This is a genomic window from Streptomyces sp. NPDC002476, assembly GCF_042889785.1.
GTDB lineage: Bacteria > Actinomycetota > Actinomycetes > Streptomycetales > Streptomycetaceae > Streptomyces.
The window spans coordinates 1-50,111 of sequence record NZ_JBIARH010000046.1 but is presented as its reverse complement, the minus strand read 5'-3'; the positions used below and the strand labels follow the sequence as shown (position 1 = coordinate 50,111).

Genomic DNA, 50,111 nt, shown 5'->3' with positions numbered 1-50,111 from the left:
TACGCCTTGTTCTTGGCCTCGTCGAAGATGACCGGATAGGTCCACATGGTGACGGTGTTGTCGTCACCGCCGCTGGAACAGCCGGCCAGCACACCAACGGCAAGCGCGGTGGCCACGACCGGGGCAGCGACGGCACGGACTCTGGAACGACGAGTGAGGAGACGGGACATGAGGGGGTCCTCCGAGGACAGGGGGGCGGGACAGGAAAGAGGAGACGGCATCCGGTAGGACGTCACCGGGCCGGCACCGTCTGAACGGTGCCGGTATGCCGGGCACGCTCGGCGGCGAACGCCGCAAGATGACTGCCGAGCGAGGCCTTGGTGCCGGAGCGGACCGCGGCCGGGTCGCCGGTGGCGACGGCGTGGACGAAGGCATCAACCAACGCCGTGTCTCCGCCGCCGTGTCCCTCGGCGGCGTTGGAACCGCTCGTGTCGACCTCGTGGACGGTGACCTCGTCGGTGCGGAAGTCGTGGACGGTGACGCGCTTGCCGTCGCCGCGCAGCCAGCCGTGCGAGCCGAAGATCCGTGTCTGGCGGTCGGTCTGTTCGGTGAAGGCGACCACGGTGAACGTCGCGGTCATGCCGCCGGACAGCTGCATGGCGAGGACCTGGTGGTCGACCACGTCGTTGTCTCCGCGGTAGGCGCACAGGCCGTAAGGGCCTTCGCGCAGCGCGGTCAGCAGCTCGGTCTCGTCCGTGGAGTCCGTGACGTGGGTGACCGGCCAGACCGCGCCCTTCTCGCGCAGCGTCGGCACGTACAGCTTCGGCGCGCTGTACGGACAGCCGGGCTCGACCGCGCAGTCGAGACACCGCTCGGCGGCACCGGCCGGGGCGTTCTCGGGCCGGAAGTGCTTGAGCCCACCGAAGCTGGCGACCTGCTCGATGCCCTCCCCGGTGACGTAGGAGATCCAGTCCAGGTCGTGGCAGGACTTGGCGAGCAGCATCGGCGAGGAGTCCTTCTCACTGCGCCACGGACCGCGCACGTAGCTGTGGGCGTAGTGCCACCAGCCCACCGGCTCCAGGTGGTCGATGGAGACCAGCTGCCCGAGCACGCCGGAGTCCACGACCTCCTTCACCAGGTCGGTGTAGGGGGTGTACCGCAGGACATGGCAGACGGCGAAGAGCACGCCCGCCTTCTCCACGCCCTCGATGAGGGTGCGGGTCTCGGCCTCGGTGGGCGCCAGTGGCTTCTCGGCGAGGATCGCGTACCCGGCCCGCGCCAGCGCCAGGACGGGCTCGACGTGATTGCGGTCCTGGGTGGCGACGATGACGGCGTCGGCGATGGCGTCCCCCTCGACGAGCGGCCGCCAGTCGTCGAACTCGAGCTCCGCCCCGGCCGCGGCGCGGGCCGCCGGCCGGGGGTCGGCCACGGCCACGAGGCGGGCGCGTTCGGGGTGGGCTTTGATCCACGCGGCATAGGCGAGGCCGCGGTTGCCGGCGCCGACGAGAGCCACGCGGACGGGCCGATCGGATATCGGAAGGTGCATGGACATTCCCAAGAGCTCCCTAGAGGTGAAGGAGAGGCACGCGACGGACAGGGCGTACGGTGGGGCCGGGAGGCGTCTCCCGCGGCGGTGCCTGGACGCGGAGCCGTCAACGGTTACCGGGTGCGGAGGGCTGACAGGGGCCGGCTGCCGATGCATACGGCGCCTACCGGGGCCGCCTGAAAGCCGGAAGGCGGACCGCGCAGTGGTCTCTGCGATCCGGAACACGGGCTGCCCGGGGCGATGACGGGAGGTCCGGAACGGCCGTTCACGGGCGGGCCGCCGTGGGCCGCCGGTTGTGCGCGAGATACGTCGTCTCGACGTGCTCGACGGCTCGCCAGATCGCACCGAGCGCGACCCGGTCGTCGCCGAGCGAGGACGGCTGGAGATCGGGGACCCGGATGCACAGCGGCTCCAGACGGTTACGGAGGCGGGGGAGCAGGACATCGGCGGACTGGGCCAGTCCCCCACCCAGCACGACCCGTTGCGGGTCGACGGTCAGCACCATGGCCGCGAGGCCGAGGGCCACGTCGCTGGCGTAGCGGTCGACGGCGCGCACGGCGACGGTGTCGCCCCGGCGGGCGGCGGCCAGCACATGGGCGGCGGCGTTCCGCGGGGGTACGTCGGACGGGACGGCGGGACAACACGCCAGGCGGGTGGCGGCGGTCGCCCAGGGGGTGACGGGGAAGCTGCCGATCTCGCCCGCCGCGCCGCCGTATCCCCGGTGCACCCGGCCGCCGATGATCAGCGCCGCGCTGAGGCCGAGGCCGGCGTGGATGTAGACGGCGTCCTCGATGTCCCGTGCCGCACCGAGGCGTTGCTCGGCGAGTGCGGCCAGCCGGGTGTCGTTGTCCACCAGGACCGCCCCGGCGCAGCGTTCGTCCAGGTGCTCGGCGAGCCGTACACCGGTCCAGTCGGCGGCCGCTCCCGCGAGTACGACGTCTCCCTCCGGGCCGACGACGCCGGTGGTGCCGGCGCTGATCGTCCAGATCCGGTGGGCGTCGATTCCCGCGTCGTCCAGGCACTCGGTCATCACGTCGCCGATGACGGCGAGCCGGTCGGCGCGCCGGATGTCCGGCGGCACCGTTCGGCGGGCCGTGGTGACGACCGTGCCGCAGAGGTCGGCGAGCACGGCGAGGACGCTGTGGGCGCCGATGTCCAGCCCGAAGACGTAACCGGAATCGGCCCGGAACCGGTAACGGCGGGCCGGCCGCCCCACCGCGCCGGGCGCGGGCGGGACTTCGGCCGCCCACCCCTGGTCGGTCAGCTCGGTGGCGAGGTCCTCCGCCGAGGCGCGGGAGAGACCGGTGAGCGTGGCCAGCTCGGTCAGCGTCACCGGCGCGCCGGCACTTCTCAGCGCCCGCAGCGCGCCGAACGCGTTGAGCCGACGCAGCTGCGCCAAGTCACCGCCGGCGGGTCGGGATGCGTCCATGTACCCCTCTTGACGTCGTTTCACCCGTAGGGATTAATCAGAGAGTCCACGAAAACATTGCGGTGGTCAAGCGTCAGGAGGACGCTGAGGTCACTCAAGCCCGTGAACAAAACGCCCACTTATGGGGAAGACTTTAATAATCTGGAGGGACCACGGTGCCCCGAAAACGCCCTAGACCGCTCCTCATCCTGCTGCTCGCCCTGACCGTGCTGGTCGCGGGTCCTGCACCCTTGGCCGCGGCCTGGGGAAGTGGCAGCACCAGTAAATCGGCACTGGACCGGACGTGGTTCGGCCCCGAGGCCGACCTCGGCGTCCAGCAGGAAACGGTCTCCATCAGCGACGCCGTGGTGGGCACGGAGGACGGCCGGCCCACGATGTACGCGACGGTCTCCGCCGAGAACGCGATCTTCAACGTCATCGACATCCGGGACAACCGGCTGCTGCGCTCGTTCACGCTGTCCGGCGTGCAGCAGTCCTGGCGGCATGCGATCGGCCCCGACGGCACCGTCTACATCGCCGCCATCACCGGCGGCCAGACGGGAGAGCTGTGGAGCTACAGCCCGGCCGACAAGGACGTGCGCAAGCTCGGCACCGTTCCGGGCGAGAAGTCGCTGTGGTCGATGACCACGGACCCGGAGGGCAACGTCTGGATCGGCACCTTCCCCAACGGCAAGGTGTTCAGATACGACCCGCAGAGCAAGGACTTCCACGACTACGGGCAGATGGTGCCCGGCCAGCAGTACGTGCGCTCCATCGCCTACCACGACGGATCCGTCTACGCGGGCGTGGGCTCCGTCGGTGACGTCATCCGGCTCGACACCGCCACCGGTACGAAGACGAAGATCTCCGACCAGGTCCCGGCGCTCCTCGGAGTGGAGCCCCAGAAGGTGCCCTTCGCCTACGACATGGCGGTCGTCGACGGCTGGCTGTTCGTCAAGTTCGCCGACCCTCAGATGAAGCTGCTCTTCTACGACCTCGACGCCGGCAAGTGGAGCGACAAGTCCGTCGGCAAGAACACGCCTTCGGACGTGGGGGTCTTCTCCTTCAACCAGCTTCAGTCGCGAAACGGGAAGGTGTACGTCACCAACAACCGCGAGCTGTACGAGATCGACACGGCGACGCTGGAGTCCCGCTCGACCGGAATCGCCTTCGGTACCTCGCTGCGCGGTGCCGCCTGGGTACCGCTCAATGATCCGGACCTCCCCGGGACCTCGCTCGTCACCCTGCAGTCGGGCGGCAAAATCACCGCTTTCGACATCGCGTCACGGCGGAGCAAGGTGCTGCCCTCGGTGGTGAAGGGCGCGCCGAACCCGCTGCACAACCTGGAGGCGGCGCCGGACGGCACGCTGTTCATGAGCGGCTACCCCGGCGGCACCGGGTCCCGCTTCGACCCGCGCACCGGCCGCACCACCAGCTTCCCGATGGGCCAGGCCGAGGGCATGGCGGGCCTGGGCGACACGATGTACTTCGGCATCTACCCCGGAGGCATCATCTCCTCGGCGAAGCTGGACGCGGCGACCCCGGCCGTCTCCGAGAAGTTCCGTCTCGGCTCCGAACAGGACCGGCCGTACGTGATGAAGGCCCACGCCGGCAAGCTGCTCATCGGCTCCATCCCCGACTACGGCAAGCTCGGCGGCGCGCTGACCATCTACGACCCCGACAACGGGGAGAAGAAGACCTACCCCGACATCGTCCACAACCAGAGCGTCGCCGGGCTGGCCCAGCGCGGCGGACGGATCTACGGCTCCACCACCGTCTACGGCGGTCTGGGGACCGACGTCACCGAGTCCGAGGCCAAGATGTTCGTCTGGGATGTCGCCGGCGAACGCAAGGTCAAGGAGTTCACCCTCGACCTCCCCGGCCTCGACAGCCCGAAGATGATCAGCGGTCTCGGCTTCGGCCGCGACGGCCTGCTGTGGGGCGCGGCCGACGGATTCCTGTTCGCGATGGACCCGGGCACCCTCCGGGTCGTCAAGTACAAGAACATCTACCCCGAGGTGAAGAACTACGGCATGTGGCGGCCGGTCTACCTCCGCCGGGGCGCCGACGGCCTGCTGTACACCACCCTGGCCGGCAAGCTCACCGTTGTGGACCCCAGGACCATGGACCACGTGACACTCGGCGACTACGGCGAGGAGGTCGCCTTCATGACCCTGGCCCGGGACGCCGACGGCCACGAGAACATCTACTTCCTCGGCAAGGCGGCGGAGTCCCGGCTGCGGATGATCCCGGTGCGCCACGGCCATGCCCGCGCCGTGGCCGTCGGCAACGCCGGCTTCGAGGTGGCGCCGCTGAACGACGGCGCCGTCCCAGGGTGGCAGGGCGGTGGCACCCTGTTCACCCTCTCCCAAGATCGGGCGTACACCGGCAGACGCAGCATGAAGATCGTCGATGCGGCCCGGAGCGGCCCCGAGGCGTCGGCGGAGCTGACCAGTGAGCCGGTGCCGGCTGCCGCGGGGGCGTACTACCGGGCCCGTGCCAAGGTGTACATCGAGGACGGAAGCACCGACGATTCGGTGCTGCTGCTGAGCTTCCTCGACGGGGCCGGCCAGACGGTCGGCCGGATGGCGAGCGCACCGCTCCGCGGCGCGGACCAGCGGCGCTGGATCGACGCGCAGGCAAGTGGTACGGCTCCGGCTGGTACGGCGTCGGTCCGCGTCTCGCTGTACTCGTCCGCGTGGAACCTCATGACCGGATACGTCGACGCGGTGAGCCTTCGACAGACCAGGCGCGGGTGACACCCACGCGCGGACACCGGGCCACGGCGACCGTACGCCGTGGCCCGGTGTCGTCGATGCGGCGCTCAGCCCGCGCCGTCGAACTCGCACCGCACGGCATCACCGCCAACCCCCTCGCACTCGGCACGGTCCGGCCCCCGATCGACGGCGCGTTCCCCTTCGACCGCGATGCGTTCGAGACGGTCCACCGGGAGCGTATTCCGCTTGGCTGCTACTCGGTGCCCGACGAGAACGTGGGCACGCTGCTGCTCGCCTCGGACGCCGGGGCGTACATCAACGGGGCCCGGATCGTCATGGACGGCGGCGTGCTCGCCGAACAGATGCACCGGATGCGCTTCATCCGCCCCGCCGCGTACGCGGCGTACGACGCTCAGCTCTGCCACCCGTGACCGGGTCAGCACAGAAGGAAACTTGACACCATGACACACACCTTGCGCACCCTCGCCCCGGCCGACGAGGCAGCCGTGCACGCGCTATGGGCGATCTGCTTCGACGCCCCGCACCTCCCGGCGCTGCACGCCCTGGACCCCGACCGCCACCGGCGGACCTTCGTGGCCGCGCGCGGTGACACGGTCGACGCCGTCGTCTGCTACGTGCCGCGGCAGCTCCGCGACGCCCACGGCCGGGTCGAACGGGTGGGCGGTATCGGCAATGTCGCCACCCGCCCCGAGGCACGGGGCCAGGGCCTGGTTCGCCGACTGCTCACCATTGCCGCCGAGGCCATGACCGCCGAGTCCTGCGCATGGTCCCTGCTGTTCACGGCCACTCCCGGGGTCTACGAGCGCTCGGGCTGGACCGGCTTCCGCACATCCTGGGCTGAGGGCCCGCTCACCACTGTTGGCCCACCCGAGCCCCGCTTCCGCATCCGTGCGGCCACCCCGACCGACGCCCCGCGGCTGGCAGAACTGCACGCCGGATTCAACGCCGCACGCCCACTCACCGCGGTGCGGACGGCCAACGACTGGATCCACCGCGTGCCCGCCTGGTACGGCCCCGGCGCCGAATGGCTGATCGCCGAGGACAACGGGGGGACGGCGGTCGGCTACACCGTGGCCCAGCACATCGGCGAGGCCGTCGAGGTCCGCGAGTGCGCGGTGACGGAAGCCGCACCGGCGGCCCTCGGTGAGTTGCTCGCTGCGGTGGCCCGCCGGGCCCGTGCCGCGGGCGCCGCAGTCGGCCGGGCACACCTCCCCGAGGACCCAGCCGTCCGCGCCGCCCTGCCCCGGCTCCTCGCCCAGGATCAGGCCCGGGAGCGGACGCAGACGGTGGGGATGGCCCGCCCGCTCCTTGCCCCGCCGGAGGCGATGCGCGCCACGCTGCAGGCCACGGGAGCAACCCACTGGCATGGCGACTCGTTCTGAGCCAACAGTCCCAGGGCCCGATGCGTTTGCCTGCCGTCCACTCAGCAGGGCACGTCACCGGGACCTCGGCCAGAACCGGGCGCACTTCGACCTGAGCCCCGTGGGTTCAGGGAAACTGACCGACGCGCTCGTCGATCTGCCCCACTCCGGCCTGCTGGTCCGCCTACAGGCCCTCGACGACGACCGCTTCCACGACGCGATCGAACTGCTCACCACTGCCGGCTCGGACACCGACGTACCCGCCGACGGCGATCTACTCGAGGGCGTCGACGGCCTGCCCGCCGAGTACGCTGCCCTGGAGCAAGAAGGCCTCGATGACGCAGGCTCTCGCCCGGAACGCGTGTTCCCTCGGTACCGACGCCGACGGCAACCAGCACCTGCCCCGCGTCCAGAACACCCCGGACAAGCGCTACCGCCTCGGCCAGCACGTCACCTGCGACTGGGTGACCTTCCAGAAACACGCTCGCCAAGGCCTCACCGACGCCACCGAAGACGGCGAACTCGCCCTGCGCCGCGCACTCGCACTGGTCCGCGGCCGCCCCTTCGCGGGCATGGCCCCCCAACGCTACGCCTGGGCCGAGCCGACCATCCAGGAAAATGGTCTCCGCCATCACGGACGTCGCCGGCGAACTGTCCACCCGCGTCCCAGGCGGTGCAGTTCGGCATGGATCCGCGGGACACCGTAGGTGTGGCGGGAGGCAATGTGCAGCACGGTGATCTCGTGTGCGAGCGCGTCGTCGTTGGCCTGCCGCTTGCGCCCGCCGTGCCCGCGGCATCACCGTCCCCGGCGTGGGGCAGATCGAACCACCAACGCCTGGTGGGCAGCACCCACATGGAGTGCTGCCCACCAAGCGACGCGACACATCAGGACGAAACGCAACCTACGGGATGAATACCCGAAGAAAACGACCTCTCAATCAGGCTCCCGTGTGCCGGGCCACGCCCTGAACAAGGCTGGGCCGTCGGTGTCAGCCGGCCTTGACGGCCTGAGATACAGCACCGTCCGAGTGAACCCGTGACGGTGTCGTCCGACTCGGCCCGCCCATCGGCTGGATGATGGGCGGTCATGGCCCCGGGCGGGCCACGTGTCGCGCCTCACAGTGGCGGCGCATATCCAGGGTGACACCCGCACCCGGCGAGGAAGGCGGGCTGTGATGAGTGATTCGGATACGGGCGCCGTGGGACGGAGCCAGGGCGAGACGGCCCAACTCTCGGCGATCGGGTTGAACGTCAACGATCAGGTGCGACGGCTTGAGGTGGATCCACGGACCTCGCTGCTCGACGCGCTGCGCGAGCACCTGCGCCTGAGCGGGACCAAGAAGGGGTGTGATCACGGGCAGTGCGGCGCCTGCACGGTGCTGATCAACGGCCGGCGCGTCAACTCTTGTTTGACGCTTGCCGTGATGCATGAGGACGACGAGATCGTGACGATCGAAGGCCTGGGCGATCTTGATGGTCTGCACCCCATGCAACGTGCCTTCGTCGAGCGTGACGGCTTCCAATGCGGCTACTGCACTCCCGGCCAGATCTGTTCGGCTGTCGGCATGCTCGCCGAGGTGGAGGCAGGCTGGCCCAGCCACGCCACCGCTGACGTGGCCTCGCCGCGGATCGCGTTGACCGATGAGGAGATCCGCGAGCGGATGAGCGGCAACATCTGTCGGTGCGCCGCCTATCCGAACATCGTCGCGGCCATCCGTGGCATCGCGGTGGGAGGCCCGGAATGAGATCCTTCACGTACGAGCGAGCGACCGACGCACAGGCCGCCGTCGCTGCGGTGTCCAGAACCGGCGCGAAGTTCATCAGCGGCGGCACCAACCTGCTCGACCTGATGAAGCTCGACATCGAGAAGCCCAGCCATCTGGTCGACATCAGTCGGCTTCCGTTGCGGGACATCGAGGAGCTCCCGGACGGCGGACTGCGTATCGGGGCCCAGGCGGCGAATTCCGATGTGGCCGCCGATGCCCGAGTGCGTACCCGCTACCCGGTGCTGTCGGAGGCACTGGTGGCCGGAGCCTCGGGCCAACTGCGCAACAAGGCGTCCACCGGGGGAAATCTGTTGCAGCGCACTCGCTGCCCCTACTTCTACGACACAGCTGCGGGCTGCAACAAACGGGATCCCGGTTCCGGATGCTCGGCGATCGGCGGGTTCAACCGGATCCACGCCCTCCTCGGCGTCAGCGACTCCTGCATCGCCACCCACCCCTCGGACATGGCCGTCGCGATGACCGTACTGGAGGCGGAGATCGAGCTGCTCGACTCCGACGGGTCGGTACGCCGCGTCGCCATCGCAGACTTCTACCGACTGCCGGGCGATACGCCGCACATCGAGACCGTGCTGCGTCCCCGCGAGATGATCACGAGCGTGCTCCTTCCCCCGCCCCCGTCGGGCCGGCAGACCTACCGCAAGGTGCGAGACCGGGCGTCGTACGAGTTCGCGCTGGTCTCCGTGGCGGCTGTCGTCTCGACCGATCAGGGAGCGATCAGTGAGGCGCGGGTGGCCTTCGGCGGTGTGGCGCACAAGCCCTGGCGGTCCGTCGAGGCGGAGGCCGCGTTGACCGGCCGTCCCGCCACGATGGTCACCTATCGCGCCGCAGCCGAGGCCGCGATGCGCGACGCCGTGGGGCAGGGGCACAACGACTTCAAGATCGAGCTGGCCAGGCGCACGCTGTGCCGCACGCTGGCGCAAGCGGCTCAGGCAAGCTGAGGAGACGAGATGATCGGGCAGGCACTGAACCGCGTCGACGGTCCGTCGAAGGTCTCCGGCCGGGCCACATACGCCTACGAGCAGTGGGGGGCCGGCCAACCCCTCTACGGGTTCATCGTCGGCGCGACGATCGGCAAAGGCCGCATCACCCGGATCGACACCGAGAGCGCCGAGCGCGCACCTGGCGTGAAGATGGTGATGACCTATCACAATGCGCCCGCGCAGGGTGTCCGTGATGAGTCCGTTCCGTCCGAATACTGGCGCGCCCAGCCGGTGCTGACCGGCCCCGCCATCCACTATTACGGCGAGCCGGTGGCACTCGTCGTCGCCACGGCCCTCGAACAGGCCCGAGCGGCGGCCGGTCTGGTCGACGTCAGATACACCGGCGGGCGCGGACGTTTCGACTTTGCCGAGCAGGAAGGCGAGGTGTACATCCCGAAAGTGGTCAACGCCGGTATCCCCACCGACACCGCGGTCGGCGATTTCGATGCCGGGTTCGACAGCGCGGCGGTGAAGGTCGACCAGCAGTACACGACGCCGTACGAGTTCTCGATGCCGATGGAACCGCACGCGTGTCTGGTGGAACCGCGCGACGAGGACCTGATCGTCTACGTCAGCTGCCAGATCGTCGACGCGGCGCGGGCCTCGGTCGCCGGCACGCTTCGGATCGCCCCGGAGCGGGTCCACATCGTCACCCCCTTCGTCGGCGGGGGATTCGGCTCCAAGCTGGGCGTCCATTCCGAGACGATCCTGGCGGCGCTCGCCGCTCGCGAGTTGCGCCAACCGGTCAAGGTCGCGATGACCAGGCAGCAGATCTTCCAGCTCGTCGGCAACCGTCCCACATCCAGCCAGCGGGTTCGACTGGGCGCGGAGCAGGACGGACGGCTGACCGCGATCGCCCATGACGTCACCATGCACACCAACCCCGACGTGGAGTACGCCGAGCAGACCGCCGCCACGACCCGCAGTCTTTACGCCGCGCCCCACCGGTTGACCAGCCACCGGCTTGCGCCGCTCGATCTGCCGCCTGGGACGGACGTACGCGCGCCGGGCGAAGCGCCGGGCATGCTGGCGGTCGAGTCGGCGATGGACGAGCTGGCCCATGCGCTGGGCACGGACCCGGTCGAGCTGCGGATCCTCAACGAGCCCACCGTCGATCCCGAGCGAGACGTGCCGTACAGCGACCGGCACCTGGTCGAGTGCCTGCGCGAAGGCGCGCGCCGGTTCGGCTGGGAACACCGCCCCACCACCCCGGCGAGTCTGCGCGACGGGCGGTGGTTGGTCGGCTACGGCATGTCGGCCGCCATCCGCGGGCACTTCCAAGGGCCGGCCGCGGCGCGGGTGCGGTTGGAGGCTGACGGCACCGCCGTCGTCCAGACGGACATGACCGATCTCGGCACGGGCACGTACACCGTCCTGACTCAGGTCGCGTCCGACGGGCTCGGACTGCCGCCCGATCGGGTGCGGATCGAGCTCGGGCGTTCCGAGTTTCCCACCAGCTGGGGGTCCGGCGGCTCGTGGGGCGCCGCCAACTCGAGCAATGCGGTGCATGGTGCGTGTATGGCCCTGCGCGAGCAGCTCCTGGCCGCGGCGCGCGGCGACACGCGCTCTCCGCTGCACGGCCTGGACCCGGCAGACGCCGTGTTCTCGGATGGCAACGTGGTTGTCGGCAGAGCGTCCGAGGCGCTGAGCGAGATCGTCGCACGCAACCGTCCGGAAGGGTTCGAGGCGGAGGGCGGTACCCGCTTCATGGGCGATGATCCGAACTACACGGACTACTCGATCAACACCTACGGGGCCCATTTCGCTGAAGTGGGGGTCGACGCGGACACCGCCGAGATCCGTCTGCGGCGGATGCTCGGCGTGTTCTCGGTGGGCCGCGTACTCAACGCGAAGACGGCCCGCTCGCAGCTGATCGGCGGCATGATCTGGGGAGTCGGCGCGGCCCTCGAAGAAGAGGCCGTGGTCGACCTGCGATCCGGCGCCTTCGTCAACCGGGACTTCGCGCAATACCTGGTGCCGGTCCACGCCGACGTCCCCGATGTCGACGCGGTCGTCCTTGACGGGTACGACGACAAGGCCAACGTCCTGGGCGCGAAGGGCGTCGGCGAGCTGGGCATTTGCGGGGCCGGTGCGTCGGTCGCGAACGCGGTGTTCAACGCCACCGGCGTGCGCGTGCGCGACTTCCCCATCACCATCGAGAAGGTGCTGCCCGGTCTACCACTGCTGGATGACTGAATCCGAGGCTTCCCCTGATCGTGGACACCTGGAGACTGGGACGTGTGAGCCCCCAGAAAGCAGTGCCAGGTGGGAAGCACGTGCACGAAGCGGTACTCGGAGGAGTTCAAGCGGGACGCCATCGCGCTCGTGGCGTCTTCGGGCCGGACGGTGACCGAGGTCGCCCGGGAACCGGGCATCAGCTCGGAGAGCCCGCGGAACCGGGTGAAGAAGGTCCCCGTCCGCGCCGACACCCGGATGACTTCGTCCTCGTCCGTCACGCCCTCGAAGACAAGGGCCGACAGCCCCGAAAACACCACACCCACAAGCTCATTGACATCGCGCACACCATGCCGACGACGGCCGTCACCCTTCATCATCACCGCGGGACAGAGCCGTTGACCGTACAGACCCATCCGTCACAGCTACGGTCTGCTCGGGCCTTCCTCGGAGCTGCGCGGCTTCGGAAGCTCGACCCGTAGAGTGAGCCCGCCGGTGGGATTCGCGGTCGCGGTGACCGTACCGCGGTGGGAGGTGGCGATCGAGCGGACGATTGCCAGGCCCAGACCGTGGCCCGAGCGGTCGCTGCCGACCCGGGAACGCACCCGGTAGAAGGGCTCGAAGAGACGGTCCACCACGGCGTCGTCGACGTACGGGCCGGTGTTGTCCACTTCCACCACTGCCGACGCCTCGTCCTGGATGACGGCGAGGTGGACCAAGCCCGCTTCGGTGACGTTGTGGGTGAGGGCGTTGTCGAGGAGGTTGAGAATCAGCTGCCGCAGGAGGACGGCGTTGCCCATGACCTCGCAGTCGGGTTCGGTGTCCACGGTGAGACGGACTCCGTTCGCCGCCGCTCGCTCAGAGCGAGCGACGGCGGCCCGCTCTGCGAGGTCGGCGAGGTCCACCGGGTGGGGGTCGAAGAGGGCGTGGTCCGCGGCAGCGAGGTCGAGCAGGGCCCGTACGACGCTGATGTTGCGCTCGTTGGTCTCCTGGAGCAGCGGGGTGAGTTCGGCGAGTTCCTCGCTGGTCGGGGCGTCGGCGGCGACCTGGAGGGCGGCCCGGGTGGTGGCCAGGGGGGTGAGCAGTTCGTGGGCGGCGTTGGCGGCGAACCGCTGGTGTGCGGTGAAGGACTGCTCCAGGCGGCCCAGCATGGTGTCGAAGGTGTCGGCCAGCTGCTTGAGCTCGTCTTCGGGGCCTTGGGCGTGGATGCGTTCCGTCAGGTTGCCGTCCGCCGCCTCGGCCGCGGCCTCGCTGATGGTGTGCAGGGGGGCGAGCAGCCGTTTGGACAGCAGCCAGCCGGTGCCGAGGCCGAGTGTCATCACCAGGAGCACCCCGCCGGCGGACACCAGCAGGACCGTGTTCCAGACGTCTTCCTTGCTGGAGATGGCGCCCAGGTGATCGATCTTCTGGCCCTGGACCGGGGTGAGGCCGGCCGGGGGGCGGGGCTCTGCGGTCGGGGCGGGGGAAGCGGGCCGGAAGGGGGCGTCCGGGGCGACGACGGTCGTGCTGAAGTCGTACGTGGGCAGGAAGCGCATTCCGACGTAGATGATCGCGACCATCAGCGCAGCGCACACCCCGAGGGCGGTGGCGAAGCCGAGAAAGAGCCGACCATGGATGCTCAGTGTCCGCTGCCTCGGCGCGCGCCTGCGCGGTCTGTTTCCGGGCCGTCTCATGCGGTGCCCATGTAGTAGCCCGCGCCGATCGTGGTGTGGACCAGCCGGGGTTCGCCGAGTTTCTTGCGCAGGGTGTGCACCACGAGGCGGACCGCGTTGGTGAAGGGGTCGGTGTGCACGTCCCAGGCTTTGTCGAGGAGGTACTCGGCGCTCAGGACTCCGCCGTCGGCGCGCATCAGCAGCTCCAGGACGGCGAGTTCCTTCGGCGTGAGGCGGATCTCTGTGCCCGCGCGGGTGACCCGGCGGCGGTGGGTGTCCAGCTGCACATCGGCGAAGGTGAGGACTGGGGAGTGGGCCATGGGGCTGCGGCGGTACAGCGCCCGCAGCCGGGCGATCAGTTCGGGGAAATCGAAGGGTTTTGCCAGGTAGTCGTCGGCGCCGAGGCCGAGGCCCTCGACCTTGTCGCCGAGACGTGAGGCGGCAGTCAGCATGAGGATGCGGCACTCCAGGCGCATGGCGACGATCCGGCGGCACACTTCGTCGCCGTGGACCTCGGGCAGGTCCCGGTCGAGGACCACCGCGTCGTAGTCGTAGACGGTGAGCCGCTCCAGGGCGGCCGCTCCGTCGTGCACCACATCGACCGCGATTGCTTCCCTGCGCAGCCCGATCTCAAGGACCCGCGCCATGTACTGCTCGTCCTCGACCACCAGCACCCGCACGCGCGACAACCTTTGCTTCTCATTGATTCGACGATCCATTCCCGGTAGGCAGCCGCCCATATCGGATGCCTACCGAGTCCGTCATACCAAACGGCTCCTTTGATCCGTGTATGAGACGCCTGATGCTGCAGCCCGCGCGCAAACATCCTTCAAAACTCGGTCCTCCTAGCGTGGGGGCCATGAATCTGTTCAAGCGAGCCTGGTGGCGCCTTAGAGGCCATCTGGGCAAGACGCTGATGCTCATCGGTCTGTTCTTCGTCATCTGCACCCTGGTCCTGTCCGGGTTTCTGATCCAGTCCGCCGCGGCCCGCGCCGCGGAGTCGGCCAAGAGCAGCGTGGGCGTGGTGGCCACCATGCAGCTGGATCTGAACGCCTACCTGGCCGCGGGCAAGGGCTCGGGGGGCGACGGCGGCCAACCCGGGATGATCGGGGCCGATGCCGAACTGCGCCGCGGTCTCGTGGACAAGATCTGCGAGTCGTCGGTCCTGGCCGGGTGCAACTACACGAAGGACGGCGTGGCGGCCCCCACGGACCAGGTCAAGCTCCATCAGCCGGCTCCGCCACCGCCCGGCCAGGACACCACTGCCGTGGACTTCTTCAAGGCGGACGGTGTCCGCTATCTGAACTCGGTCAAGGACTTCCGCAACGGCGACTCGAAGATCGTCTCGGGTTCCGGGATCACACCGGACAGCAAGAGCGACATGGTCGTCATCGAGGAGCGGGTGGCCAAGGACAACCGCCTCGAGGTCGGCGACGAGATCAAGCTCAACGCCAACATCCAGCACCCCGACGGCAGGCTGGGCACCAAGGAAACCGACTTCGTCGTCGGCGGCATCTACAGGAACAGCACTGCCGACCCCGGCACCTACGTACCGCCGATGCAGGCGCCCTCGAACCAGATCTACGTCACTCCGGACGGCGCGACCCGCCTCGACGGCAAGGAACTGAGCGCTGACGGCGGGACCGTCCGGTCGGCCACCTTCACCTTGCGCAACCCCGATGATCTGGACCGGCTCAAGGAGGACGCCGAGTCGGCCGGTGCCGACCTCGAGATCTTCCCGCTGAGCGTCAACGACAAGCAGTACAAGACCCTGGTCGGCCCGATCAACAAGACGGCGGACTTCGCCTCCCTCACGGTGTGGCTGGTCGCGGTCGCGGGCACCGTCATCCTCGCCCTGATCATCGCCTCGAACATGCGCGAACGCCGCAAGGAGATGGGCATTCTGCTCTCCCTCGGCGAAAAGAAGCACAAGCTGCTCGGCCAGCACCTGGTGGAGGTGGTCGCCTGTGCGGTCCTGGCGATCGGCTTCGCCGCTGCCGGCAGTCGGTTCATCGCCCAGGGCGTCGGCGACCAGCTGCTCTCCGGCGAAGTCTCCTCCGCCAGGGACTCCGCCGCCGACCAGGGCCCTGGGCAGGACCTCACCGACCCCACTGGCGGTGCCAACGAGGAGGAAACCCCGGAGGTCGAGCCCATCGACACCATCGACATCAGGCTCGGCGCGGGCGACATCGGCTCCGTCGGCGCCACCGGCCTCGGTATCGCAGCCCTGGCCACGATCGTCCCCGGCGTCCGGGTCCTGCGCCTCAACCCGCGCGACATCCTCACGAAGGGCGACTGACTTGACCACCCCGATCCTGCAGCTCACCGGCCTGACCCACACCTACCAGTCCGGCAACAGCCGCCGCATCGTCCTCAAGGACGTCAACTACTCCTTCGAGCAGGGCCGGATGTACTCCGTCATCGGCCCCTCCGGTAGCGGCAAGACCACGCTCCTCTCACTCGCCAGTGGACTCGACTCGCCCACCAGGGGCAACGTCCGGTTCAAGGGCCAGGACATCGCCGAGATCGGGCTGGGCCGGTACCGTAACCGCCATGTGGCCACGGTCTTCCAGTCACTGAACCTGCTCACCTACATGACGGCCGTCCAGAACATCACCTCCGCCATGGAGATCACCGGCGTGAAGGGGGTCAACAAGAAGAAACGCGCCGCCGAACTCCTGGGTCTGCTCGGCGTGGAGGAGTCCGACCAGCACCGCCGCACGCTGGAGCTCTCCGGCGGCCAGCAGCAGCGCGTCGCCATCGCCCGCGCCCTCGCCTGCGAAGTGGACATTCTCTTCGCCGACGAACCCACCGGCAGCCTCGACCAGGTCACCGCCGACGGAATCATCGAGGTGTTCCGGAAGCTGGCGCACGACGACGGCAAGAGCGTGATCCTGGTGACCCATTCGCGGGAGGTGGCCGACGCCTCCGACGAGGTGATCCGCCTCAAACGCGGCAAGCTCATGACCGTATGACCGGCCAGGACGATTCCGCCGCCGCGACCTCACACATGCTCGCTGTTGGGTTCGCCCGCTTCCTGGCGTCGGGGTACACCCGAACGTGGCCCTGGCTAGATTTTTGTTTGCGCCGTGAGGCGCTGTTGGTTCGAGTGGAGGTGGACGACCTGCACCAACCCGCTGTCGCAGCAGTCGGGTTGAAATTGGGGGCAGCCTGATCCGGGTGATGTCGGGGAGGGCGAGAGCGGCCCTGACAAAGCCGGGACGTGACCAGAACCGCAGGAACCAGTCCGCCGGTCGGTCCCGGCGCAGCCGGACAGCAAAGTCGTCGAGCGCCTGTGGAAACGATGGCGGACAGCGGCTGACTGCGCCTCATGGGACTGCCGTGGGCGAGCTTTCTGCCCTTCCGGACCGACCGGCACCTCGTCACCGACATCCCCGCCGTCACGGCTGCCGGAATCCTCGCGGGGGCGCAGCATGGCCGGCCCCCGCTCCGTGGCCGCGTGCTACGTTCGCGTCATCGGACGACCGGGGGCACGTGGTGACGGAAACAGGCAAGCCGCAGCCGATGTCGCGGGCGCGGCTACGGAGGCAGCCTCAGCAGGCACGCAGCCGGGCCCGGGTCGAGGCCATCCTCGCCGCGGCCGACCGGATCCTGTCTCAGGAGGGGTACGAGGCGCTGACGATGCGGCGGATCGCCGAGGAGGCAGGCGCGCCGGTCGGCAGCATCTACCAGTTCTACCCGGACAAGAGCGCCGTCGTGGACGCGCTGGGCCAGCGGTACCTCGATGCCTTCAAGGCCGCCATCGACGAACTCGTCGAGCACACCGTCGAGGGCGAATTGACCGACCCCGTCGGCATGATGGTCGGCGTCTACGCCGAGCTCTTCCGGTCCCAGGCGGGCGGCACGGCTCTGTGGGCCGGGCGGCACCTCAGTCCCGAGCTCGCGCGGGCCGACGAGGCGAGCAACACGCACATCGCCGAGGGGCTGCAGCGCATCGTGGAGCACCTGACCGGCGGGCCCGGCGGCCACCAGGCGCAACGGGCGACGCGGATGGTGGTGTGGGCCGCCAACGCCGTGCTGCACGAAGTGTTCAAGAGCGACGGCGAGCCGGACCTGGAAGCCGTGGACGAGCTCAAGCGGATGCTGAACGCCTACTGGGAGGACCTGCGCGGCCGGCTGACGGCCGCGGAAGGGTGAACCGAGGCGTTCAGCAAATCGCCGGGCCTCGGGCCCGGACTGCCGGGCCGACCCCCGTCGGCCGGGTCGTGGCCAGGCCCGACCCATAGAACGTGAACGATAGTTCATGTTACGGTGCGGCCCACCTCGGACGGCGTGCCCCGGTCACGAACAGCCGCCCTCCAGGCTGCCGTTGGGGCGCGAGGAGCGACCGTCGGCAGAATTCCGGAGCCGCGCGCGGGCGGCCGAACCTGGCGACTCGCGCATCACCGATGAAGGCAGGCGCCAGTGACGACGAGCACCACCGATGCCACCCGACTCCCCCGGCTCCCGGCCGGCTTCGCCTGGGGCGCCTCGACCGCCGCGTACCAGATCGAGGGCGCCGCCGACGAGGACGGCAAGGGAGCGTCCATCTGGGACACCTTCGTACGGCGCCCCGGGGCCGTACGCGACGGCCACACCGGCGACATCGCCTGCGACCACCACCACAGGTTCGACGAGGACGTCGCGCTGATGCGCCGGCTCGGGCTCGACGCGTACCGCTTCTCGGTCTCCTGGCCTCGCATCCTGCCGACCGGCGCGGGCAAGGTCGAGCCGCGCGGACTGGACTTCTACGACCGCCTGGTCGACGCGCTGCTCGATGCCGGGATCGAGCCCACACCCACCCTGTTCCATTGGGACCTGCCGCAGGCCCTGGAGGACGCGGGCGGATGGCTGAACCGCGAGACCGCCTATCGGTTCGCCGAGTACGCGGCCGTGGTCGCAAAACGGCTGGGCGACCGGGTCAAACGGTGGATCACCCTGAACGAGCCGTTCATTCACATGTCTTTCGGCTACGGCTTCGGCATCCACGCCCCAGGCCGCGCACTGATGCTGGACGCGCTGCCCGTCGCACATCACCAGCTGCTCGGCCATGGCCTCGCGACCGCGGCACTGCGGGCCACCGTTCCAGGTGGGCAGATACTGATCGCCAACAACTGCACGCCCGTCCGTCTGCGCTCCGACGCCCAGCAGGACAAGGACGTGGCGGCGGCCTCTGCCTATGACGCCCTGCACAACCGGCTCTTCAACGACCCTTTGCTGCTGGGGAATTACCCCGACCTGTCGGCCTACGGCATGACCGATCCGAGCTGGGGAGGAGTGGTGCGCGATGGCGATCTCGCCACGATGGCCGCACCGCTGGACGGGCTGGGCGTCAACTACTACAACCCCACCTGGGTCACCGCCCCGGCCGATCCTGCCGCCGCGCTGCCCTTCGACCTGACCGAGCCCACGGAACCGTACGAGCGAACCGCGTTCGACTGGCCGGTGGTCCCCGATGGGCTCACGGAGCTGCTCACCGGCCTCAAGGCCCGCTACGGCAACGACCTTCCACCGGTGTGGATCACCGAGAACGGCTGCTCGCAGCCGGCCGGACTGCACGACCAGGCGCGCATCGAGTACCTCGCAGGACACATCACCGCGATCGCCCGCGCCGTGTCCCGCGGGGTGGACGTGCGCGGCTACTTCACCTGGTCGTTGCTCGACAACTTCGAGTGGGCCGAGGGCTATCACCAGCGCTTCGGCCTGGTCGAGGTCGACTTCACCACCCGGCGTCGCACGCCCCGGGCGAGCTTCGAGTGGTACCGCGACCTGATCGCCTCCCAGCGGTCCTGAGCGACGGAGTCGTCATGTCCCACGCCTCCGCGGCGGACGACGCCGCCGTCTTCGCCGAGCCCACCGTCCCGGTCAGGGCCGGCTGGACGGTGAACCTCTCGCTGGCCACGCTCGCCGTCTTCATGGCGTTCATGACACCCATTCAGATCCTGCTGCCACTCCAGTTGGAGCGCATCGACCCGCACGGCAAGAACGATGCGCTCTCGCTCGTCACCGGCCTCGGCGCGCTCGTCGCGGTGCTGGCCAATCCGCTCGCGGGCGCATGGTCGGACCGCACCACGAGCCGGTTCGGCCGCCGCCGGCCCTGGATTCTCGGCGGCGCCCTTGCCGGGGCAGCGGGGTTGTCGGTCACCGCCACCCAGCACACCGTGGCCGGGGTCGCCGTCGGCTGGTGCCTCGCGCAGGCGGGCCTGAACGCGATGCTGGCCGGGGTCACCACCCCGATCGCCGACCGTGTACCGCTCACCCAACGCGCTCAGGTCTCCGGATGGACCGGCCTCATGCAGTCCTTCGGCCTCGTCCTCGGCGCGCTGATCACCACACTGCTGATCACCGGTGTCCGCTCCGGCTACGGCACCCTCGCCGTGCTCACCGTCGCACTCTCCCTCCCCTTCGTGCTGCGCCACTCCGAGCCGCCCCTGCCCCGGGCACTGCGCCCCGCCTTCGACGCCCGCGCCTTCGCCCGCTCGCTCTGGGTGAGTCCCCGGCAGCACCCCGACTTCGGCTGGGCCTGGCTCACCCGATTCCTGATCAACCTCGGCAACGCCCTCGGCACCCTCTACCTCTTCTACTTCCTCGCCGACGCCGTCCACTACGGCGACCCCGGCACCGGCGTACTCATCCTCACGGTGATCTACACCCTCTGCGCCGCACTCACGGCCATCCCCGCCGGTGTCCTGTCCGACCGCGTCGGACGCCGCAAGGTCTTCGTCGTCCTCTGTTCGCTGGTCATGGCCGCAGCGGCAGTGCTGCTCGCCCTGCTCCACACCTGGCCGTCCGCCCTCGCCGCCGCGGCCGTCCTCGGCGCGGGTTACGGCATCTACCTCGCCGTCGACCAGGCCCTGGTCACCCAGGTGCTGCCCGAGGCGGCCGACCGCGCCAAAGACCTCGGTGTCATCAACATCGCCAACTCCGGCCCGCAGGTCCTCGCCCCCGCCCTCGCCTCGCCGGTCATCAGCCACCTCGGCGGCTACACCGGCCTCTACACCACCGCCGCCCTGGTCATCCTCATCGGCGGTCTCCTCGTCAACCGCATCCGCAGCGTGGCCTGACGATGGCCGGACGGGCGGGCCGTCCGGCCGATCCGCTCGACTCCCGACACTCGATCAACCTCAACCGGCCGCAGCCGAAAACGAGTTCGCCAAAGCTGAGGATTCCTCATGTTTTTCGGCCCGGACCGTTGACTCCTCCGACCGTGGTCGCGATTCTGAAAAACCCGTCAGTAACTTGAGTGCACATGTCAATCAAAGTGAGTGATGACCATGGCTCAACCTCCGCGCCGCAGAATCAGATCCCTCACGGTGGTGTCACTGCTCCTCGCCGTGATGTCCCTGGTACTCGGCCCGATGCCCAGCTCCGCGGCGGAGCCCGACCCCGGCTGGTGGACCCCGACCGCGCGGCCCACACCCGACGCGCAGATCGATGTCACGGGCGAGCCCTTCAAGGGCACCGACGCCCAGGGCCGCGTAAGGGGCTTCGTCGACGCCCACGACCACATCATGTCCAACGAGGGCTTCGGCGGCCGGCTGATCTGCGGCAAGCCGTTCTCGGAGCAGGGCGTCACCGATGCCCTCAAGGACTGCCCCGAGCACTACCCCGACGGCTCGCTCGCCATCTTCGACTTCGTCACCAAGGGCGGTGACGGCAAACACGACCCCGATGGGTGGCCCACCTTCAAGGACTGGCCCGCCCACGACTCACTGACCCACCAGCAGAACTACTACGCGGCAATCGAGCGGGCATGGCGCGGCGGCCAGCGGGTGCTGGTCAACGACCTGGTCACCAACGGCGTGATCTGCTCGGTCTACTTCTTCAAGGACCGCAGCTGCGACGAGATGACCGCCATCCGTCTTGAGGCGCAGAAGTCGTACGAGATGCAGGCCTTCATCGACAAGATGTACGGCGGCCCGGGCAAGGGCTGGTTCCGGATCGTCACCAGCAGCGCGCAGGCCCGCGAGGTCGTCGAACAGGGCAAGCTGGCAGTCGTCCTGGGGGTCGAGACGTCCGAGCCGTTCGGCTGCAAGCAGATCCTGGACATCGCGCAGTGCAGCAAGGAGGACATCGACCGTGGCCTGGATGAGCTGCGCGAACTGGGCGTGAGCAGCATGTTCCTGTGCCACAAGTTCGACAACGCCCTGTGCGGGGTGCGCTACGACTCCGGCGCCCTCGGTACGGCGATCAACGTGGGCCAGTTCCTGTCGACCGGCACCTTCTGGAAGACGGAGACCTGCCGCGGCCCGCAGCACGACAACCCCATCGGCAACGCGGTGGCGGCGCAGGCGGAGAAGCAACTGCCGAGCGGGGTGACCGTCCCCTCGTACTCCTCGGATGCTCAGTGCAACACCCGCGGGCTGACCAGCCTGGGTGAGTACGCGGTGCGCGGGATGATGAAGCGCCACATGATGCTGGAAGTGGACCACATGAGCGTCAAGGCCGCGGATCAGGCCTTCGACGTCCTCGAGTCCGAGTCGTACCCGGGCATCATCTCCTCGCACAGCTGGATGGACCTGGGGTGGACCGAGCGGCTCTACAAGCTCGGTGGGTTCGCCACCCAGTACATGAGCCAATCTGCGGCGTTCAGCGCGGAGGCCAGGCGCACGGACGCGCTCCGCGAGAAGTACCAGGTCGGCTACGGCTACGGCACCGACATGAACGGCGTCGGCGGCTGGCCGGCCCCGCGGGGCGGGGACACCCCCAACCCGGTGAAGTACCCCTTCCGCAGCACGGACGGCGGCTCGGTGATCGACAAGCAGACCACCGGCGAACGCACGTGGGACTTCAACACCGACGGCGCGGCGCACTACGGCATGGTCCCGGACTGGATCGAGGACATCCGGATCGTCGGCGGCCAGGAGGTCGTGGACGACCTCTTCACGGGTGCCGAGTCCTACCTGCGCACCTGGGGGAACACCGAGAAGCACAAGTCCGGGGTGAATCTGGCCTCGGGTGCGGCCGCCTCGGCGTCCACGTCGGAGTGGTGGAACCCGTTCGTCAGCTTCGCTCCCGGCAAGGCGGTGGACGGAGACAAGGACACCCGCTGGGCCAGTGAGTGGAAGAACGACCAGTGGCTGCAGATCGACCTCGGATCCGCGAAGCCGGTCAAGCGCGTCACCCTCGACTGGGAGGCGGCATACGCGAAGTCGTACCGCATCGAGCTGTCGCAGGACGGCGAGACCTGGCAGACGGCGTGGTCCACGGCCGCTGGTGACGGCGGCCTGGACACAGCGTGGTTCGCCCGAACTCCGGCGCGCTACGTACGAATCCAGGGCCTGGAGCGCGGCACCGAGTGGGGCTACTCGCTCCACGAGGTCGGCGTCTACAGCGACTGACGGCACCGGCGGCGGTGTCCCGGGCCGAGGCCGGCCGGATCAGCTCTCCCGATCCGGCCGGCCTGACGTCCCGGCACGCCACGAAGAGCGCAGGCGCCCTGCCGGTGCCGGCGCCGCCGCCTCCGCTCGGCTCGCCGTTCACGCGATCAACGCGCCGGCCCTGTCGCCGTTCACCAACCGCCAAGGCCATGGGGAACTCGTCGCCACCGCGCTCGCCCATCACCTGCACCGCATCACCGCCCTCCCCTGCTTCGGCCCCGCAGACCTCGAGGCGGCCCCGCACCCGTCCGATCGTCTTCCGCGGCGTGGGCGGTGTCGGCAAGCCCGCACTCATGCGCAAACTCGAAGCCGCCCTTGGCGACCGATGGGCCACGAACACCGCCCTCTCCCCCAGCCGCCCCCTCGTCGTCGCCTGCCTGCGCCAGGGCCTGCGCATGGCCCGCGACCACCGCTTGAACGACCTGGGCCGGCTCATCGAGGCCGCCTTCGTCCATACCGACGACTCCGTCCGGGAATGCCCCGCACTGCCCGCCTCCATCGAAGGTGAGGGCCTCGCGCAACCGTGTCACAGGAATGGCATACGATGTGCGCGACTCCAATAAAGATCATTTAAGAGGATGTACACGTCATGGCACTCCGTGCTCCGTATCGTTCCCTTCACGGCATAACTGCCGTTGCCGCCCTGCTCGCGATCGGCGCGGTGGGATGCTCGGACGTCTCCGACGCCGTCGACAGCGCCAAGGACAGCGCGAAGAAGGTGACTCGTCAGCGCTCGGTGTTCTCGCTGGACATCGGCGACTGCTACAACCCGAACGGCAAGGTCGAGGGGACGGCGTACGCCGTCGAGATCGTGCCCTGCGACGAGGCGCACGAGGGCCAGGTCGTCGGCGAGTTCGCGATCGACAAGGGCAAGGAGTACCCCGGCGACGACGGGGTCTCGGCGATCGCGGACAACCGCTGCCCGGTCGAGGCGCAGAAGTACGCCCCGGACACCTGGGCGCTCCCCAAGGGCGTCGACCTCTTCTACTACACCCCGAGCAAGGAGAGCTGGGCGACGGGCGACCGCGCGGTGAGCTGCACCTACACCGCGCAGAAGGGCACGTTCAGCGGCTCGCTGGGCACCGCGAAGTCCCTCAAGCCCGAGCAGACCACGTACCTCAAGGGTTCGAACGCGGTCTACGAGGCCCTGTGGGCGAACCAGCCCGAGAAGGACACCGTCGAGGACGACCTGGCCGGCTACAAGGCGCAGGCCAAGGCCGTCGCCGCCGCCCTCGACGCACACGTCAAGGGCCTGGACGGCATCGAGGGCACCGAGGTCGGCAAGCTCCGCGCGACGCTGACGAAGGCGGCCGGGAACTGGAAGAAGGCCGCGAACGCCGCCGACGCCGACGCGTTCTACATCGACTACGACCCGGCATTCACCGACATCGACCCGAACAAGTCGGTCGCCGCCCGCAAGGAACTGGGCCTGGCCACCACCGTCCCGGCCGACGAGGCCGAGGTCTGGGCGGGCTGACGCTCCGTCGGGGTAGCGGGGCCGTGTCCGTCAAGGACCTGGCCCCGCTTCCCAAGGCCTGTCCGGCCTCGACGCCGCCGCCGAGGAAGGGATTCGCCCCTCGTCGGCCGCATCCGGCTCGCGGACCGAGATGCGTGGCTGCGGCGACAACCGCACGGGCACGCCGGTCTGCCAGATCTGTAGCCGCCGGGCTCGTTGGGCGGCGGCTGGAGTCTGACGTGGCTACTCGGACCAACGCGGGGAGGTGAGCATGTGGCAGCTGAGCATCAGCACCCAGAAGGGGAATGCCAGTTCGGACCAGCGCACGTTGACGACGACGAAGAGGAGGACGGTGCCGACGAGGTAGCCGAGCCACACCAGCCAGCGGGGGAACAGCCCCAGGAGACGGCCGATGGTTGTGGTCGAGAGGGTGAACACGGCGGCCATGCGCATGCTGTAGCTGGAGAGCAGGGTGTAGGTGAAGTGGTGGCCGTACTGCCACAGTGTCAGCCGTGATGGGCCGCCTCGCGCTGCGGTCACGTCGAGCATGCTGCCCGCCGATGTGGCCAGTGCGAACAGTGTCGCGACGAACAGCAGGCCGCTGCCGAGAAAGACGGTGGCGACGAACTTGTCCTCTGCCTTGCCGACGTAGGCGCGTAGCGCGCCCATGAACCACAAGAAGGCGATGCCAGCGAACGGCAGCAGGGCCAGCGCCCACCGAAGAGCCTCCCGGTGGGAAGAGCTGGTGTGCCACTCGTCTGCGGTGAGTGGGAGTGCGGGAAACACGATGCGCACGAGGACGATGACGGCGGCCAGCAGGACGGCGAACGCGATGCCGACCACGCCCGCTGCTCTGGGCGTCCGCAGCCGTTGTTCCGGGCGCGCGGTCGTCGCTGCCATGGGTTGCCTCCGTCAGACCGGATGGGCGCGGTGGAAGGCGATGCTGCATCCGGTGACCGGGTCAGCTCGCCTCGTCGAGCAGGCGCTGGAAGGCTTCCTGGACGCGTAGTGCCTTCTGGAGGTCCTTGACGGTGGCATCGGGGATGGTGCGTTGGTACGAGCAGGCGGTGGCCTGGTGGGCGACGATGTGGTCTTTGATGTTCGGGTCGTTGATGCCTGGATAGTCCACGGTGTGCTGCAGGATGGCGTCGAAGACGTCGGGAACCTGGGCGGCGAAGTCATCGATGTAGGCGTCCCAGTCGCCGTCGAAGTTCGTGGCGAACATCAGGCGGGTGTCGTCGTCGAAGAGAACCCACCGGGCGTCGTGCAGCGTCCCGATACGCGCGCCTATCTCCTTGCGGTGTGCCTCGAAGCCGGGCTGCTGAAAGACCTCGCGGATCAGATTCCCCTCCCCGGGCTTGACATCGAAGAAGAGAGTGAACTCGTAGGTCCGGCCGGACTTCAGACCAGGGCGGCTCGGTTTGTCGACGTTCGTGGTCATCTCGGGTTGCCTTTCTGGAAGACGGGCCGGCCGTCCGTTTCAGGTGTCGAGCTGGATGATCCACGTCAGGGCGTGGATGCCGGGCATGAACAGGTACTCGCCTCCCTTGGTGACGGCGAAGCGGGGCAGCTGTTTCAGGCGGCGGCGAACCGGGCGCCGGGGGATCGTGAACGTGCCGGTTCCATCGTTGTCCCCGATAAGGGGGTCTTTCTCGGTGCCCAGGCCGGCGAAGTCGCCGTCGTTGGCCCACTGGGTTTTGAGGAACTCGAACTGCCGGACGAGATCGGCGCCCATGAAGATGAACACGATGCCGCGTTCAATGCCGTCGTCCTCAAGCTGTCCTTCGGGGAGCATCGGGCCGTAGGTGGTGCCCCGACGCAGGGCGCGGTGGATGCGCACATCCACGATCGTGTCCGCGAGGGAGTCGCGGGGGTTCATGCGCCGGATGTGGGCGCCGACGGGGCAGCACAGGCCGACCGGGTCTTGCTCGCGGTAGGTGAAGTCGTTGGCACGTGCGGGGTCTGCGGCCAGATCGGGGTCGTCATGGTCGGGGGCGAGGACCAAGGGTGCTCCACTTCGCCAGCGCCCGACCATCTTGGCCGCCAGCAGTTCCTCCTCCTCGGGCGAGGAGGCGTTGTCCTTGAGGTAACTGCGGAAGTCGGCCACCTTCAGGTGCAGCTTGCGGAACGCCACATAGGTGCCGTTGCGCCCCAGGGCGTCGGGCTGAGGCATGGGAGTGAGGCGCCCGAGCTGGTTTTCGTAGCCGAGAACGAACTCTCCGGCCTTGATAGGGGTGCCGAAGCCGGGCAGGTAGCCGTAGTGGTGGCGGCCGGTCTGGAGGATGCTGGCCACCCCGGCGCCCTCGATGTCCGGCTCGCCGATTCCGTCGACGAATCCCAAATGGGTTCGTCCGGTCGGCAGCTGGGATGCCTCCAGTCGGTAGATCACCCGCACCCCCGGCAGGTCGCGCAGGGCCGCGCGCCCCACCTCCAGCAGGGACTCCAGTGCCGCGGCGCCGGGAGCGAAGACGGACACGGCGATGTGCACGTCGCTGCTGCCCAGCGGGGCGTCCCAGTGCTCGGGGCTGCTCTCGCCCGTGTCGCCGAGCCGTTCGGCGCGGGCGGCCATGCCCTCGCGGAAGGCTTCGGGGAAGCTATCCAGCGATGCCTGCGGCACGCCCAGCGCCCGCAGCCCGGAATGACTCAGCGCCACACTCAGCCAGGCCCGGCTCGGCGGGTCCCACCAACGGGCTGCCGAGGCGACATGCGGCAACAGGCGCCCGAGCATCCGGCGTCCGTCCCCCGGGTCGTCGACGCGCAGCAGGAAGTACACCCCGGTGTACGGGGAGGGACGCTGTCGCAGCAGGGTGCCCTGGATGTCCTCCAGCTCCAGCACCTGCGTCTGATCCGTACTGTCTGCCATCGCGATCCTGTCTCCATACGGTCGGCGGAACTCGAACCCGGCCGGCGGTCCTTTCGGGTCCTCTCAGTGAGGGGGAACGGTGGTCTTCAGCGGCAGTACCTCATCCGCGGTGCGCGGCTCGCGCCGTTGCTGGTCGTTGAGCCGGTGGCGCAGGAGCGAGGAGCGGCGGTACACCTCTTTACGGGCCCGCATGATGCTGCCCAGCGGCCGATGGGCGGCGGTTACCCGCCAGGGCGTGAAGGACAGGGCGTCCATACGTCTGAGGTTCTCCTCCCCGGAAATGTCCTGCCGGGGGAAGCGGAGCTCGGCCACGGTGACGTAGGGGGACAACTGCTCGGGCCACTCGACGGTGAGGTCCTCGACCGGCATCCGCTCCAGGTCGGCGCAGAGCTGGACCTGGACGTCGAAGGCGTAGGGCCGCTCACGCAGCTCGGCCACCAGCGCGGGCCGGAAGACCTCGGCCGCGGAGGCAACGTCCATCTGGCGCTCCACCACGGCGGCAGCGCAAGCGGGCTCCGGAGCGATGCGTACTTTGGCGATGTAGTCGCCGTGCCGGACCGCTCCCATCGTCGTGTACGTCGACAGCAGCACGTTGACCAAGGGCCGCTGCGAGACGAGCAGGAAGGTCAAGAACTCCTCCCACGCCCACTTCTCAGGCTCCAGGGTTCCCTTTCCGGTCACGTAGTCGCGGTAGAAGCGGTGCCGGCCGCGGCGGCCTTCGGCGAAGTAGGCCCCGGCCTCCAAGAAGAGCTCCTGGATGAACAGGTAGTGCCGCACCGTGTTGCAGAAGAAGACCGGTGCGTTGATCGTGTTGTAGTCGAATGTCCGGCTGTCGGGTTCGTCCTCCAGCAGCGTCGGGCCGTCAATGCCGAACATCTTCAGCGCCAGTCCGGTCGCGCGGCCCAGGCGCGCGTCGGCACCGGCGTGAGGGGAACCGTTGGAAAAGCGCACCAGAGCGTCGTGTCTGCCAGGGGTGGCATAGATGCCTTGGGCGTACTCTTCCGGCAGACCATCAAGGATCTCCACCTCGCCCCGGACCAGCCCGTAGCCCTTCGCATGCGCGTCGCGGACCGCCTGGCCGGTGCCTTCGGCCGTCACCGAATCGGTGATGTACCGCTCCATCCGCGCGATCACGGTCTGCACGTCCTCATCGAAGTCGGGCTCGACAATCTCCACATCCGGGCTGTACGGGATGAACTGCGGCGACATCACTCCACCGCCTCTTCGTTTCGGCCAGGCCCCACAAGGGCATGTGGGGCTTCGAGTTGGATCGGCCCGCATCCCGCTACCGCAAGAGGGCCTTCCGCACACGTGCATACCTGTACATGGTCCGGCCGCCCCGCGCGGTCACGCCGACCCTCCCGGCCAACGGGTGCGCTCCCAGAGGGGGAGACCGACGCCCAGCGAGCCGGACCCAACCCCACCGTAGACACGTCCGGCGCCGGGGCGCGCGCCGAAAACGGGGCCGCTCGTCCTCCGAGCCGGTCACTCACCCCTGCAACGCGAGGCGACGCCGAAATCGCCCGTGACGCCGTGACGTGGGAGAGCGGACCGAACGGCCTACTCCGTTGCACGGTGAACCAGGTGGGAGAAGGAGCGGACTCACGTCGTCGAGCATCCGGTTCAGCAAGTAGGCGCTGACCGGTGCGATTTCCTGAGCGGCGCCGTCTACGACAATCCACGGCAGCGACGGGCTGTCTGTGACGTTCACGGCTCCGATCCGAGGCATCCGTACGCGGCCATCCATGCAGCCTCGGCACCCCGGTCACCTCGCCGCCCACCGCGCCAGCGGCGGCACCCCCGAGGCCGGCCTCGCATCCCTCATTCGCGAGGCCGTCAACACCGGCTGACGTTGTTGCGAACCGGGGAGTTCACCGGTGTGGTCGTCCATGCCGAGCGGGTGGCCAGTCGGGGGTGGGTGCGGTTCCACGCCATCACGCGGGCGCCGCCGTACCGGATCCACGCGACCGGGACGGGCTTGCGCATGCCGCCTGCCCGCGCGGGGCCGACCGGCCGGCTCGCTGGCAAGTAGTTGTGCTGAACCTCTTGCCGGGCCGCCCCGTTCTCCCTAATGTGAACCTTCAAATTTCTGAAAGTGCGCGCACCGAGCTCTATTGGGGCAGATTTTTGAACGATCAAATTCATCGGGTACCCGAAGCCGCCACCCCCGCGGCCTCCGGTCCGGCTCCCGCCCGCAGTCCAAGAGCGGGGTACCTCGACTACGCCAGGGTCGGCCCGCTCTCCCGCCCGGCCGCCGACGCGCTCGCCGCCACGACCGCGCTCGCCGCCCGCGTCGACCCCGCCGACCTAGAGCGGCTGTTCGCCCTCAGCGACGCTGCCCGGACCTCGGCGGCCCGGCTGCTCGACGCCCGTCGGCACGAGATCGCCCTCGCCCCGTCCACCAGCAACGGTCTGTTCACCGTGGCCGCCGCACTCCACGGCCCCGGTACCGTCCTGGTGCCCCGCGGCGAGTTCCCCGCCAACCTCTACCCCTGGCTCCGCTTCGCCGAACGCGGCGGCCCCGCGGTCCGCCTCGTCGACCCGGCCGGGCAGCGGCACATCACCCCCGACCTCCTGCGCCGCCACCTCACTCCCGACGTCACCGCCCTCACCGTCAGCGCCGTCGACTCGCTCACCGGCCACCTGGCGCCGCTCGCCGCCCTCAAGGAGGTCCTCGGGCCCGAGCGGCTGCTGATCGTCGACGCCATCCAGGGCCTGGGTGCCGTCGCACTCGAAGCGGACGCCGCCGACATCCTCGTCAGCGGCGGCCAGAAGTGGCTACGTGCCGGCTGGGGAGCCGCGTTGCTGCTGATCCGCGACCGGTGCGCCGAGCGTCTGGCTCCCGGGCTCGGCGGATGGGCCGGCGTCGCGGAGCCCTTCGCGCCTCGGCATCCGGCGCCGCCGCTGCCCGGGGCCGCCGCCCACCTCGCCACCAACCCGGACTTCCCGGCCGCCGCGGCCATCGGCGCAGCCATTGACGACCTGTTCGACCAGGGCGGCCCGGCCGCCGTCGGCGCCCGTATCCGCGCCACCCTCGCCGACCTGCTCGACCGCGCACGGCGGGCCGGCGCCGACATCCTGCTGGACGGACTCGGCCCTCACGAACGCGCCGGCATCGGCACCTTCCGCCTGCCCGGCCACGACCCGGCCACCGTCCACCACACCCTCGAAGCGGCCGGCCTGATCACCACCCGCCGCGACGAGTGGATCCGGCTGTCTCCCCACGCCTGCACCCCGGGCGCCGCGGCGGACCTGCTCGCCGAGGCACTGCACACCCTCACTCACCGCACAACCCACTATCCCCAGGAGCCGACATGTCCCATGAACTGAGCCGCCGCCAAATGCTCCAGTTAGCCACCGCCTCCGCCGCCGGACTCGGCCTGGCCGCCTGCGGCAGCAGCGGATCGGGCGGCAACGCCGGCGCCGACGGCGACAGCGGCCGGATCACCGTCTGGAGCTGGACCACCGCGGCCAAGGCCCTGCGCGCCGTCGTCCCCTCCTTCGAGCGGGACAACCCCGGCATCAAGGTCGACATCCAGGACATCGGCGAACCAGCCATCTGGGACAAGATCACTGTCGGCCTCGCATCAGGCGGCAAGGGCCTCGCCGATGTCCTGCACATCGGTGTCGACTACCTGCCCGGCTACCTGGAGAAGTTCCCCGAGGGCCTCGCCGACCTGTCCAGACTCGGGGCCGACCGGTACAAGAGCGACTTCGTCCAGGGGCTGTGGCCGACCGTCATAGGCAAGGACAAGGCCGCCCACGCCCTCCCGTGGGAGGTCAACCCCCTCGGTCTGTTCTACCGGCAGGACTACTTCGACAAGGCCGGTGTCGACCCCGCCGGCATCAGCAGCTGGGACGACCTGATCACCGCCGGTCCGAAGATCCGCACCGCCACCGGGGCCCAGCTGCTCGGGCTCGACAAGCCCGGCACCACCCCGGACATGGACTTCTTCCAGAACCTGATGCAGCTCCAGGGCGCCTTCTACTTCGACCAGGAAGGCAAGATCACGCTCGCCTCCCCGGCAGCCGTCCAGGCCCTCACCGTCATCAAGCGGCTCAACGACGACGGCCTGCTCGCCGACACCGCGGGCCAGGGCACCGGGAAGCGCCTGCTCAGCCAGGGGAAGCTCGCCACCTCTCCGGACCCCGCCTGGGCCGTCGAGTATCTGGCCACCAAGTTCCCCGGCCAGAAGGGGAAATGGCGCGTCATGCAGCCTCCCGCCGCCGTTCCCGGGGGCAGTCGCAGCGCCATCGTCAACTCCACCTACCTGGCCGTCTCCGCATCGAGCAAGCGCCGCCGGGCCGCCTGGCGCTTCATCGAGTACGCGCTCACCAAGCCTGCCGAGATCAACCGGATGTTCACCTCCGGTGGCGTCTTTCCCGCCCTCAGCGCGGCGTACGACGATCCGAGGTTCAGCGCGCCCCACCCCTTCTACGGCGGCCAGAAGGTGCTGAATTCCTTCGTCGACTCGCTCAGTTCCGGGTCCGAGGCCACCAACTTCACCGGCGACTACACCCGTGCTCTCAAGCTCGCCAGCGACGCCCAGAGCCAGGTGCTGGTCAAGGGCGCCGATCCGGCCAGTGCCCTCAGGGACGCCGCCGAACGGCTCGCCCAGCAGACCGGTCGGCAGCAGGCGGCCTGACCGCCATGTCCCTCGCCCCGTCCGAACGCGCTCCCGCCACCGCCACCCCGGCCGACCGCGGCACCCCCACGCACACCCGCCGCACCCGCCGCACCCGCCCGGGCCGACGCCGGCTGCTGACCCGCGATTCCATCCCCTACCTGCTGATCATGCCCGCCGTCCTGGGCTTCGCGATCTTCAAGGCGTACCCCATCGCCGACTCGCTCTGGATCAGCCTCACCACCGGCAACGGCGAGGACCGGCGCTTCACCGGACTCGCCAACTACCGGCGCCTGCTGGACGATCCGCTGTTCTGGACCGCGCTGAAGAACACCGCGCTGATCCTGGTCGTCCAGGTACCACTGATGCTCGGCCTCGCCCTGCTCGTCGCCCTCGGCCTCAACTCCACGAAGGTCTGGCTGCGCCCGCTCTGGCGACTCGGCGTCTTCGTCCCCTCGCTGACCGGCCTGGTCGCCGCGGGCGTGATGTTCTCCGTGATCCTCAACCGCGACGCCGGGCTGCTGAACTGGGTCCTCTCCGTGTTCGGCGTCGACCGGGTGAACTGGCTCGGCAGCCCCTCCTGGGCCCGAGTGGGCGTCGTCCTCGTCATCACCTGGCACTACACCGGCTACAACGCGGTGATGTACCTCGCCGGCCTGCAGGGCATTCCCGACGAGTTGTACGAGGCCGCGATGGTCGACGGCGCGGGACCGATCCGCCGCTTCGTCTCCATCACCCTTCCCCAGCTGCGGCCGATCCTGCTCCTCACCGTCGTGCTCTCCACCATCGGCACCCTGCAGCTCTTCGACGAGCCGTACGTCCTCACCGGCGGCGGCCCCGACAACGCCACCTTGACGGTCACCATGTACCTCTACAACAACGGCTTCAAGTACTTCGACTTCGGCTACGCCTCGGCCATCGCCTACGCGCTCGCGCTGATCGTGTCCGTGCTCGGCATCCTGCAGGTGCGTCTGATGGGAGAGCGCCGGTGAAGCCCCGCGGCCCCCTGCTCACCCTGCTGCTCGCGGGCGCCTTCGCGCTCTGCGTCGGCCCGTTCTACTGGCTCGCCATCGCCGCGACCCAGGACGACAAGGACGTATTCTCCTGGCCGCCGAAACTGCTGCCCGGCGGCCACCTCATGGAGAACCTCCACGGGCTCCAGGAATCCATCGGTCTCACCCGGGTCCTGATCAACACGCTGCTGGTGGCGGGCGTCCAGACGATCGGTGCCGTCGCCGTCTCGGTCCTGGCCGGATACGCCTTCGCCAAGTTCGAGTTCCGCGGGCGCAATCTCTTCTTCGTCCTGCTGCTCAGCACCCTGGTCATCCCCGACACGGTGATGCTGATCCCGATCTTCCAGATGATGATGGACCTGGGCCTGATCGACTCCTACCAGTCCGTCATCCTGCCCGGTCTGGTCACTCCGTTCGGCATCTTCCTGATGCGGCAGGCACTGCGTTCCATGCCCGACGAACTCCTGGACGCGGCCCGCGTCGACGGCGCCGGCGAACTGCGGGTGCTGTGGCGGATCGTGATCCCGGTCAACCGGCCGGTCATCGCGGCACTCGCGCTGTTCGTCTTCCTCGGCAGCTGGAACCAGTTCGTCTGGCCGCTGATCGCGCTGCGCAGCCCCGAGATGTACACGCTGCCCGTGGCCACCGCCACCCTGCAGGGGCTGTCGACCACCAACTACGCGCAGGTCCTGCTCGCCGCCGCCATCGCCGCCATCCCCGTGATGGCCCTCTTCCTCGTCCTGCAACGCCAGTTCATCTCCGGCCTGCTGGCCGGGGCCACCAAGGAGTGACCACCGTGACCACCGAACCGCGCCCGACCGACGAACTCGCCGAGAGCCCGCAGGCGCTCACCGAGCCGGGTACCGCCTCGCAGGACGCCGCCCCGCAGCAGCCCGTCCCGGCCTGGCGCCCGAACACGCCGGCCGTGGCCACCTCCGACACCGTCGTCCACCGGCAGCTCGCCACCGGCCTGCGCCACTCCGCCGGCGCCCCGCTCACCGTCCACCTCACCGGGCTCGGCTGCGACCGGCTGGAGACCGCCGTCACCCCGGTCGGCGACGGCGTGGTCCTGATCGAGGTCACGGCGTCGGCCGCGGCCACCGTCCGCGCCGAATGGCGGGTCCCCTGCATCGCGGCCACCGCCTACTGGACCCCGGACACCAACGCCTCACGCTGGCTGCCGCCGTCCTGGATCGCCCCCCGGACCGTCTCGCTCGCCCTGGGCGCCCCCGTCGCCAGTCTGATCGGCGCCGACGACCGCGCTCTGTGCACCGCAGCCGCCGGCGAGACCTCCGCACCCGTACGCGTCGGCGCCGGCGTGGTGGAGGAGAGCGGCGAGTTCGCCTTTGCCGTCGAAGAGGACCTCACTCCGGACGGGCCGCCGCTGCGGCTGCGGATCGACATCGGTGGTCGGCACTTCGCCGCCACTTTGCGGGACGTCACCGACTGGTGGGCCGAGGGCCTGGACCACCCCGGCACCGCCCCCGCCGCCCGGATGCCCGCCTACTCCACCTGGTACAGCCTCCACCAGAACGTCGACACCGCCGCCGTCGAACGCCAGGCCGCCCTCGCCGTGACCGTGGGCTGCGAGAGCATCATCGTCGACGACGGCTGGCAGACCACCGACCGCGCCCGCGGCTACGGCCACTGCGGCGACTGGGAGCCCAACCCGGCGGCCTTCCCCGACCCCGCGGCCCACGTCGCCGAGGTCCACCGGCTCGGCCTCGCCTACCTCCTGTGGTACGCACTGCCGTTCATCGGCCGGCACAACGACGCCTGGGGCCGCTTCCAGGACATGATCCTGCGCGAGGAGCCCCACCTGGAAGCGGCCGTGCTCGACCCCCGCCACCCCGAGGTCCGCGCCTACCTGGTCGAGAAGGTCTCCCGCGCCGTCGAGCAGTGGGACATGGACGGTCTGAAGCTCGATTTCATCGACCGCTTCGCCGTCACCGCCCCCCCGCCCGCCCCGGCCGGCGCCGACCACACCGCCGTCCACGAGGGCGTGCTCCAACTGCTCGCCGATCTCGACGCCCGCCTGCGCCGCACCCGGCCGGACGTGATCGTCGAGCACCGCCAGCCGTACGTCAGCCCCGGGCTGTGGCCGTACGCCACCATGATCCGCGCCACCGACTGCCCGCTCAGCCCCGCCGAGAACCGCCAGCGCACCATCGACTGCCGACTCACCGCGGGCCCGCTCGCCGTCCACGCCGACATGATCATGTGGAACTCCGCCGAGATGCCCGAGGCCATCGCCGTCCATCTCGTCAACGCCCTGTTCTCGGTGCCGCAGATCTCCGTCGACCTCACCGCCCAGAGCCCCGACCAGCTCGCCACCCTGCGCTTCTGGCTCGGCGTCTTCCGCCAGTACGCGGATGTCCTCCAACTCGGCGTCCTGGAACCCACGCGACCGGACCTCGGCTACCCCCTGGTCCGCGCCCACGGCCACCACACCACCGTGGTCGCGCGCTACGCGCCGCTGCCCGTCGCCCTCCCCGACCGGCACGCCGAGGACGGCCCGCAGACCCTGCTCGTCGCCAACGCGGACGGCGACCCTGCGGTGCTCCTGACCGCCACGCGACCGGAACAGGCCCTCGCGCGCGTCCAGGACTGCCGTGGTGAGATCCTGTCCGAGACCGTGCTCGACCTCGTCGCCGGGGTGAACTCGGTGACCGTGCCGACCGGTGGCCTGCTCACCCTGACCCGCGAGCACTGACAACCGCGGGCTGGGGGAGCCACCCGCCGCCCCCAGCCCGCCGACCACAGAGGAACGATGACCGCTCGACAGGTGACCATCGAGGACGTCGCACACGCGGCCGGGGTCTCCCGCCAGACCGTCTCGAACGCCCTCAACGCACCCCACCGGCTGCGCGCCACCACCCTCGCCCGGGTCACCGCCGCGATCGACGAACTCGGTTACCAGCCCGACCAGTCCGCCCGCAGCCTGCGCACCGGCACCCGCAAGGTCATCGGCTATCCCGCCCCCGCCGACAACCCCGCCGACCCCAACCCCCTGATGGGCGGCTTCCTCCAGGCGCTGGTGACCGCCGCCGACGCGGTCGGCCACCGCATCCTGGTGTTCCGCTCCGACCCCCAGCAGGGCGCCGGAGCGGTCGCCAGGTCCTTCAACGGACTGATCGCGGCCCGCCAGGTCGACGGGTTCGTCCTCTCCGACGTCGTCCACGACGACCCCCGCGTCGACGTGCTCACCGAGGCCGGTTTCCCGTTCGCCGCCTTCGGCCGCACCGCCCCCGGCCGCCCGCAGAACTGGGTGGACATCGACTCCACCGCCGCCACCGCCGCCCTGGTCGGACTCCTGCTCGACCAGGGCCACCGCCGGATCTGCTACCTCAACTCCGCCGCGTCCCTGCCCTGGCTCGCCGACCGCAGGGCCGGCTTCCTGCAGGCCGCGGCCGCCGCCCCCGACGGCGCCTTCGAGGTCGGCGTCCCCGACGACGACCCGGCCGCGCTGTCCCACGCCGTCCAGCGCCTGCTCACCGGCCCCGACCGCCCGACCGCCCTGGTATGCGCAAGCGACTGGCTCGCCCTCACCGCCTACCAGGCCGTCCGCGCCGCTGGCCTCACCGTCGGCGGCGACGTCGCCGTCACCGGTTTCAACGACATCCCGCTCTGCACACTGCTCCAGCCCGCCCTCACCAGCGCGCGCCTGCCCCTGGCCGCCATCGCCCACGCCCTCGTCGACCGGCTGATCACCGCCGTCGAGGACCCCGCCGCCGCCCCGGTGAGCGGGCTGCTGCTTCCTGCGGAGCCGGTCGTGCGCGACAGCACGCCGGGGCGGTAGCGGCGGCCGTCGGCCGTCACACCGGCGCGGCGGCCTTGCGCAGCAGGACCGACGGACGGTCTGCGCCTGCTACGCCGCGTGGCGCGGCATGCGGGCCGCCACCACGACGAACTCGACCAGGCCTTCCGCTCCCGAAGCGGTCGGCAACGCTGCGGACGACGATGCGGCCCTGGGCAACCGTCGAGGCTCGGCAGGCCCCGGACGTGCTTCACCGGCGGGCCCGCCGTCTCCGGCCTACTTGTACCAGGAGCGGACGCCGCATTCCTCCGAAGGTGGGCCTGGTTGAGCTCCGCATCCATCAGCACCGTTCCTGTGGCGGACCTCGGCTCTACCCCCCTGGCGTGGATCCGGTCTGCAGGGCGTGTCGATGGGGGGGCCGCCACTTCAGGGCCGGGTCCGGTCTTGTGAGTGCGGACCGCTCCCGGTCGGTACGACGCTGCCCTCATCCCGGCCGGCTGGACCTCGCGCGGAACTGTGAAGCGCCGGTTGCGGATCCGGGACGGTTGCCCTCAGTGATCGCTTCGACACGCCGGCGGACCGCGGCCCGCCGGCCTGCTCGGTGCGCGACGCCATGGTTGGCACCGGGCAGGCCGGGACGGCACGGCCACCCCATCCGGAAAGATCACCGCGGAGCTGAGTTTCGGGTTCTGCGCTTCCTGTCGGCCCACCGGTACCGGGCCGGTCTCCGGCCCGACCTCGCGGCAGGGAGTTCCCCTGCCCGCTCGGTGACCAGCGCACCGCGCCACCGCCAGGTTCAGCGCTCGCGCCCGTCCCGACGCACCGCATGGTCCGCAGCTTTCGCTGTGCGCACTCGGCGTAACGCGGATCCGCTTCGAGCCCAGGGTTCAAGAAACATCGAAGGTTCTTCCAAGGTGGCCGTGTGACGTTGGTGGCGAGGAAAGCCCAGGCACTTGATCAGGAGTTGGGCTGCTCAGGAAACCGTTCCGCGCCGAGACCACTCGTCGCGTTCCCGTACCTCGATCGACAAGGAGTTTGTCGTGGCATCCAGACTTTCCCGTACGATCGCCGTCGCTGCCGCGGGCGCTGGCCTCGTCCTGTCCCTCGCCGGCTCCGCACAGGCGTCCGGCGGCAGTTACAGCGCCCGTCTCGCTGACGGCTGCGGCTCTGCCAGCGGCACATACCACTGGTACGCCACCAGCGTGTACAACGGCAAGCAGGCCTACAAGACCGACTGGGATTTCGCCCTCAGGGACCTGTGCTCCACCAACAGTTACGCCGTGAGCCTCTACGCGAAGTACACCAAGTGGAACGGCAGCTCCTGGACCAACGACGGGCGCTACCACAAGATTGGTTCTTCGGGGACCGACGCCAATGTCGCCGACGTCCGAATCTACCTGTGCGAGGTCGGCCGCCCCAGCACCTGCGCAGGCATTCACTAGTGCCGCTCCCGGCACTAGGCTCTGTGTGATGTCGTGATCAATCGACTGCTCGTAAGAGGTCTTCGAGCCGGCTCATCGAAGCGCGGAGTTCGAGGCCGGCGAGGTAGCTCTCGGGCATCTTGTCGAAGCGTGTGGCGATGCCTCGCCAGTCCTTCAGTCGGTTGATCAAGCGCTCGACGAAGCGTTCGCCGGTGTCCAGGGGCAGTTGGGCACCACAGCGGCCTGCCGGCTGACCGGACGCTCACGCGCCACCCACTACCGCCACCTCGGCCCGAAACCGAAGCCCCCGCGTCCCCGAGACCCACGCCCGCTCGGCCCTGACACCGGCCGAGCGGGCGTGGGTTCTGGCGCTGCTGAACCGGCCGGAGTACGCCGACCTGCCACCCGCCCAGGTCTGGGCACGTGAGCTGGATACGGGAAACTGCTGGTGTTCGCAGCGGACGATGTACCGGATCCTGTCCGCCGCCGGGCGGAACGGCGAACACCGCCGACAGGCCACCCACCCGCCCGGAACGATCCTCGAACTGGTCGCGCACGGGCCCTCTCAGGTGTTCACCTGGGACATCACCCGGCTGCCCGGTCCGGCCAAGAGCATCTGGTTCCACGCCTACGTGGTCATCGACATCTTCAGCCGCTACATCGTCGGTCACACGGTCGAACGCGCCGAAACCGCAGAGCAGGCCGAGGAGTTGATCCGCGAGACCGTCGAACGCGACGGCATCGTGCCCCACACCGTCCATGCGGACCGCGGCACCCTCATGACCAGCAAGAAGGTCTCCAGCTGCTGACCGGCCTCGGTGCCACCAGGAGCCGTTCCCGCCCCAGGGTGAGCAACGACAACCCGTTCGGCGAGAGCCAGTTCCGCACCACGAAGTACGCCGCCGACCACCCGGAACGCTTCGACTCCCCGGCCCGCGCCGGGCAGTGGATGGCCGCGCTCATCAGCTACTGCAACCACGAGCAGCGGCACTCCGGGATTGGCCTGCACACCCCCGCCTCGGTCCACATCGGCACCGCCCACGAGGTGACGGACCAGCAGGCCGTCGCCCTCGCCGAGGCTTACGAGCGCCACCCGGAACGCTGTGTCCGACGGCCGAAACCACCCGAGACAGTCGGCCAGGTCTGGATCAACGACCCCACCCGAAAGGTACAACCAGTACTACATGACCCATAGCAGAATAAACATCTTATTTGACTTGACAACTATCATTCAGGTCAGAAGGATCACCAAGGGCATGCCAAATCCCTTCGCGGAGCCGACGTCCCGTACCGGCCCCGTCTTCGATCGATGACCGGGTCGAGCCACAACCACCGTCAGGCCGAGAGGACGGTGGCTGCCCGGAACCTGACCACCCGTTGCCAAGGTTCGACTGAAGGAGCGGAGATGACATCCCGGCAGAACAAAACCCTGCGTGACCGCCTGACCGGCGCGGCCTGCCTCGTCACCGGGGGTGCCCAAGGCATCGGCTGGGCCGTGGCACGCCTCCTGGCCGAGCATGGCGCGACTGTCCACGTCTGTGACATATCGAGGAGTGACATCGAGGCCGTGCGCTCCACGGCATCGCCCGGATCCCTCCACTTCGAGCAGGTGGACGTAACCGACCGGCACGCCCTGGAGGCGTGGATATCCGCCTCGCACAGCCACCATGGGCGTGTTGACGTACTCGTGAACAATGCGGCGTACAGCCGCTGGGTGGACGACGCCGACATGAGTGATGACGACATCGAACGCACCATGCGGACCAGCTTTGACGCCATGGTCCACGCGACCCGCGCGGTGATCCCTTTGATGCTTGCCGGCGGAGGCGGGCAGATCATCACGATGGGATCGCTGGCAGGGAGCGTCTACGTCCGCGGTCCGGCTGCAGCGTACGCCGCGGCCAAGGCAGCAGCGGAGGCGTACAGCCAGATACTGCGCCTGGAACTCGCCTGTACCCCCGTCGACGTGACGCTGGTGCGCCCCGGAGCGGTGGCTGGTACGAATTTTTTCCGTCACGTGTCCTCCCGCAGAATGTCGCGGCTCAGCGACCTCTTCCCGGCAGCGACACCGGAGCAGGTCGCACGGAGTATCGCCGAGTCCCTGGTTCGACCACGTCCTGTGGTGAACGTCCCCGCCTACGTGCCGTACGTCGCGGCATTTCACGCGCTCGCGCCGGAAAAGCTGAGGCGGCTCGTCGAGCTCAGCGGTGAATCGAGGCGTGACTATTCGATGGCGAGGGACCGCCGCATCGGGAGACGGGAACTCCGATGAAGATCGCGCTACTGGATATGGACGGCACACTCACGCCCACCGCGCTGGGGATGGCCATGCTCGGATCCCAACGCGCCACGAAGCTCGTAAACCCCGCGGCTATGAAGGACCTCGGACGACTTTACCGGGATGCCCAGGAGTCCGTCAGGAGTATGTACGCGCTCTACGAAAAATACGCTCAGACGCTGGCCGGCCTGCCCGAGTCGGCGATACAGGAGCTGGCGGAGGAGGTGTGGCAGCGCGAGAAGGCATCCATCTACCCCCATACGAAGCCACTGATCGACACACTCCATCTGGCCGGCTACCGCACGCTTCTCGTCTCCGGGAGTCCGGACGAGATCGTGCGTCTGGTCGCCCGGGACCTCGGCGTCCATGCCGGGCACGGAACTCGACTCGTCCGCGCCGAGGGCCAGTACACCGGCCGTATCGAACTGGCTCCTGCGCTGCCGGGAGGAAAAAGGGCGGTACTGGAGGAGGCGGTGCAGCCCAGGACAGTGGACTGGACTGTCGTGTACGCGCTGGGAAACTCCTGGCCGGACATCGAGGTACTGAACCGGGCCGGATTGTCGCTGCTGTTCGAGCCGCACCCCCATATTCGTGAGGCCGCTCGGTGGTTCGGAATCCGGCAGGCGACTCGTCGAACCGTGCTGGAGCAGACTCGGGAGCTGCTGTCGGCATCACTGACCGCGTCAGCGCGCGACGGCGGAGGGCGAAAGTGATGAGAAGTCGGCGAAAGGCCCGGATTGCGATCATCGGCGCCGGGGTCTCCGGGATCTGCCTCGCGGCCAAGCTCAAGCAGTCCGGAAACGACGACTTTGCCGTATACGACAGAGGAAAGGCCGTGGGGGGAGTATGGCGAGAAAACGTCTATCCAGGTGTTTCATGCGACGTCCCGAGCAGGATCTACTCCTTCTCGTTCGCACCGAACCCTGACTGGGATTCCTATTTCGCCCGAGGAGATGAGATCCTCTCATACCTCAATAGAGTGGTGGAAATGTACGGAATCGGCCCTCATCTGAGGCTAGGGGAAGAGGTGGTGGAGGCCCGGTTTACCGCAGGGGAGTGGAGGGTGCTGACGTCCCGGGGGGTGGAGTCGCGTTGGGACTTCCTGATATGTGCCACAGGGCTGCTTGTCCAGCCGGCCCTGCCCGAGTTGGAGGGGAGGAGCGCCTACCGGGGGGTCATGATGCACTCCGCTCAATGGGAAAGCGACGTGGACACACGAGGGAAGCGCGTCGCGATCATCGGCACGGGGGCGACAGGAACGCAGATGACCTGCGCACTTGCCGCGGAGACCGAGCACCTCTATCTGTTCCAGCGCACCGCGCAGTGGGTCTTCCCAAAGCCCACGCAACGATACTCCGCGATCACGAAGAGGATTCATCGCGTGGTGCCGGGCTTTAGCCGGCTCGCAGATCGCTTCTGGCGGGTGGTCTTCCAGGGAACAATAAGTGCTGCAGTGGTCAGAGCGGGGTGGCAGCGGAGACTGATCGCGGGGGTCTGCCGGCTGTCCCTCAGACGGGTCCGCTCCAAGGAGCTGCGGCGACTGCTCACACCTCCGGACAATCCAATGTGCAAGCGGTTGGTGGCGGCTTCCGGGTTCTACCAGGTCGTGCAGAAGGATAACGTCACAGTAATCGGTGAGGAGATCGATAGAATCACGGAACGGGGGATCTTGACCCGTGACGGTGCAGAAAGAGAAACAGATGTTATCGTTTTCGCCACGGGGTTCCGCGCAGATACCTTCATGCGTCCGATGAAAATAGTCGGAAAATTCGGAAGAACACTTGAAGATTTCTGGTCCGACGGCCCCAAGGCCTATCGGACGGTCGCGCTGCCGGGCTTCCCGAATTTCTTCATGCTCGTCGGCCCGAACAGTCCGTTCTCAAGCGAGTCGGTCATGCGCATCGCCGAGACGCAGTCAGATTACGTCCTTCGCTGGATCGAACTCTTCAAATCCGGTGTCGTTGCGGAGATGTCTCCCACCCAGGAGGCCTCGGATAAATTCAACAAACTTCTGCGGAGTGGCATGCCCGGCACAGCCTTCTCGTCCGGTTGCGCATCCTGGTACCACGATTCCCAGGGGGATCTGATGGTCTGGCCCTGGACGGTGAGAGCGCATCATAAAATGCTGTCACGGATTCAGCTTTCACACTTCGACATCCGACAATACGGCGAATCCAGCAAATCCGGGTCAGGAAGCGAGAGTGGCTCATGACTGCGAAACCTTCCCTGCTTTTCGTTCATGGACTCGGCGCTGACGGAACATACTGGGGTGAAGTGCGCAGCGTCCTTGCCTGGTACGAGTCGTACGCCTATGACCAACGTGGACACGGGCAAACCCCATTGGGAAACGAGGAGCTCACGCTCGATCGGCTCGCGGGAGATCTCGGTGCCGTCGTCCGGAATTCCCCCCTGCCGGGTTCTGTAGTTCTCGTCGGACACTCGGCCGGAGGTGCCGCCATCCTCAGGCTTGCCGCTCTCGAGCCGACGCTGTTCGGTTCGGAGTCAGAGATCGTCGGCGTGGTCTTGGTCAGTGCATCCCGCCTGGATCTCCGCTGCTCGGTGAGCGGGTATCCAGGACGCCTCCTGGAACGGGCTCTTCTCTCTCTGCCCAGCGTCGCTCTGAGGAATGAGCGCGGCGGATATTTCGGCCGATTAGTGGCACGCGGTGCTATGAAGGCGATAAGGGTGATCAGTGCTTGGCAGTGGCCCCTCTACGGGGCTGACGCTTCCCGGGGTGCTCGACACAAGTTCTCGACCATGCTTTCGAGCACTCCGCCGTACACGCTGAGCGTCATGCTTGGACTGCTCTCCAGATTCTCGCTGCCGGATCTCGCCGCCCTGAGGAGGGTTCCGGTCCTGATAGCAGCCGGGGGGCGTGACAGAATAGCTTCGCGTAAATACATGAGGCTACTCTCCGAAGAGCTCCCGGCCGCTCGGCTGGCCGTGATCCCTCGCGCTGGCCATCTCCTGCCTCTCGAATGCCCGGAAGAACTGAGCGGAGAGATCCAGAAATTCCTGGACACGTTGAGCAGGGAGAGGAAATGATGCTGCTCCCCGTGCGAACTCCGGCCGAGAATGGATATGTGGGAAAACGGGTGTACGCTCGGGAGGCGGCCTGCCGTGGATAGGATTGTTCCGGGCACGGTCGTCATGGACGAGGCCGTGCACGCACTGCGGCGACACGCCCGTTCATGGGCTGCCACTCCGCTCGAGGAGCGTATCGCCCTGCTCGAACGGCTCGTACCGAGGATCCTCGGTGTGGCCTCGGACATGGTCGCAGTGGCAGCCCGCGCGAAGGGCTACGCCCCAGACTCCCCGTGGGCGGCCGAGGACTGGGCCGGCGGCCCCTGGGCCCTGCTCCAGGGCGTCAATTCCCGCCTTGAGGTGCTGCGTCGTATAGCAAAGGGAAGGGACCCCGTGGAGTCCCACGCAGTGCGCATCCGTGACGGACGCATTGCGGTCGACGTCTTCCCCGCCACGGGGTGGGACCGAGTCCTGCTCAACGGGCACCGTGCCGAGGTGCGGATGCAGGAGGGCGCCACGCCCGAGAGTGTTCGGGCTGGTGCGGCAAAGGAATACCGTGGCGGTGCGAGCCCACCCGGCGTCGCGCTGGTACTCGGAGGCGGCAACGTCGCCTCCGTCACCGCGCTCGACGTTCTCCACAAGCTCTACACCGATGGTCAGGTCGCTGTGGCGAAGACACACCCGGTCAACGCCTACCTTCGGCCCCACCTCGAGCAGATCTTCAGCGAGTTCGTCAAACGCGACTGGCTGCGGTTCGTCGACGGAGGCGAGGCGGAGGGCGCGTACCTCACCACACATCCGGGCGCGGACTCCATTCATGTGACAGGAAGCGACCGCACACACGACGCCATTGTGTGGGGCACCGACGGTTTGGCCGAGCAGCGGCGCCGCGAAAACACTCCCCTGGTCACCAAGCCTTTCACCAGCGAACTGGGTGGAGTCAGCCCCGTCATCGTCGTACCCGGAGACTGGAGTGACACGGACTTCCGTTTCCAGGCCGAGCACATTGTCACCAGCAAGATGAACAACTCGGGCCACAACTGCGTCGCCAGTCAGGTTCTCATCGTGCCGTCCGGCTGGACCGGATCCCAGCGGCTGCTGGACGAGATCCGCCTTCTCGCACGTGCGCTTCCCACGCGCGCCGGCTACTACCCCGGCACCGAGAACCGGCTGGCCGAAGTCCTGGCCCGCCACCCGGAGGCCGAGATCCTCGGTACCACAGGCCTCGTCCTGGTACCGGAACTGCACGACCACGACGATCCGCTCATCACGGCCGAGGTCTTCGCCGGCGCCTTGGGTGTGGTCAAGCTTCCCGGCGACAGTCCGCGCGAGTTTCTCCGCCGCGCGATCGACTTCGCCAACTACGTCCTGCCCGGGACGCTGGGCGCCACAGTCCTCGTCCACCCACGGACGGAAAAGGCGGCATCCCCCGCCGTCCGGGACGCCGTCGCCGCGCTGCGCTACGGGACTCTGGGCGTCAACTGCTGGCCAGGGGTGGGGTTCCTGCTCGGTTACACCCCCTGGGGCGCCTACCCCGGTCACACCCGCCAGGCAGTCGGCAGCGGGACCGGATTCGTGCACAACGCCTTCATGTTGGGAGAGATTGAGAAGACCGTGCTCCGCGCACCCTTCGCACCGGCCCCACGTGGCCTCTTCGCCGGTTCTCCGTCGCTCTCACCACGCCCGCCGTATTTCGCCACGAGTCGCACCGGGCGCGTGACTCTTGAACGACTCACCCACTTCGTCGCCGCACCGCGGGCCAGGAGCTTGCCGGCTCTCGTCTTCTCCGCGCTCAGGAGCTGATGCCCCGGTCCGGCCCGCCGACTCACAACCCAAGCGGGGACTGTCACTGGAAGTGTCTGATCAACGGCGGATCCGATGATCAATGAGACGTCTGATGAGCGAGGCCATCGTCGAGAACGAGACCGTCGAGCAACCAGTCGTCGAGGGGGCCGCGGAAGTGGTGTCGGACGACCCGTTGATCGACATGCTGGTAGACCCGGCCTGCGCCGAGGGTCTTCTTCCTCGCCTTCATCAGCATCGCCTGCACCCTCATCTGCTACCGCAGACTCACCACATCAGGACTTCCAAATTGCCATACCCGACTGCCGCGACACGCAAGGAGCACAGTGAACGATGACCAGCAATCAGCCGCAAAACCCCGCGTACGGGTACAATGAGAGTTCGATCGGTCATCAGGTGCACAGCGAACTCGAGAGGCTTCGCCGCCTGGAGGACTCGCTGGATCCCGAGACCATCAGCCTGCTCTCCGACTGCACGGTACAGCCGAACTGGCGCTGTCTGGAGCTGGGGGCAGGCGCCGGGTCGATCGCGTACTGGCTCGCTGGGATGTGCCCTGAGGGGCGCACCACCGCCGTCGACCTGGACACCCGCTTCCTCGACCAGGGGGCCTTCCGCAACCTCACGATCAGTGAGCGGGACGTCTTCGAGTGCGACTTCGCTCCGCATTCCTTCGACCTGATCCACACACGTGCGCTGCTGGTTCACCTCCGCCGGCGGGAGGAGATCTATCGGCGCGCCGCTCAGTGGCTCGCTCCTGGTGGATGGCTCGTGACCGAGGAACCCGTGATCATCGATGATCGCGAATCGCCCTACCCGGAGTTCAGCAACATGACCCGAGCCGTCAGAGCTCTCTGGGGAAGGCACGGCGCGGACTTGCGGTGGTCGAGGTCCCTGCCCGCTCTGGCCCTGCGGAACGGCCTGGCCGACCTGTCCGTCTCCGCCCGGACAATGCAGTGCGGGCAGGGGGGCGCGGGTGACCGCCACTGGACGTTCATGATCAACCAAATGCGCGCTCCTCTGATATCCGCAGGGCTCCTCTCGCAGGAGGAGTGGCAGGCGGGCATCGACTCCTTCGGTGATCCGGCCTTCATGGACATCAGTCTGGTCATGATCTCTGTCCGGGCGCGTCGCCCTGTCTGACGGCATGCCACCTGAGGCAGGCCGGATCGGCCTCACCACCGCAGACGGCCCCAGACCCGGAGCCCTCGGCCGTTCTGCTCACGTGGTAGGCGAAGCTCGCGCAGCAGCGAATCGTTCAGGCCGATCAGCCCGAGGCCACGCACGGCCAGGACATCGAGTTCGGTGACGGCTGCCGTGTGTCGGCGGATCTCGTACGAGCGGAAGCCTGGGAGAAGTAGACCTGGCCGAGGACGACGCCCTGTGGCAGTTGCCCGGCGGCATCGTCGAGCGGAACGAGTCCCCCTCGACGCCGTTCGCCGGAAAGGGCGCTGCAGCGTGGGCAGGTCGACGACCTTCACGGGCATAACGGGCCGGCAGCACACCGGTTGGTCACGCATGGGTTCCTGATGCCCCGGCGGGTCAGCCGGTCCGGGAATAGTGCTGGAGGTAGAGGAAGATCGAATTCCAGCCCGAACCCACGTGCACGATGTGCAGCTGACCTGCCGAACCGAAGTCCCAGGCGGCGATCCCTTCGACCTCGTCCCCGGATTCGACGTCCTGATCGAACGCGTGGGATACCTGCCCGGAGGCCACGTCGATCGAGTAGACCGACTTGGCCGAGTCGTCCACGGACGCGTAGAGCTCGCCCTGCCACATCGCGGCACCCTGGATCCTGCTCAGGGGCTGCGACAACGTCACGGTATTCACCACCGGGAGCGTGGAGCCGGCCGGAAGGGTCAGCAGATCGTTCAAGCTGTATGCGACCAGTTTGTTCGTCCCCTGTGCGGCGTCCTGGGTCCAGGGTGCGGTGTAGACCAGTCCGGCGGCGGCGTCCACCGCGACCCATGGCACGCCGCCCGGCATCTGTGCGAGCGGCAGTTGTACGTAGCGCCCCGTGTAGCTCAGGTCACTCGCGTTGTACAGCGCCAACAGCGGATGTCGGTAGTCACTGCCGCCGTCCTCGATCGGCGCGATCACGTAGCCGTCGTGGTACTCCACGTCACCGATGTGGTCGCTGCCGTACGTCCGGCTCATCGCCGACGGAATGGGGAACATCGACGACGCGACCTCCGAGTCGTTCGCGACGGTGGCCTTCACCATTCCGCCAGGTCCGGCGTAGTAGAAGTACGTCCCGTCCGTCGCCACGCCCTGCCCGCGTTCCAACGCGTTGAACCCGGTCCAACGGTAGTAGTCCCCCGTCCGTGTCCAGGCCGAGGCCATCGCGGGAGACGCCGCAGCCCCGATGGCCAGCGTGATCGTGGCCGCCACGGCCGTCGCGGTCGCTGAAATCCTGCCCGGCTTCATCTGAGCCCGACCTCCTTCGTCCGATGTCGCACACCTACGCCTTCCGTGAGCGAGAGTGGTGGCGTCCCGACGAGCCACGGTGCTTCTTGCTCATGCGCCGAGGACGTGGTTGCGCATGGTGGCGACAGCCCGGACCGTGTGCTGCCGTCCGTCCTGCCGGTGCTCACGGCATGGGAAGCCGCCCCGAGCCGCAGATCGCCGCTGCCTCGCCCACACACCACCCGCAACAACCGCTCGCCCGCCGCGTCCGCGGACCGCGAGAAGTCTCACATCACAACGCTCGGACCTCAACACCTCATGCATACGGGCGAACTGACGCCGATCGCAGCCTCCTGGTCCGGTCGGCGGACTCGGCTGCCCTTCCTGTCCACGGGCCGGGGACGGGTCGCACGACCGCCGCCTCGGCCGACGGCACTTGAGCTGTCGATGCCCGTCACGGATCCGAGTTCCACCTGCCTGCTGCGCGGCTGTCCGGCGGAGTTGGCCGAGACCCTCCGGCACTCGCTTTCCTGACCGTCCGGCGCCGGCCCCGGACGGTCAGAATCTGCGGTGCACGGAGACGGCGTACTCCCCGTCGGTGTAAGGGGCTCGGGACCAGGTCGCGTATCTGGCTTCAAGGGTGAGTCCCGCCGCACGGCAGTGAGCGTCGTAGTCGTCCAGCGTGTAACCGCGGTCCAGGGAGAACCCCGCAACAAGGCGGCCGGACGGACGGACGTGGCCTGCCACCCCGGCCACCAGGGCCGGTTCCGTTCCCGGCGGGGTGAACAGGGGGACGTTGCCCGCCATCACCACGACATCGAACAACAGCCCCAGGTCGAGGCCGACCAGGTCGTGCTGGTGCCAGCGGATCTCCGGCGCCAGGCGCCGGGCAGTCGCGATCATCGACGCGTCGACATCCACGCCGACCACGGCGATCCCGTAGCGGGCCAACTCGATGGCCACCCGGCCAGTGCCGCAGCCCGCGTCGAGGACCGTGGTCGGCTCGAAGGAGCGGACCAGCGCGGCTTCACCATGAACATCCCCGCCCTCCGCGGCGATGCGATCGAACCGGGCCTGATACTCGTCACCGTTCCACGTCATGCGTTCACCGTGGCACACTCCCCGCTCCGACCGCAGCCCGGCCTCCGAATCCTCCGTCACCGGCCACGGCCGGCCTGGCGGGGGTGCGAGCCTGCGGCGACGAGGGCTTCGACGGCCCCGTGGTCCGCGTGTCCACCTCCAGCGGGTTGCGGGTGCTCAGGCAGCGGCGCGGTGCGGCTGAGCACCCTGGGACGTGCGGGTCAGCCGCCCTGACCGGCGCTCCCCATCGGACCGACCTTCACCTCGGAGCCGGAGCCGTCCGTGACGGGCAGCGTGCCGGCGCCCGGCCAGTCGAGAGTGACCGACTTCGTCTCGTCCGGCGGGGTCACCACCAGGCCCGTGATGCGGACGCCGGAGCCGCCCGACTTGTTGATCGGGTAGTTGATGCCGAAGTACACCGACTTCCCGTCCTTGAGGGTCATCGGGGTGGCCTTCTCACCGGTGCGCTTCGCGGACAGCGTCCCCGAGCCGGTCTTCAGATCGACGCCCGCGTACCCGGAGAGCACGCAGTCCCGGCCGCCGCCGTTCTTCAGCTCCACCGCGACGGTGCCGTCGGGGTCGCCGTCGATGGTGCTGTCCGCCGCCGTGATCTCCAGCTCGTCGGTGCGGCACTTGCCGACCTTGCCGTTCTCGTTGGAACCGGTCCCGGCGGCCGTGCCCTGCCCGCCGGACCCCTTCCCTGCGGGGCCCTTCCCGTCGCTCTGATCCGAACCGCCCGAGCCCGAACCGCCGCTCGCGGAAGACGCGCCGGACGCGGACGACGGGGCGGTCTGCCCCATGTCGTCGCCGTTCTGGCAGGCCGTCAGCGAGAGACCCGCGGCAACGGCCAGGGCTGCGAAGGTGAGCTTGTGTACGCGCATCGTTTCTTCCTCGGTGTCGGTGGGGGTGTCGGCCGCTCGGTACGGGTCGGTACGAGCGAGCTTTTCTGCCCACCCAGAGCCGCCCGGCCCGACGAGGCGTTCCGCCCAACCACCCGCTAATACACCCCTGTTACACGCGCAGCCAGGCACAACGCGCACCACCACCGGGCGCACCCCGCCCGCGCCCGCCACCGCCGCACCCAGCACCTGCAGCCGTCCGGCGTGGAAAACAGGGCCCGGACACAGCGCGCCAGACCGCTCACAGACACGCCACCGACGGGCCGAGACGGCGGTTCCCGCCACCACTGCGCACCTGCTCGCGGCCGACTCCCGTTGGGACAGACCCGTAACTCGGCAGATCTTGACCACAATTCTTGTCGCTGCGGGACATCGCGAAGACAGGAACGGCTCCGGGGTGGACACAGCCACCCCCTTTGGTCGTGATGCCCTAATACTGCAACCGCATCTGAAGGGTGTGGCCTCGGCGTTTGTAGTGGGAGCGTCGGGCTCGGGCCTGGCTGCGTCTGCGGAAGCGTGACC

The 50,111-nt window shown here is 68.7% G+C and carries 44 protein-coding genes; 32 read left to right on the top strand and 12 right to left on the bottom strand.

The features are described from left to right. Window positions 1–232: 232 nt before the first annotated feature. Together ACFYXM_RS32480 and ACFYXM_RS32475 are read right to left on the bottom strand one after the other, a co-directional pair. Window positions 233–1,492 carry a Gfo/Idh/MocA family protein gene (locus tag ACFYXM_RS32480; RefSeq protein WP_389294824.1) on the bottom strand — a complete coding sequence of 420 codons (1,260 nt, stop codon included), beginning with the start codon at window positions 1,490–1,492 and terminating at the stop codon, window positions 233–235. Between the two features lie 259 nt (window positions 1,493–1,751). Next, entirely contained in the window at window positions 1,752–2,915 is a 1,164-nt protein-coding gene (locus ACFYXM_RS32475) for an ROK family protein (protein ID WP_389294823.1), read from the bottom strand. 155 nt (window positions 2,916–3,070) lie between these two features. Between ACFYXM_RS32475 and ACFYXM_RS32470 the strand changes: the two genes are divergently transcribed. The 8 genes from ACFYXM_RS32470 (at window position 3,071) to ACFYXM_RS32435 (ending at window position 12,337) form a co-directional block, all read left to right on the top strand. Continuing rightward, on the top strand, window positions 3,071–5,653 hold the full coding sequence (locus tag ACFYXM_RS32470) for a hypothetical protein (protein WP_389294822.1): 2,583 nt from the start codon (window positions 3,071–3,073) through the stop codon (window positions 5,651–5,653). After that, window positions 5,593–6,042, top strand: coding sequence for an SDR family oxidoreductase (locus ACFYXM_RS32465; RefSeq protein ID WP_389294821.1), 450 nt, complete (start codon window positions 5,593–5,595; stop codon window positions 6,040–6,042). Before ACFYXM_RS32470 ends, ACFYXM_RS32465 begins: the two co-directional genes overlap by 61 nt. A 30-nt stretch (window positions 6,043–6,072) precedes the next feature. Continuing rightward, complete coding sequence (locus ACFYXM_RS32460; protein WP_389294819.1) at window positions 6,073–7,014, top strand: GNAT family N-acetyltransferase; 942 nt, start codon at window positions 6,073–6,075, stop codon at window positions 7,012–7,014. Between the two features lie 314 nt (window positions 7,015–7,328). Then, on the top strand, window positions 7,329–7,700 hold the full coding sequence (locus tag ACFYXM_RS32455; RefSeq protein ID WP_389294827.1) for a hypothetical protein: 372 nt from the start codon (window positions 7,329–7,331) through the stop codon (window positions 7,698–7,700). 468 nt (window positions 7,701–8,168) lie between these two features. Continuing rightward, window positions 8,169–8,738: a 2Fe-2S iron-sulfur cluster-binding protein gene (locus ACFYXM_RS32450; protein WP_389294817.1), complete on the top strand. Its 570-nt coding sequence runs from the start codon at window positions 8,169–8,171 to the stop codon at window positions 8,736–8,738. Continuing rightward, entirely contained in the window at window positions 8,735–9,718 is a 984-nt protein-coding gene (locus tag ACFYXM_RS32445) for an FAD binding domain-containing protein (protein ID WP_389294816.1), read from the top strand. Before ACFYXM_RS32450 ends, ACFYXM_RS32445 begins: the two co-directional genes overlap by 4 nt. 9 nt (window positions 9,719–9,727) lie before the next feature. Next, a complete protein-coding gene (locus ACFYXM_RS32440) occupies window positions 9,728–11,956 on the top strand; it encodes a molybdopterin cofactor-binding domain-containing protein (protein WP_389294815.1) in 2,229 nt (742 codons plus the stop codon). Between the two features lie 69 nt (window positions 11,957–12,025). Further along, window positions 12,026–12,337: a transposase gene (locus ACFYXM_RS32435; RefSeq protein WP_389294813.1), complete on the top strand. Its 312-nt coding sequence runs from the start codon at window positions 12,026–12,028 to the stop codon at window positions 12,335–12,337. 23 nt (window positions 12,338–12,360) lie between these two features. Here ACFYXM_RS32435 and ACFYXM_RS32430 read toward each other — a convergent pair whose 3' ends face one another. Both ACFYXM_RS32430 and ACFYXM_RS32425 read right to left on the bottom strand, forming a co-directional pair. Further along, window positions 12,361–13,608 carry a sensor histidine kinase gene (locus ACFYXM_RS32430; RefSeq protein WP_389294811.1) on the bottom strand — a complete coding sequence of 416 codons (1,248 nt, stop codon included), beginning with the start codon at window positions 13,606–13,608 and terminating at the stop codon, window positions 12,361–12,363. Continuing rightward, on the bottom strand, window positions 13,605–14,267 hold the full coding sequence (locus ACFYXM_RS32425) for a response regulator transcription factor (RefSeq protein ID WP_389294809.1): 663 nt from the start codon (window positions 14,265–14,267) through the stop codon (window positions 13,605–13,607). The genes ACFYXM_RS32430 and ACFYXM_RS32425 overlap by 4 nt, the downstream gene beginning before the upstream one ends. A gap of 179 nt (window positions 14,268–14,446) precedes the next feature. Here ACFYXM_RS32425 and ACFYXM_RS32420 point away from each other — a divergent pair, with 179 nt between their 5' ends. The 8 genes from ACFYXM_RS32420 to ACFYXM_RS32385 all read left to right on the top strand — a co-directional run bounded on the left by ACFYXM_RS32420 (window position 14,447) and on the right by ACFYXM_RS32385 (window position 24,444). Then, on the top strand, window positions 14,447–15,886 hold the full coding sequence (locus ACFYXM_RS32420) for an ABC transporter permease (RefSeq protein ID WP_389294807.1): 1,440 nt from the start codon (window positions 14,447–14,449) through the stop codon (window positions 15,884–15,886). A 1-nt stretch (window position 15,887) separates the two neighbouring features. Beyond that, complete coding sequence (locus ACFYXM_RS32415) at window positions 15,888–16,562, top strand: ABC transporter ATP-binding protein (RefSeq protein ID WP_389294805.1); 675 nt, start codon at window positions 15,888–15,890, stop codon at window positions 16,560–16,562. Between the two features lie 520 nt (window positions 16,563–17,082). Then, window positions 17,083–17,745, top strand: a complete 663-nt coding sequence (locus ACFYXM_RS32410) for a TetR/AcrR family transcriptional regulator (RefSeq protein ID WP_389294803.1) — start codon at window positions 17,083–17,085, stop codon at window positions 17,743–17,745. Window positions 17,746–18,012: 267 nt separating this feature from the next. Then, complete coding sequence (locus tag ACFYXM_RS32405) at window positions 18,013–19,380, top strand: GH1 family beta-glucosidase (RefSeq protein ID WP_389294802.1); 1,368 nt, start codon at window positions 18,013–18,015, stop codon at window positions 19,378–19,380. 14 nt (window positions 19,381–19,394) lie between these two features. After that, window positions 19,395–20,651 (top strand): MFS transporter, encoded by a 1,257-nt coding sequence (locus tag ACFYXM_RS32400; RefSeq protein ID WP_389294800.1) that lies wholly within the window; start codon window positions 19,395–19,397, stop codon window positions 20,649–20,651. A 204-nt stretch (window positions 20,652–20,855) separates the two neighbouring features. Further along, window positions 20,856–22,928 carry a discoidin domain-containing protein gene (locus ACFYXM_RS32395; protein ID WP_389294798.1) on the top strand — a complete coding sequence of 691 codons (2,073 nt, stop codon included), beginning with the start codon at window positions 20,856–20,858 and terminating at the stop codon, window positions 22,926–22,928. A 332-nt stretch (window positions 22,929–23,260) separates the two neighbouring features. After that, a complete protein-coding gene (locus tag ACFYXM_RS32390) occupies window positions 23,261–23,530 on the top strand; it encodes a hypothetical protein (protein ID WP_389294796.1) in 270 nt (89 codons plus the stop codon). A gap of 26 nt (window positions 23,531–23,556) precedes the next feature. Next, complete coding sequence (locus ACFYXM_RS32385) at window positions 23,557–24,444, top strand: septum formation family protein (protein WP_389294794.1); 888 nt, start codon at window positions 23,557–23,559, stop codon at window positions 24,442–24,444. A gap of 222 nt (window positions 24,445–24,666) precedes the next feature. Here ACFYXM_RS32385 and ACFYXM_RS32380 read toward each other — a convergent pair whose 3' ends face one another. The 4 genes from ACFYXM_RS32380 to ACFYXM_RS32365 all read right to left on the bottom strand — a co-directional run bounded on the left by ACFYXM_RS32380 (window position 24,667) and on the right by ACFYXM_RS32365 (window position 28,495). Further along, window positions 24,667–25,323 carry a hypothetical protein gene (locus ACFYXM_RS32380; protein WP_389294792.1) on the bottom strand — a complete coding sequence of 219 codons (657 nt, stop codon included), beginning with the start codon at window positions 25,321–25,323 and terminating at the stop codon, window positions 24,667–24,669. Window positions 25,324–25,384: 61 nt separating this feature from the next. After that, a complete protein-coding gene (locus ACFYXM_RS32375; protein WP_389294790.1) occupies window positions 25,385–25,864 on the bottom strand; it encodes a hypothetical protein in 480 nt (159 codons plus the stop codon). 39 nt (window positions 25,865–25,903) lie between these two features. Beyond that, entirely contained in the window at window positions 25,904–27,286 is a 1,383-nt protein-coding gene (locus ACFYXM_RS32370) for a Dyp-type peroxidase (RefSeq protein ID WP_389294788.1), read from the bottom strand. A gap of 63 nt (window positions 27,287–27,349) precedes the next feature. Next, a complete protein-coding gene (locus tag ACFYXM_RS32365; RefSeq protein WP_389294786.1) occupies window positions 27,350–28,495 on the bottom strand; it encodes a catalase family protein in 1,146 nt (381 codons plus the stop codon). 918 nt (window positions 28,496–29,413) lie between these two features. Between ACFYXM_RS32365 and ACFYXM_RS32360 the strand changes: the two genes are divergently transcribed. From ACFYXM_RS32360 to ACFYXM_RS32330, 7 genes are all read left to right on the top strand, one after another. Further along, window positions 29,414–30,616, top strand: a complete 1,203-nt coding sequence (locus tag ACFYXM_RS32360) for an aminotransferase class V-fold PLP-dependent enzyme (RefSeq protein ID WP_389294784.1) — start codon at window positions 29,414–29,416, stop codon at window positions 30,614–30,616. Then, on the top strand, window positions 30,601–31,932 hold the full coding sequence (locus tag ACFYXM_RS32355; RefSeq protein ID WP_389294782.1) for an ABC transporter substrate-binding protein: 1,332 nt from the start codon (window positions 30,601–30,603) through the stop codon (window positions 31,930–31,932). The genes ACFYXM_RS32360 and ACFYXM_RS32355 overlap by 16 nt, the downstream gene beginning before the upstream one ends. A gap of 5 nt (window positions 31,933–31,937) precedes the next feature. Further along, window positions 31,938–32,903, top strand: coding sequence for a carbohydrate ABC transporter permease (locus ACFYXM_RS32350; protein ID WP_389294780.1), 966 nt, complete (start codon window positions 31,938–31,940; stop codon window positions 32,901–32,903). After that, complete coding sequence (locus tag ACFYXM_RS32345) at window positions 32,900–33,715, top strand: carbohydrate ABC transporter permease (RefSeq protein WP_389294778.1); 816 nt, start codon at window positions 32,900–32,902, stop codon at window positions 33,713–33,715. The genes ACFYXM_RS32350 and ACFYXM_RS32345 overlap by 4 nt, the downstream gene beginning before the upstream one ends. A gap of 5 nt (window positions 33,716–33,720) precedes the next feature. Beyond that, window positions 33,721–35,637: a glycoside hydrolase family 36 protein gene (locus ACFYXM_RS32340; RefSeq protein ID WP_389294776.1), complete on the top strand. Its 1,917-nt coding sequence runs from the start codon at window positions 33,721–33,723 to the stop codon at window positions 35,635–35,637. A 57-nt stretch (window positions 35,638–35,694) separates the two neighbouring features. After that, window positions 35,695–36,723, top strand: a complete 1,029-nt coding sequence (locus tag ACFYXM_RS32335) for a LacI family DNA-binding transcriptional regulator (RefSeq protein ID WP_389294774.1) — start codon at window positions 35,695–35,697, stop codon at window positions 36,721–36,723. 998 nt (window positions 36,724–37,721) lie between these two features. After that, window positions 37,722–38,123 carry a hypothetical protein gene (locus tag ACFYXM_RS32330; protein WP_389294773.1) on the top strand — a complete coding sequence of 134 codons (402 nt, stop codon included), beginning with the start codon at window positions 37,722–37,724 and terminating at the stop codon, window positions 38,121–38,123. A gap of 37 nt (window positions 38,124–38,160) precedes the next feature. Here the strand turns inward: ACFYXM_RS32330 and ACFYXM_RS32325 are convergent, their stop codons facing one another. Further along, window positions 38,161–38,292, bottom strand: a complete 132-nt coding sequence (locus ACFYXM_RS32325; protein ID WP_389294772.1) for a hypothetical protein — start codon at window positions 38,290–38,292, stop codon at window positions 38,161–38,163. Between the two features lie 274 nt (window positions 38,293–38,566). Here ACFYXM_RS32325 and ACFYXM_RS32320 point away from each other — a divergent pair, with 274 nt between their 5' ends. The 9 genes from ACFYXM_RS32320 to ACFYXM_RS32280 all read left to right on the top strand — a co-directional run bounded on the left by ACFYXM_RS32320 (window position 38,567) and on the right by ACFYXM_RS32280 (window position 46,347). Continuing rightward, window positions 38,567–38,911: a DDE-type integrase/transposase/recombinase gene (locus ACFYXM_RS32320; RefSeq protein ID WP_389294770.1), complete on the top strand. Its 345-nt coding sequence runs from the start codon at window positions 38,567–38,569 to the stop codon at window positions 38,909–38,911. Then, window positions 38,905–39,297, top strand: coding sequence for an integrase core domain-containing protein (locus ACFYXM_RS32315; RefSeq protein ID WP_389294825.1), 393 nt, complete (start codon window positions 38,905–38,907; stop codon window positions 39,295–39,297). Before ACFYXM_RS32320 ends, ACFYXM_RS32315 begins: the two co-directional genes overlap by 7 nt. A gap of 210 nt (window positions 39,298–39,507) precedes the next feature. Continuing rightward, window positions 39,508–40,374, top strand: a complete 867-nt coding sequence (locus ACFYXM_RS32310; RefSeq protein WP_389294769.1) for an SDR family NAD(P)-dependent oxidoreductase — start codon at window positions 39,508–39,510, stop codon at window positions 40,372–40,374. Then, window positions 40,371–41,093, top strand: coding sequence for an HAD family hydrolase (locus tag ACFYXM_RS32305; protein WP_389294767.1), 723 nt, complete (start codon window positions 40,371–40,373; stop codon window positions 41,091–41,093). The genes ACFYXM_RS32310 and ACFYXM_RS32305 overlap by 4 nt, the downstream gene beginning before the upstream one ends. Then, a complete protein-coding gene (locus tag ACFYXM_RS32300) occupies window positions 41,093–42,592 on the top strand; it encodes a flavin-containing monooxygenase (protein ID WP_389294765.1) in 1,500 nt (499 codons plus the stop codon). Before ACFYXM_RS32305 ends, ACFYXM_RS32300 begins: the two co-directional genes overlap by 1 nt. After that, window positions 42,589–43,425, top strand: coding sequence for an alpha/beta fold hydrolase (locus tag ACFYXM_RS32295; RefSeq protein WP_389294763.1), 837 nt, complete (start codon window positions 42,589–42,591; stop codon window positions 43,423–43,425). Before ACFYXM_RS32300 ends, ACFYXM_RS32295 begins: the two co-directional genes overlap by 4 nt. A gap of 75 nt (window positions 43,426–43,500) precedes the next feature. After that, window positions 43,501–45,207 carry an aldehyde dehydrogenase family protein gene (locus tag ACFYXM_RS32290; protein ID WP_389294761.1) on the top strand — a complete coding sequence of 569 codons (1,707 nt, stop codon included), beginning with the start codon at window positions 43,501–43,503 and terminating at the stop codon, window positions 45,205–45,207. A gap of 94 nt (window positions 45,208–45,301) precedes the next feature. Further along, complete coding sequence (locus tag ACFYXM_RS32285) at window positions 45,302–45,544, top strand: hypothetical protein (protein ID WP_389294759.1); 243 nt, start codon at window positions 45,302–45,304, stop codon at window positions 45,542–45,544. Beyond that, the gene (locus ACFYXM_RS32280) at window positions 45,541–46,347 is read left to right on the top strand and encodes a class I SAM-dependent methyltransferase (protein WP_389294757.1); all 807 of its coding nucleotides are present in this window, start codon (window positions 45,541–45,543) and stop codon (window positions 46,345–46,347) included. The genes ACFYXM_RS32285 and ACFYXM_RS32280 overlap by 4 nt, the downstream gene beginning before the upstream one ends. A gap of 399 nt (window positions 46,348–46,746) precedes the next feature. Here ACFYXM_RS32280 and ACFYXM_RS32275 read toward each other — a convergent pair whose 3' ends face one another. The 3 genes from ACFYXM_RS32275 to ACFYXM_RS32265 all read right to left on the bottom strand — a co-directional run bounded on the left by ACFYXM_RS32275 (window position 46,747) and on the right by ACFYXM_RS32265 (window position 49,571). Next, entirely contained in the window at window positions 46,747–47,631 is an 885-nt protein-coding gene (locus tag ACFYXM_RS32275) for a hypothetical protein (protein ID WP_389294755.1), read from the bottom strand. Window positions 47,632–48,168: 537 nt separating this feature from the next. After that, complete coding sequence (locus ACFYXM_RS32270) at window positions 48,169–48,711, bottom strand: class I SAM-dependent DNA methyltransferase (protein WP_389294753.1); 543 nt, start codon at window positions 48,709–48,711, stop codon at window positions 48,169–48,171. 200 nt (window positions 48,712–48,911) lie between these two features. Then, window positions 48,912–49,571 carry a DUF4232 domain-containing protein gene (locus tag ACFYXM_RS32265; protein WP_389294751.1) on the bottom strand — a complete coding sequence of 220 codons (660 nt, stop codon included), beginning with the start codon at window positions 49,569–49,571 and terminating at the stop codon, window positions 48,912–48,914. Between the last annotated feature and the right edge of the window lie 540 nt (window positions 49,572–50,111).

Bases quoted from the DNA above. Each gene is read 5' to 3' on its own strand.
- ACFYXM_RS32285 (WP_389294759.1), top strand. From the start codon at position 45,302: ATGAGCGAGGCCATCGTCGAGAACGAGACCGTCGAGCAACCAGTCGTC.
- ACFYXM_RS32395 (WP_389294798.1), top strand. From the start codon at position 20,856: ATGACCATGGCTCAACCTCCGCGCCGCAGAATCAGATCCCTCACGGTG.
- ACFYXM_RS32275 (WP_389294755.1), bottom strand. From the start codon at position 47,631: ATGAAGCCGGGCAGGATTTCAGCGACCGCGACGGCCGTGGCGGCCACG.
- ACFYXM_RS32265 (WP_389294751.1), bottom strand. From the start codon at position 49,571: ATGCGCGTACACAAGCTCACCTTCGCAGCCCTGGCCGTTGCCGCGGGT.
- ACFYXM_RS32400 (WP_389294800.1), top strand. From the start codon at position 19,395: ATGTCCCACGCCTCCGCGGCGGACGACGCCGCCGTCTTCGCCGAGCCC.
- ACFYXM_RS32475 (WP_389294823.1), bottom strand. From the start codon at position 2,915: ATGGACGCATCCCGACCCGCCGGCGGTGACTTGGCGCAGCTGCGTCGG.
- ACFYXM_RS32335 (WP_389294774.1), top strand. From the start codon at position 35,695: ATGACCGCTCGACAGGTGACCATCGAGGACGTCGCACACGCGGCCGGG.
- ACFYXM_RS32480 (WP_389294824.1), bottom strand. From the start codon at position 1,492: ATGTCCATGCACCTTCCGATATCCGATCGGCCCGTCCGCGTGGCTCTC.
- ACFYXM_RS32460 (WP_389294819.1), top strand. From the start codon at position 6,073: ATGACACACACCTTGCGCACCCTCGCCCCGGCCGACGAGGCAGCCGTG.
- ACFYXM_RS32445 (WP_389294816.1), top strand. From the start codon at position 8,735: ATGAGATCCTTCACGTACGAGCGAGCGACCGACGCACAGGCCGCCGTC.
- ACFYXM_RS32295 (WP_389294763.1), top strand. From the start codon at position 42,589: ATGACTGCGAAACCTTCCCTGCTTTTCGTTCATGGACTCGGCGCTGAC.
- ACFYXM_RS32455 (WP_389294827.1), top strand. From the start codon at position 7,329: ATGACGCAGGCTCTCGCCCGGAACGCGTGTTCCCTCGGTACCGACGCC.
- ACFYXM_RS32420 (WP_389294807.1), top strand. From the start codon at position 14,447: ATGAATCTGTTCAAGCGAGCCTGGTGGCGCCTTAGAGGCCATCTGGGC.
- ACFYXM_RS32440 (WP_389294815.1), top strand. From the start codon at position 9,728: ATGATCGGGCAGGCACTGAACCGCGTCGACGGTCCGTCGAAGGTCTCC.
- ACFYXM_RS32305 (WP_389294767.1), top strand. From the start codon at position 40,371: ATGAAGATCGCGCTACTGGATATGGACGGCACACTCACGCCCACCGCG.
- ACFYXM_RS32370 (WP_389294788.1), bottom strand. From the start codon at position 27,286: ATGGCAGACAGTACGGATCAGACGCAGGTGCTGGAGCTGGAGGACATC.
- ACFYXM_RS32350 (WP_389294780.1), top strand. From the start codon at position 31,938: ATGTCCCTCGCCCCGTCCGAACGCGCTCCCGCCACCGCCACCCCGGCC.
- ACFYXM_RS32390 (WP_389294796.1), top strand. From the start codon at position 23,261: ATGCGCAAACTCGAAGCCGCCCTTGGCGACCGATGGGCCACGAACACC.
- ACFYXM_RS32320 (WP_389294770.1), top strand. From the start codon at position 38,567: ATGTACCGGATCCTGTCCGCCGCCGGGCGGAACGGCGAACACCGCCGA.
- ACFYXM_RS32450 (WP_389294817.1), top strand. From the start codon at position 8,169: ATGAGTGATTCGGATACGGGCGCCGTGGGACGGAGCCAGGGCGAGACG.
- ACFYXM_RS32375 (WP_389294790.1), bottom strand. From the start codon at position 25,864: ATGACCACGAACGTCGACAAACCGAGCCGCCCTGGTCTGAAGTCCGGC.
- ACFYXM_RS32385 (WP_389294794.1), top strand. From the start codon at position 23,557: ATGGCACTCCGTGCTCCGTATCGTTCCCTTCACGGCATAACTGCCGTT.
- ACFYXM_RS32270 (WP_389294753.1), bottom strand. From the start codon at position 48,711: ATGACGTGGAACGGTGACGAGTATCAGGCCCGGTTCGATCGCATCGCC.
- ACFYXM_RS32300 (WP_389294765.1), top strand. From the start codon at position 41,093: ATGAGAAGTCGGCGAAAGGCCCGGATTGCGATCATCGGCGCCGGGGTC.
- ACFYXM_RS32365 (WP_389294786.1), bottom strand. From the start codon at position 28,495: ATGTCGCCGCAGTTCATCCCGTACAGCCCGGATGTGGAGATTGTCGAG.
- ACFYXM_RS32280 (WP_389294757.1), top strand. From the start codon at position 45,541: ATGACCAGCAATCAGCCGCAAAACCCCGCGTACGGGTACAATGAGAGT.
- ACFYXM_RS32430 (WP_389294811.1), bottom strand. From the start codon at position 13,608: ATGAGACGGCCCGGAAACAGACCGCGCAGGCGCGCGCCGAGGCAGCGG.
- ACFYXM_RS32310 (WP_389294769.1), top strand. From the start codon at position 39,508: ATGACATCCCGGCAGAACAAAACCCTGCGTGACCGCCTGACCGGCGCG.
- ACFYXM_RS32380 (WP_389294792.1), bottom strand. From the start codon at position 25,323: ATGGCAGCGACGACCGCGCGCCCGGAACAACGGCTGCGGACGCCCAGA.
- ACFYXM_RS32355 (WP_389294782.1), top strand. From the start codon at position 30,601: ATGTCCCATGAACTGAGCCGCCGCCAAATGCTCCAGTTAGCCACCGCC.